At 60.1% G+C, this 40,921-nt stretch carries 37 protein-coding genes (1 of these 37 only partly in view); 26 read left to right on the top strand and 11 right to left on the bottom strand.

What is annotated here, in order from left to right; all coding sequences use genetic code 11:
* Positions 1 to 222 precede the first annotated feature (222 nt).
* Positions 223 to 897 carry a hypothetical protein gene (locus GSQ90_RS24125; protein WP_246731751.1) on the top strand — a complete coding sequence of 225 codons (675 nt, stop codon included), beginning with the start codon at positions 223 to 225 and terminating at the stop codon, positions 895 to 897.
* 355 nt (positions 898 to 1,252) lie between these two features.
* On the opposite strand, the gene GSQ90_RS24120 is transcribed toward GSQ90_RS24125, so the two are convergent.
* The gene (locus tag GSQ90_RS24120) at positions 1,253 to 2,221 is read right to left on the bottom strand and encodes a helix-turn-helix domain-containing protein (RefSeq protein WP_158817513.1); all 969 of its coding nucleotides are present in this window, start codon (positions 2,219 to 2,221) and stop codon (positions 1,253 to 1,255) included.
* A gap of 522 nt (positions 2,222 to 2,743) precedes the next feature.
* On the opposite strand from GSQ90_RS24120, the gene GSQ90_RS24115 reads away from it, so the two are divergent.
* The 15 genes from GSQ90_RS24115 (at position 2,744) to GSQ90_RS24045 (ending at position 19,395) form a co-directional block, all read left to right on the top strand.
* Entirely contained in the window at positions 2,744 to 3,754 is a 1,011-nt protein-coding gene (locus GSQ90_RS24115; protein ID WP_158817512.1) for a carbon-nitrogen hydrolase family protein, read from the top strand.
* Positions 3,755 to 3,931: 177 nt separating this feature from the next.
* On the top strand, positions 3,932 to 5,098 hold the full coding sequence (locus GSQ90_RS24110; protein ID WP_158817511.1) for an ABC transporter substrate-binding protein: 1,167 nt from the start codon (positions 3,932 to 3,934) through the stop codon (positions 5,096 to 5,098).
* A 7-nt stretch (positions 5,099 to 5,105) separates the two neighbouring features.
* Positions 5,106 to 5,999 (top strand): branched-chain amino acid ABC transporter permease, encoded by an 894-nt coding sequence (locus GSQ90_RS24105; protein ID WP_158817510.1) that lies wholly within the window; start codon positions 5,106 to 5,108, stop codon positions 5,997 to 5,999.
* On the top strand, positions 5,986 to 7,686 hold the full coding sequence (locus tag GSQ90_RS24100) for an ATP-binding cassette domain-containing protein (RefSeq protein WP_158817509.1): 1,701 nt from the start codon (positions 5,986 to 5,988) through the stop codon (positions 7,684 to 7,686). Before GSQ90_RS24105 ends, GSQ90_RS24100 begins: the two co-directional genes overlap by 14 nt.
* Positions 7,683 to 8,372 carry an ABC transporter ATP-binding protein gene (locus GSQ90_RS24095; protein ID WP_246731745.1) on the top strand — a complete coding sequence of 230 codons (690 nt, stop codon included), beginning with the start codon at positions 7,683 to 7,685 and terminating at the stop codon, positions 8,370 to 8,372. The genes GSQ90_RS24100 and GSQ90_RS24095 overlap by 4 nt, the downstream gene beginning before the upstream one ends.
* 14 nt (positions 8,373 to 8,386) lie before the next feature.
* The gene (locus tag GSQ90_RS24090) at positions 8,387 to 9,400 is read left to right on the top strand and encodes an alpha/beta fold hydrolase (protein WP_158817508.1); all 1,014 of its coding nucleotides are present in this window, start codon (positions 8,387 to 8,389) and stop codon (positions 9,398 to 9,400) included.
* Between the two features lie 14 nt (positions 9,401 to 9,414).
* Positions 9,415 to 10,740: a homogentisate 1,2-dioxygenase gene (hmgA, locus tag GSQ90_RS24085; RefSeq protein WP_210254963.1), complete on the top strand. Its 1,326-nt coding sequence runs from the start codon at positions 9,415 to 9,417 to the stop codon at positions 10,738 to 10,740.
* Positions 10,737 to 12,053 carry a fumarylacetoacetase gene (fahA, locus tag GSQ90_RS24080; RefSeq protein ID WP_158817506.1) on the top strand — a complete coding sequence of 439 codons (1,317 nt, stop codon included), beginning with the start codon at positions 10,737 to 10,739 and terminating at the stop codon, positions 12,051 to 12,053. The genes hmgA and fahA overlap by 4 nt, the downstream gene beginning before the upstream one ends.
* Entirely contained in the window at positions 12,046 to 12,687 is a 642-nt protein-coding gene (gene maiA / locus GSQ90_RS24075) for a maleylacetoacetate isomerase (protein ID WP_158817505.1), read from the top strand. The genes fahA and maiA overlap by 8 nt, the downstream gene beginning before the upstream one ends.
* Positions 12,688 to 12,692: 5 nt before the next feature.
* Positions 12,693 to 13,646: an MBL fold metallo-hydrolase gene (locus GSQ90_RS24070; RefSeq protein ID WP_158817504.1), complete on the top strand. Its 954-nt coding sequence runs from the start codon at positions 12,693 to 12,695 to the stop codon at positions 13,644 to 13,646.
* A 45-nt stretch (positions 13,647 to 13,691) separates the two neighbouring features.
* On the top strand, positions 13,692 to 15,305 hold the full coding sequence (locus GSQ90_RS24065; RefSeq protein WP_158817503.1) for an FAD-dependent oxidoreductase: 1,614 nt from the start codon (positions 13,692 to 13,694) through the stop codon (positions 15,303 to 15,305).
* 3 nt (positions 15,306 to 15,308) lie between these two features.
* Positions 15,309 to 15,575, top strand: a complete 267-nt coding sequence (locus GSQ90_RS24060; protein ID WP_158817502.1) for a DUF2783 domain-containing protein — start codon at positions 15,309 to 15,311, stop codon at positions 15,573 to 15,575.
* 800 nt (positions 15,576 to 16,375) lie between these two features.
* Positions 16,376 to 17,227, top strand: coding sequence for an ester cyclase (locus GSQ90_RS24055; protein ID WP_158817501.1), 852 nt, complete (start codon positions 16,376 to 16,378; stop codon positions 17,225 to 17,227).
* A 150-nt stretch (positions 17,228 to 17,377) separates the two neighbouring features.
* Positions 17,378 to 18,424, top strand: coding sequence for an NAD(P)-dependent alcohol dehydrogenase (locus GSQ90_RS24050; protein ID WP_158817500.1), 1,047 nt, complete (start codon positions 17,378 to 17,380; stop codon positions 18,422 to 18,424).
* 212 nt (positions 18,425 to 18,636) lie between these two features.
* Positions 18,637 to 19,395 (top strand): hypothetical protein, encoded by a 759-nt coding sequence (locus GSQ90_RS24045; protein ID WP_158817499.1) that lies wholly within the window; start codon positions 18,637 to 18,639, stop codon positions 19,393 to 19,395.
* A 128-nt stretch (positions 19,396 to 19,523) separates the two neighbouring features.
* On the opposite strand, the gene GSQ90_RS24040 is transcribed toward GSQ90_RS24045, so the two are convergent.
* From GSQ90_RS24040 to GSQ90_RS24025, 4 genes are all read right to left on the bottom strand, one after another.
* Entirely contained in the window at positions 19,524 to 20,432 is a 909-nt protein-coding gene (locus GSQ90_RS24040) for an AraC family transcriptional regulator (RefSeq protein ID WP_158817498.1), read from the bottom strand.
* Positions 20,433 to 20,551: 119 nt separating this feature from the next.
* Positions 20,552 to 21,769, bottom strand: a complete 1,218-nt coding sequence (locus tag GSQ90_RS24035; protein WP_210254962.1) for an MFS transporter — start codon at positions 21,767 to 21,769, stop codon at positions 20,552 to 20,554.
* Between the two features lie 70 nt (positions 21,770 to 21,839).
* Entirely contained in the window at positions 21,840 to 22,415 is a 576-nt protein-coding gene (locus GSQ90_RS24030; RefSeq protein ID WP_158817496.1) for a TetR/AcrR family transcriptional regulator, read from the bottom strand.
* 100 nt (positions 22,416 to 22,515) lie between these two features.
* Entirely contained in the window at positions 22,516 to 23,451 is a 936-nt protein-coding gene (locus tag GSQ90_RS24025) for a LysR family transcriptional regulator (RefSeq protein ID WP_158817495.1), read from the bottom strand.
* A 138-nt stretch (positions 23,452 to 23,589) separates the two neighbouring features.
* On the opposite strand from GSQ90_RS24025, the gene GSQ90_RS24020 reads away from it, so the two are divergent.
* Positions 23,590 to 24,417: an alpha/beta fold hydrolase gene (locus GSQ90_RS24020; RefSeq protein ID WP_158817494.1), complete on the top strand. Its 828-nt coding sequence runs from the start codon at positions 23,590 to 23,592 to the stop codon at positions 24,415 to 24,417.
* A gap of 77 nt (positions 24,418 to 24,494) precedes the next feature.
* Here GSQ90_RS24020 and GSQ90_RS24015 read toward each other — a convergent pair whose 3' ends face one another.
* Entirely contained in the window at positions 24,495 to 25,400 is a 906-nt protein-coding gene (locus GSQ90_RS24015) for a LysR substrate-binding domain-containing protein (RefSeq protein ID WP_158817493.1), read from the bottom strand.
* Positions 25,401 to 25,559: 159 nt separating this feature from the next.
* Between GSQ90_RS24015 and GSQ90_RS24010 the strand changes: the two genes are divergently transcribed.
* The 4 genes from GSQ90_RS24010 (at position 25,560) to GSQ90_RS23995 (ending at position 28,999) form a co-directional block, all read left to right on the top strand.
* Positions 25,560 to 26,483 carry a dimethylarginine dimethylaminohydrolase family protein gene (locus GSQ90_RS24010; protein WP_158817492.1) on the top strand — a complete coding sequence of 308 codons (924 nt, stop codon included), beginning with the start codon at positions 25,560 to 25,562 and terminating at the stop codon, positions 26,481 to 26,483.
* 87 nt (positions 26,484 to 26,570) lie between these two features.
* A complete protein-coding gene (locus GSQ90_RS24005) occupies positions 26,571 to 27,434 on the top strand; it encodes an ABC transporter substrate-binding protein (RefSeq protein WP_158817491.1) in 864 nt (287 codons plus the stop codon).
* A 54-nt stretch (positions 27,435 to 27,488) separates the two neighbouring features.
* Positions 27,489 to 28,187: an amino acid ABC transporter permease gene (locus tag GSQ90_RS24000; RefSeq protein ID WP_158817490.1), complete on the top strand. Its 699-nt coding sequence runs from the start codon at positions 27,489 to 27,491 to the stop codon at positions 28,185 to 28,187.
* A 23-nt stretch (positions 28,188 to 28,210) separates the two neighbouring features.
* Positions 28,211 to 28,999: an amino acid ABC transporter ATP-binding protein gene (locus GSQ90_RS23995; protein ID WP_305848682.1), complete on the top strand. Its 789-nt coding sequence runs from the start codon at positions 28,211 to 28,213 to the stop codon at positions 28,997 to 28,999.
* A gap of 252 nt (positions 29,000 to 29,251) precedes the next feature.
* Here the strand turns inward: GSQ90_RS23995 and GSQ90_RS23990 are convergent, their stop codons facing one another.
* The 5 genes from GSQ90_RS23990 to GSQ90_RS23970 all read right to left on the bottom strand — a co-directional run bounded on the left by GSQ90_RS23990 (position 29,252) and on the right by GSQ90_RS23970 (position 35,649).
* A complete protein-coding gene (locus GSQ90_RS23990; RefSeq protein WP_158817544.1) occupies positions 29,252 to 31,339 on the bottom strand; it encodes a beta-galactosidase in 2,088 nt (695 codons plus the stop codon).
* A gap of 73 nt (positions 31,340 to 31,412) precedes the next feature.
* Positions 31,413 to 32,537 (bottom strand): ABC transporter ATP-binding protein, encoded by a 1,125-nt coding sequence (locus GSQ90_RS23985; RefSeq protein ID WP_158817489.1) that lies wholly within the window; start codon positions 32,535 to 32,537, stop codon positions 31,413 to 31,415.
* Between the two features lie 40 nt (positions 32,538 to 32,577).
* Positions 32,578 to 33,429 carry a carbohydrate ABC transporter permease gene (locus GSQ90_RS23980; protein WP_158817488.1) on the bottom strand — a complete coding sequence of 284 codons (852 nt, stop codon included), beginning with the start codon at positions 33,427 to 33,429 and terminating at the stop codon, positions 32,578 to 32,580.
* The gene (locus GSQ90_RS23975; RefSeq protein WP_158817543.1) at positions 33,429 to 34,313 is read right to left on the bottom strand and encodes a carbohydrate ABC transporter permease; all 885 of its coding nucleotides are present in this window, start codon (positions 34,311 to 34,313) and stop codon (positions 33,429 to 33,431) included. The genes GSQ90_RS23980 and GSQ90_RS23975 overlap by 1 nt, the downstream gene beginning before the upstream one ends.
* 64 nt (positions 34,314 to 34,377) lie before the next feature.
* A complete protein-coding gene (locus GSQ90_RS23970) occupies positions 34,378 to 35,649 on the bottom strand; it encodes an ABC transporter substrate-binding protein (RefSeq protein ID WP_158817487.1) in 1,272 nt (423 codons plus the stop codon).
* Between the two features lie 152 nt (positions 35,650 to 35,801).
* Between GSQ90_RS23970 and GSQ90_RS23965 the strand changes: the two genes are divergently transcribed.
* From GSQ90_RS23965 to GSQ90_RS23945, 5 genes are all read left to right on the top strand, one after another.
* Positions 35,802 to 36,935, top strand: a complete 1,134-nt coding sequence (locus GSQ90_RS23965) for an ROK family protein (protein WP_158817542.1) — start codon at positions 35,802 to 35,804, stop codon at positions 36,933 to 36,935.
* 279 nt (positions 36,936 to 37,214) lie between these two features.
* Positions 37,215 to 38,327 (top strand): AraC family transcriptional regulator, encoded by a 1,113-nt coding sequence (locus GSQ90_RS23960; protein WP_158817486.1) that lies wholly within the window; start codon positions 37,215 to 37,217, stop codon positions 38,325 to 38,327.
* A gap of 501 nt (positions 38,328 to 38,828) precedes the next feature.
* Positions 38,829 to 39,269: a nuclear transport factor 2 family protein gene (locus tag GSQ90_RS23955; protein WP_158817485.1), complete on the top strand. Its 441-nt coding sequence runs from the start codon at positions 38,829 to 38,831 to the stop codon at positions 39,267 to 39,269.
* Positions 39,270 to 39,462: 193 nt separating this feature from the next.
* Positions 39,463 to 40,125 carry an SDR family NAD(P)-dependent oxidoreductase gene (locus GSQ90_RS23950; protein WP_158817484.1) on the top strand — a complete coding sequence of 221 codons (663 nt, stop codon included), beginning with the start codon at positions 39,463 to 39,465 and terminating at the stop codon, positions 40,123 to 40,125.
* A 434-nt stretch (positions 40,126 to 40,559) separates the two neighbouring features.
* On the top strand, positions 40,560 to 40,921 hold the 5' portion of the coding sequence (locus tag GSQ90_RS23945) for an SDR family oxidoreductase (protein WP_158817483.1). Its footprint extends 370 nt past the window's final position; the window shows 362 of its 732 coding nt (coding positions 1–362); the start codon lies at positions 40,560 to 40,562; the stop codon falls past the right edge of the window.

Here is a 40,921-nt window from a genome sequence, read left to right as displayed (position 1 = left end):
CCCCACCCCCACCCGCGCCCGCCACTATGCGAAGGGTTTAGCCGACTCCGGTTTCGCGTGGCATCGAAGATCGGCGGAAGGAAGCGCGTCGCAGTTTGCCAGAATGGTGTTCGAATATCTGGAGTGGAGGACGCTGCGGCGAACGTTGGTCCCAGCTCTACGTCGTGAAGCGCGATCTCTTGTCGTTACACATACGGCAAATTGTGGAGGTCAAAGGTGTCGATGATCTGGGGCCTGAAATTATTGGTCGCCGCTGTGGCGATCACCGTCTGCGTAACGGCGTCGGCGCAAACGCATCCCAAACAATCGCAAGGAAATACGTCTATGGAAACCGATGTTGAAACAGTGAAGACTTCGATGCTCGGCGAATGGGTGAGCATCGCGCCGGAGGTTAGGCCGAGCGCCTCCAAGAATGCGGACGGCACGCTAAAGCCGTTCTATCTGAAGCGTGCTTTCAAGTATTTGGCGGGTGATCACTTCGAACTCGTGATCACCAACTTCGCCGATCCTTATGGAGCGGTGCCCCTCGCCCGGATTGCCCTCAAGGGGCACATGCAATGGCGAGGCGCACATCCGATCGCCCCGGGCGCGCAGAAGGTTGATTTCGTCGCCGACGAGGGTTACGAGGTCACACCGCTCGTCCAAGGATTTGCCGACCTTCTTAATAAGATTGGAGGCGCAGGCTACGGTAAATGGGAAGTCAACGTCTCCCAGAGCGTGCTCGGGAAGACATTTGCTTCTTTTGGTTTGAAGGAGGGGACGAATTTTGCGGAATTCGACCTGATTTACACACGAAGTGATCTACTCTTTTGGGGCGCACGAAACATTGACGGGCGCGGCTTCGATACGGAACAAAACAGACCGACGAACCTGCAAATCCCTCTAGTCCGTCCTTAATTTGGAGCTAGGACTGCGCCGCGTTTTCAAGTACGGCTCTGACATCGTCAACCTTTGTTACGCGCTCCATCACAATGCTGTCCAAAAGACCCAAGGCGGTTTCTGTTGTGAACTCCGCTATCTTCTCGAGGGCGAACTCGTCAGCCAAGCCCGACGCGGTCCCAAACGCCGCGCCGGTGCAATTGGAAACAAAGGCGCCTACGCCCATTCCTGCAGCCGTGAGTGTTGCGGCTTTCGCCAGTTTTCGTGCGCGCTGTCTAGAATTCCTTTCCGTTCGCCAACGACCCCAAGGTAAGCTTTTTCCGAAGCCCCGGAAAGTCGACCGGAGGTGGACGCCTCGAACCTCGATCCGCTCTTAGGCCAACGTTCCGGAGGAAGGCACGTTCCGATATTCGCGAGGTGGCACGCCGAAGCGGTTTCTAAACGCTTTGCTGAAGTGACTGAGATCGTTGAAGCCGTTCTCCATCGCGATCTGCGACACGCTGCGGCCCCGCAATGCCGGATTCCTCAACTGTGCGGCGCAGCTTTTGAGACGGCGACTCCACATGTAGCGGGAAAGCGACGTTCCTTCGGCTTCCAGCAACTGATTGATGTATCGTTGCGACAGCTTCAGCTCTTCGGCAATGGTCGCAGAGGTCGCATTGGGATTCCTAAGCGAGCGCTCGACGGTCGCCTTGACTCTTATCAAGGCAAGGCTGCGGTATTCGCTCAGCGGCGGCTGACCGGATTCGGCGAGCTCGGCAACCATCGCCGCGAGGAGTTCCGTGAAATTTTGAGCAACTCTTATCCGAGCGCTGTCGCCGAGCTTTAGTGCGCTGTCCACGAGACGGGAAAGATACGCGAAGACCATCGGCGCGAGCTCGCTCCGATCGCTAAAATTGCAAGCTAACAACCGTTGCGGAAGGTCGTTGCGGCTGGCGATAAGCTGCCGCGGAACCCGGATGCAGGCTAGATCGAAAGCTTCGTCGGAATGCAGTCGGTAGGGGCGCTCCGCGTCGCACAGCGCCCCGTCGCCGGCCCTGAGCTGCGCCACACCCCCGTCCTGCTCCGCGACCATGGAGCCTGACAAAACGAAATTGAAAACCAAAGTGGCGTTTGCCGATCTCGATATGCCGGCTTTACTGCGCTCCGCGCTGTGGGGGGAGGCCTGGATACGGCAGAGGTGAAGGTCGCTGACCGGCGTCCCATGAAACGCCGCTTCGAAGCCGCGGTCGCCCACGAGCTTGTACTCAAGGTCCACCAGATTGTCGCACACCACATCGTGCCAATAGGCGAATTTCTCGCGCACTGGTATGTTGGCCGTCGTGGCGAAAACTGGTTGCATAGTCCTCGTCGCACCTGCTGCCGCGACCAGCCCACAAGGCCATCCCGACTTTCCGCAATCGCAGAACGGTCTCCGTTCCTCACTGCGTGCTCGCGCATGGCAAGTCTATCCCGCAGCGACAGGGAATCAAGCAGGAAATATGCCATCTGCCGCGCCCCTGAAGGCCTCGCCGCGATTGGGCATCCAGGCCTGGTTGGTCCACTAGCGCCTATTCAACAAAGTTTCGGTTCCTTCCTGGCCAAGTTCGTCTTGCCGGGATGGGCCAATATCACTCGGCTTTAGATCGGCGCCACCGCAGCGGAGGAGAGATTCATGGCCTCTCGAACTTCTTCTGATCGGACCAGTTCGATGGCGACCTCCGTCGGCTCGGTCCCCAGGAGCGGGGTGCAGTCCTGTGACCGGTGGCGGGCGAGTCGAACTGTTCAAGTCCAGACAGCGAATACCGCCTGCTGAAGGGCGCCCGCTTCCGCCACGCGGCGGGGCAACGAAAGCGCATTGGAAGACGATAGGAGAGAATGACTAATGGGCGTCAGGCATCCCAAATTCAAAGCGGCCGTAGTGCAAGCTGCGCCGGTTTGGATGGATTTGGAAGGTACGGTCGCCAAGACCATTAAATATATCGAGGATGCCGCGAAGAACGGTGCGAAGCTGGTCGGCTTTCCTGAGCTTTGGGTTCCCGGTTATCCATGGCATGTCTGGATCGGAACGCCAGCCTGGGCGATCGCGAAGGGATTTGTCCAACGTTACTTTGACAATTCGCTCACCTACGACAGCGCTCTCGCACGGCAGATCGCGGAGGCGGCGCGCGACAACAAAATCACGGTCGTGCTTGGTCTCTCGGAACGTGACGGGGGCAGCCTCTATATTTCGCAGTGGCTGATCGGTCCGGACGGGGAAACCATCGCCAAGAGACGCAAGCTTCGGCCAACGCATGTCGAGCGAACGGTCTTCGGCGAGGGAGACGGCAGCCATATTGCAGTCCACGAACGAGCCGATTTGGGGCGGCTGGGGGCGCTTTGTTGCTGGGAGCACGTCCAACCTCTAACCAAATTCGCAATGTACGCACAGAACGAACAAGTCCATGTCGGAGCTTGGCCTAGCTTTTCGATGTACGAACCATTCGCACATGCGCTCGGTTGGGAGACTAACAACGCCGTCAGCAAGGTTTACGCGGTCGAGGGGTCCTGCTTTGTACTCGCGCCTTGCGCGGTCATCTCACGGGAGATGGTCGACGAGATGTGTGACACCGAAGATAAGCGCAGCCTGGTGCACGAGGGCGGGGGGCACGCCGTAATCTACGGGCCCGACGGAAGCCCGCTGGCCGCGAAGCTGCCTGAGACCGAAGAGGGAATCCTATACGCCACCATCGATCTTGCGGCCATTGGCGTCGCCAAGAACGCGGCTGACCCGGCGGGGCACTATTCTCGCCCCGATGTGCTCCGCTTACTCTTCAACAACAAGCCTTCGCGGAGAGTAGAATACTTTTCGTTGCCGCACGATGTGACCGAGCCCAAGGTGAACGGCTCTGACTAATTTTGTGCGAGAACGGGGGGCTGGTTTCCAGCGACTCCAAGGTTGGGGTCGACGGTCGGTCGGCGCTCGACGGATGGGACAGACGCCTGCAGCAAACCGCTCGAAGATACGCCGAAAATCCCAACCGAACGGCGACGCCAACGTTCTTCGATAAATCAATCAAGATGAGAGGTTGTCATGAGCAATCACGCGAAATACCGGACGACATTGTTCGCCTCCTCCTTGCTTGTCGCCGCGATCGGGCTCGCCAGTCCGGCGCATTGCGCTGAAGCAATCCGGATCGGCGCTGTAAGCACGATTACCGGAGCATTTACGTTCCCAGAATCAACCGCCGCGGCGAAGGCAGTTTTCGATCGAATCAATCAAGCCGGCGGAATAGAAGGGCGAAAGATTGAGTACCTCATTGAGGACGACAAGGGTGACCCTGGAGTTGCCGCGCAAGCGGCGCACCGTTTGGTCGACGACAAGAGCGTCGTGGTAAATGTCGCGTCCGCAAGTCTTCCCGAATGTTCCGCGAACGCGGCCTATTATAAGAGCAAAAACTTTCTTTCGGTCCAGGGCACCGGAGTGGATCCGGTTTGCTTCACCTCGTCGAACATATCGCCTGTAAACACCGGCCCTTACCTCGGCCTCGCGATCTCTCTATACTTCGCGAGCGAAATCCTGCACAAGGCCGACGTATGTTCCTTTAGCTCGGGGATACCGATCCAGGCGGTGGGCTGGCAGCGCGCTATTGATCGCTATACGCGCGTGACCGGAAAGTCTCTCAAGGTCGACGATCGGACGATGCAGCCAACCGACGATGTGACCCCGCTCGTGCTGAAGGCAAAACGCTCGGGTTGCGAAGCGGTTGTCTTCACCGGAATCGAGCCTCAGGTGGTCGCTTGGATGCAGGCGGTTAAGGAGCAAGGGGTTACCGGCATCACGTGGATATTCCTGACCCCGGCCTACACCACGAACGTCGCAAAGGTGCTTGGAGCTGACGGCGAGGGTATCTACGCAAATTCAGAGTTCGAGCCCTTTCTTACGTCCTCGGAGACGCTGAAAGATTGGCGTCAACTTATGACGTCAAATAATATCCCGCTGACGTCGTTCTCCGAAGGCGGGTATCTTGCTGCGACCATCATTGCCGATGTTATGAAGAATATTAAGGGAGAAGTGACGCGCGAGAGTGTAACCGCAGCTCTTCTTGCTCTCGACAGATACAAGACGCCTCTTATGGGCTCTTCATATTCGTTTGGCCGCGATTCGGCGCATAACCCGAATTCATCGTCAAAGTTCGTTCAGATCAAGGACGGCGCCTGGGTGGTGGCGACACCGGACTTCGTGACTCTGCCGAACTGATCGGAGGGTGTTCCTGAGCGATTCCAATGATGAGTTCGTGAAAATGATCCAGAGCTTGTTGGTCGGATTGATTCCGGGAAGCGCCTACGCGTTGATCGCGACAAGCTTGGTGCTCACGTACAGAATGTCCGGCGTGATGAATTTCTCTCAGTCTGTAGTCGGCGTGTTTGGCACTTACGTCGGGCTGACGATATACGGAGGTGGGTATCCGCAATGGATCGCCATTCTCGTGGGAGTGACTGTCGGGGCGTTACTTTCGCTCGTGATAGGCACAATTATGACGGCGTGGTTCGACCAGGCGTCCGCGCTCATAAAATCGTCCGTGACTATCGCTTTGATGCTAGCCCTGCTTGCGGTTGGCTTTCGTGTCTTCGGCGACGCACCGAGATCAATTCCCAGATTGTTTGCGGGTGCGTCGATTGCCGTTGCAGGCGTTACTTTCTCAGCGTCAGTGCTAATCACGACTGGCTTGGCTCTTTCGATCGGCGTGCTGCTTTCGCTGATCTTGGGGTTCACGAGGGTCGGCGCAATGCTGCGAGCTGTCAGCGAGCGAAGGATCACGGCGGAGCTACTTGGCATACCAGCGGCCCAACTCATTAAGGTGGTTTGGGCCTGCAGTGGAGGGATCACCGCGCTTGCCATTACGCTCGTCGCGCCCAACCGCCCCAGCAACTTTCTTACCCTCAGCCTATTGCTCATTCCCGCGATGGCGTCGGCTTTGTTTGGATTGTTCCGGAGTGTGCCCGCCGCTCTCGCGGGCGGGTTCACGCTTGGCTTGATCGAAGGAGCGTCATCTTATTTCGATGCCGTTGGGCCCTACAGGCAAGCGATGCCCTTTGTCGTCATTTTGACAGTTCTCCTTTGGTCACAGCGGAAGGAGGTGTGGGATGCCTCGCGGTAGGGCGCTCGCCCTTCTGATTATCGTTGTCCTTGGTGTGACCGCAGGCAGTCTGATGCTCTCGGACTATCTGACGTTCCTGGCGACATCAGCTGTCATCGTCGGCATCGCTGCGATGAGTGTAGGGCTCCTTGCGGGACAAGCGGGTCTGGCGTCCCTGTGCCAGATGTCGTTCTGTGGAGTCGGCGCGTGGTGTGCGTGTTGGCTCAATTTGCACTTGCCGCAGATTCCGTTTTTGAGTGTCCTAATCTTGCCTCCCTGCGCCGCCGGTCTCTCCGGTGCGTTGATCGGTTTGCCGACGCTCAGACTGCGGGGAATAAACCTCGCTGCGGTGACGCTCGCTTTTGCCGTCGCTTGCGATGCGCTCTTCATCAGAATTGGATTTCCGGGGAACGAGACGAACACCGGCTTTGAGCGGCCAGCTTGGCTTGCCGACGATCATGCAGTCCTTGTTCTGGGCATACTCGCCTTCGCCGTCGTCGGGGGCGGCGTAGAGTTGCTCCGTAAAACCAAACTCGGCGCCGCATGGACAACGATCGCTCATTCGGAGAGGGCGGCTGCAGCGCTTGGCGTCTCCGTTTCCAGCGCGAAGATTGTGGCCTTTGCGATCGGCGCCGCAATCGCGGGCCTCGCGGGCGCGCTTATGGCTGTGCAGCTTGGAACCCTAACCGGCAGGAACTTCGAAGCGTTGACGTCGCTAGCCGTCTTCTCGCTGAGCATCTTCACGGCCGCGCATTTTCTGGAAGGCGCCGCTATTGCAGGTCTCTTGACGGTGATGGTGCCGGAAGTACTCCGTAGCCTCGGCTTGCCTCTGGATCTAGCGGAGTTTCTATTCGGAATTGGCGCCGTGCAGGCCCTTTATCGGGGCGTGGGAATTGGGGGCAACATCCGAGCGAAGCTCGTTAACCTGACCAGTGACCAGCGCCCCATCGAAACTAGGCACATTGACGTTTCGCATCCGGTTGTCGCGCGTCTTCCGCAACCCGGAAGCTCGCTGACGATAACCGACCTCAGCGTGACCTACGGTCAAGTTAAGGCGGTTGACCATGTCAGCTTCGAAATCCCGCAAAGGGGCGTAGTCGCGCTGATTGGCCCCAACGGTGCGGGCAAGTCGACAATTATCGATGCGGTCTCGGGCTTCGTTAGGGACTACGAGGGGAGCGTGCGCATGGAGAGCACGTCGCTCGAACCCTTCGCGCCGGACGCGCGTGCTCGGTTGGGCCTCCGACGAACGTTTCAACAGTCCCGAGCAACTCCGCATCTGACGGCCCTAGAGTATCTTCGTCTGAGCGCCGGCAGACCCGTGACGCTTGAGGAATCGGAGGAACTGCTTTGCTTCTTTCAGTGTTGCTCGTCACACGACAGAATCGGATCTCTTGAAATCGGATTGAGACGGCTGATCGAGGTTGCCGGAGCCGTCGTCGCAAGGCCTCGTGTACTGCTTCTCGACGAGCCAGCCGCTGGCTTGGCGCACCAGCAATCACGAATTCTGGCCGAGCGCATCGTCGAGATACCCAAGCGCTTTGGATGCTCCATTCTACTTGTCGAACACGACATGTCGCTTATCCAGGCCGTCTGCACAAAGGTAGTCGTTATTGACTTCGGGAAGGTGATTGCCAGTGGCCCCCCGCAGCAGGCTTTAAAGTCGCCAGAGGTGATCGCCGCCTATCTGGGTAAGGAGGTAGCGTGACGATATCCGCCGATCTCGAACTTGCAGGAGTCACGATCGAGCGCGCGGGATCGCTGGTGGTCCGAGACGTCGCAATTAAAGCGCCGCAGGGGAAAATCACGGTTCTTTTGGGACCCAACGGAGCTGGTCGCACGACGTTGCTTGAGGGGGTGGCTGGGGTCATCCCAGTCAGCGAAGGCTCAGCGCTCCTACGAGGATCGCCCTTGCTTGACATGGATCGACTGCAGCGTCAGCGCAGAGGCCTATCGTTCGTGGAACAGGGAAGGACCGTGTTCGCCGGCTTGACCGTTGAAGAAAATCTCGTGATCGTTTCGTCCCGGACGCAAGACGCTTACCTATGGTTTCCAGAGCTAGTCAAAAGAAAAGATGTCCTTGCCTCGAATCTGTCAGGGGGTGAGCAGCAGATGCTTGTCTTGGCGCGGGCTCTTCTCTGCAAACCCTCGTTTTTAATGATCGATGAATTGTCGCTGGGCCTTGCCCCGCTCATTGTTCAACGCTTGCTGTCTCTACTCGTCAGCCTTGCGAGGGACGGGTTGGGCGTCTTGCTCGTGGAGCAGTACGCAAATCTCGCGCTGGAGATTGGTCACTACGCGTATGTCATGAACCACGGATCAATCGTCCTCGGGGGAACGTGCAGCGAATTGCTTTCAGACCCGACCACGCTTCACGAAGCGTATCTTTCCTGAGCGAAGAGACCGTGATGAAGATTTACGATGAATTTTATGCTGGAGACGTGGTCCTGCAGAATGGCTCCGTTCTCGCCGGGACGACCCTTGCCTATTCGACCTACGGAAAGCTGAACGAAGCCGGTGACAACGTTATCGTGTATCCGACCTTCTTTTGCGGTACGCACGCCGACAACGAATGGCTCATAGGTGAGGATCGCGCCCTGGACCCGCGTCGGTACTTTATTGTGGTGCCGAATCTTCTGGGAAACGGCTTGTCCACTTCCCCCAGTAACAGTGTCGCCTTTGCGGGCGCTAGGTTTCCGTCCGTATCCATCTACGACAACGTCAAGCTTCAGCATCGCCTCCTAACCGAGCGATTTGGAGCGCGGCGCGTTGCGCTTGCTGTCGGATGGTCAATGGGAGCGCAACAGGTATTTCATTGGGGCGCTCTATACCCGGACTACGTTGAACGGATAGCGCCATTCTGTGGATCCGCCCGCACATCGCGTCACAACTTCGTATTCCTTGAGGGAGTCAAGGCTGCGCTAAAGGCCGATCAGGCATTCGAACATGGAGCTTATCGCAAGCCGCCTGTCGAAGGCCTCAAAGCTGTTGGCCGCGTGTACGCGGGTTGGGGCTTTTCCCAAGCGTTCTATCGGTCCGAGTGCGATATCAAAGACCTTGGATTTCCGTCTCTCGAGGCATTCATTGAGGGTTTCTGGGAGGCGTTTTTCACCAAGATAGATGCCAATAACCTACTCTCGATGCTCGCAACCTGGCAGGCCGCCGACATAAGCTTGAACACCGTTTATCAAGGTGATTTTGCAAAGGCGCTAAGTTCCATCAAAGCGCGCGCGATCGTCATGCCGTGCGAAACGGATCTCTACTTTCCGCCCGAGGACAGCGCGGCCGAAGTCAGTTCGATGCCAAATGCGGAGCTAAGAGTTATCCCATCGATCTGGGGACATTCGGCAGGGGCGCTCGGTCTTAATAGGACGGATGTTGCATTCATCGACCAAGCGATCAAAGACCTTCTGTCCGCATGAAGGAGCGAGCCATCATGACACTTCATTATATGCCCGGGTTCGGCAACGATTTCGAAACGGAGGCGCTTCCGGGTGCTCTTCCTCAGGGCCAGAATTCGCCGCAACGCTGCGCCTATAATCTCTACGCCGAACAGCTTTCAGGGTCGCCGTTTACCGCACCGCGCGGCAGCAACGAGCGTTCCTGGCTCTATCGCATGCGTCCGTCGGTCGGACATATCCGCCGCTTCAGACGGACTGATCTTCCGTTCTGGAAGACAGCGCCGCACATCATCGAGCACGGCCGCCCCCTCGGCCCGTTGCGTTGGGACCCCATAGCTGCGCCTTCCGAACCGGTGACCTTTCTAACAGGTTTGCGCACGATCACCACCGCTGGCGATGTCTACACGCAGGTCGGTATGGCCGCGCATATCTATTTCGTGAACGCGCCGATGGTCGACGAATATTTCTTCAACGCGGATGGGGAGATGATGATCCTGCCCCTGCGGGGCAGCATTTTGATTTTTACGGAACTCGGAAAGATCGAACTGGGCTCCGGAGAGGTCGCGGTTGTGCCGCGCGGCATGAAATTCAAAGTGGAGCCTCTCGAGGGCTCGTCGACCGGCTATGTCTGTGAAAACTATGGCGCAAAATTCACGTTGCCCGAACGCGGTCCGATCGGCGCCAACTGTCTCGCCAATTCACGTGATTTCAAGACGCCGCTCGCTGCATACGAAGAGAAGGAATCGCCAAGCCGCGTATTCGTAAAGTGGTGCGGGCAGTTTCACGTCACCGAGATCGGCCATTCGCCGCTCGACGTCGTCGCCTGGCATGGCAACTACGCGCCCTACAAATACGATCTGAGGACATTTTCGCCTGTTGGCGCCTTGCTGTTCGATCATCCCGACCCGTCGATCTTCACGGTGCTGACGGCGCCATCAGGCGAAGCGGGCACAGCGAACGTCGATTTCGTCATTTTCCCGGAGCGGTGGGTGGTCGCCGAACATTCGTTCCGCCCGCCCTGGTATCACATGAACATCATGAGCGAGTTTATGGGATTGCTGTACGGGCAATACGACGCAAAGGAGACGGGCTTCGTCCCCGGCGGCTTCTCGCTGCACAACATGATGCTCCCGCATGGGCCGGACAAGACGGCGTTCGACAAGGCCAGCCACGGCGAGCTCGGACCCCATAAGCTGTCGAATACGATGGCGTTCATGTTCGAGACGCGGTTTCCGCAGCAATTGACTCAGTATGCGGCGGCCCTTTCGGGCATTCAGGACGACTATCCGGATTGCTGGATGGGACTGGATAAGGCCTTTGACGGGACGCCGGGCTCGACGGCACAGGGCGGCGTTCCATGACGATTGTCTCCGAACCGAGCCGCTGCAGTTGGATCGAAAGCGCAAATCTGCGCGATTGCGACTTTCCGATTCAGAACCTGCCCTATGGCGTGTTCAGTTCGGCCGGCTCCGCGCCGCGCTGCGGCGTTGCGCTCGGCGACCGGGTCATTGATCTCGGCGAATTGGAGACGGTCGAACTGATTGACGCTGGCGCGCCTGTCTTTGCGAGCCCGTCGCTCAACCGTTTTATGGCGCGCGGGCCTTCAGCTTGGGCGCGGGTGCGTCGGCGCCTCGTCGAACTTCTGAGCGAGGGAGGAGATCGGCGCCTTTTGGACGATCACGACCTCCGCGCACGGGCGGTGCGGCCTGCCGACAAAGTCCGCATGCACATGCCGTTCAAGGTCGATGGCTATACCGACTTTTATGCCGGACGACATCACGCGACCAACGTCGGCATGATGTTTCGCGGCGCCGAAAATGCGCTTCCGCAGAATTGGCTGAGCATTCCCATCGGATATAATGGCCGGGCCTCGACGGTCGTCGTCAGCGGTACGGACTTTCGCCGTCCGCTTGGACAGAAAAAGGCGCCTGCAGCAGAGCTTCCCGTTTTCGGTCCGTCGGCCCGGTTAGACTTCGAACTCGAAATGGGCGCCGTGGTGGGAATGCCGTCAAGGTTTGGCGAGCCGATCACGGTGGCTGAGGCCGACGCCATGATCTTCGGATACGTCCTCCTGAACGACTGGTCGGCGCGCGATATCCAGGCTTGGGAATATCAACCGCTCGGCCCGTTCCAGGCGAAGGCCTTCGCGACGTCGATCAGTCCTTGGGTCGTGCCGAAAGCGGCGCTGGAGCCTTTTGCTGTCGCTGCCCCAAAACGCGATCGTCCGCTTCTGCCCTATCTGCGAGACCAGGGCCCTATGTTCTACGACATAGAGCTCGAGGTCAGGCTCCGGCCCGAGGGCGCGGCGCGAGCGACGACGATTGCGCGGACCAATTCGCGCGAACTCTATTATTCGGCCGCTCAGCAACTCGCGCATCATGCCGTTTCGGGCTGTCTGATGAACACGGGCGACCTTTTGGGCTCGGGAACCATTTCGGGGCGGTCGAAGGACAGCCGCGGCTCTCTCCTGGAGCTGACCTGGGGAGGCGCCGAACCCATAACTCTGGACACCGGCGAGGCGCGCACCTTCCTTGAAGACGGCGACACCGTCACGTTTTCGGCTTGGGCCGAAGGCGAGGACTATCGTGTGGGCTTCGGCGAATGCGTCGGCAAAGTCTTGCCGGCGCCTGCCGAGCCGCCGTGGCCGGGCGAACGTGAAAACGCCGATGGCTGAGCCTATTCTTTTCGGGTATTGGCGCTCCTCTGCGGCCTACCGCGTGCGGATCGCAGCCAACGTAAAGGGCATTTCATATGCCGCGGCCTTCGTGCATCTGCGAAGGGGCGAACAACGAGGCGCAGCGAATCTGGCGCGCAACCCCGCTGGTTTGGTTCCAACTTGGAGCGAGGACGATTTCCAGCTCACTCAGTCGCTGGCGATCCTCGAATATCTCGATGAGACGAATCCCCGGCCGCCGCTTTTGCCGTCAACGCCGCGCGCGCGAGCCCTGGCGCGGGAGATCGCACTCGTCGTCGTCTGCGATATCCATCCCGTGGGCAATCTGCGCGTGCTCGAAAAGCTGACCACCGACTTCGGGGCTGAGGCGACTCAGCGCGCCGCCTGGAATCGACATTGGATCGGCCTCGGTTTTGCGGCGATCGAGGCGAGACTGGCGCAAACGGCCGGCGCGCATGCGATCGGCGATCAGATCACGCTCGCCGACGTCTGCCTCGTGCCTCAAGTCTACAACGCCAGACGTTTCGAGCTCGACCTTGCCGCCTACCCGACGATCGAGCGCGTGGACGCCGTCGCGCGAGCCCTTGTCCCTTTCCAGCAGGCCTCCCCCGAGGCCCAATTCGACGCGGAGTAACGTCCATGACAGCCAAAGCTTTCGCTTCTCAGGGTGATCTCACCGAGAAAGCAATTTCCTTCATCGAGGTTGGCAAAGGGCTGTGGGCCTTCACGGCCGAAGGCGACCCAAACACGGGCGTCATTATCGGCGATGACAGCGTCATGATCGTCGACGCCCAGGCGACGCCGCGGTTGGCCGCGAAGGTCGTGGAAAGAATTCGGGGCGTTACGGACAAGCCGATCAAATATGTCGTCCTCAGCCATTATCACGCCGTGCGCGTGTTGGGCGCGTCAGCCTATGGCGCTTCCGAGATCATCTCGTCGGACAAGGCGCGGTCTATGGTCGCGGAGCGCGGGCAGGAAGACTGGGACAGCGAGTTCCAGCGATTTCCACGCTTATTCCAGGGGCACGAGAGCATCCCAGGATTGACATGGCCGACGCTCACCTTCGGAACGCGCGCGACATTCTATCTCGGCAAGCGCCGAGTCGATCTCATGCATCTTGGCCGTGCGCACACCGCCGGAGACATCGTCGCCTTCGTGCCGGATCAAAACGTGATGTTCACTGGCGACATCATAGAGTATCAGTCAGCATGCTATTGCGGCGATGGACATTTCCATGACTGGCCGGAGACCATAGAGGCTATTCGCCGTTTCGACGTCGACGCTATCGCGCCCGGACGCGGCGCTGCGCTCGTCGGCAAGGAAGGGGTGAAGCAGGCGCTCGACAGCACGATTGATTTCCTCACGTCGACCTATCGCCCTGTTGCGCGGATCGCCCAGGGTGGCGGGACGCTGAAACAGGCTTGGGACGCGTGCCGAGCCGCCTGTGATCCAAAATTCAAATCCTACGCAATCTATGAGCATTGCCTTCCGTTCAATGTCGCTCGCGCCTACGACGAGGCGTTGGGCATGGATACGCCGCGTATCTGGACCGCCGACCGCGATCTGGCCATGTGGTCGGCCTTGCAGGGCTGAATCGAACAGCCGGAGCGCTGCTCCAAGGCGCCACAAAGAGGCGAAATGACCAAAATATTTGAGGTCCCCTTGTATCCCTATCGGCGAAGCGCCGATCAGGACGCCGTCTCGCCTGTCACCCATCCTGTCGTCGTGGTGGGAGCGGGGCCCGTTGGCCTGGCAGCTGCTATCGATCTGGCGCTCAAGAACATTCCGGTTGTCGTCGTCGACGAAAACGAGAGGGTGAGCTGGGGTTCGCGAGCCATCTGCTTCGCCAAGCGGCAACTCGAGATTTTCGATCGCCTCGGCTGCGGCGATGCCATGGTCAACAAGGGCGTTGTCTGGAGCCTCGGCAAAGTCTTTTTCCGCGACCGCAAGGTGTTCGAGTTTAACCTCTTGCCTGAGGGGGGGCACAAGCGCCCCGCTTTCATCAATCTACAGCAATATTATCTCGAACATTATCTCGTTGAGCGGATTCGCGCGCTGCAAGCTCAGGGAAAGCCAATTGACCTGCGCGGCGCTTCCAACGTCGTGGCTGTTGAGCCGGGCGATCGGAGGGTTCGGGTGACCGTGGAGACCCCAGAAGGCGCCTACGATATGAACGCCCAATGGCTCATCGCATGTGATGGAGCCGCGTCCCCGGTTCGCAATCTGCTTGGGCTCGATTTCGTCGGTCGCGTTTTTGAGGACAACTTTCTCATTGCCGATGTTGTGATGCCGGACAGCCCGAGATTTCCGGTCGAGCGCCGCTTCTGGTTCGATCCTCCGTTCAATCGCGGACAATCGGCGCTGCTCCACAAGCAACCCGACAATGTCTGGCGCATCGATCTTCAACTTGGTTGGAATATCGACAAGAAGGAAGAATCCAAACCGGAAAATGTCATTCCCCGATTGAAGGCCTTTCTCGGCGAGGACGCGCAATTCGAACTCGAATGGGTCTCTATCTATGCCTTTCAGTGCCGTCGGATGGAAAAATTCCGGCACGGCCGGATCATTTTCGCTGGGGACAGCGCACATCAGGTCTCCCCGTTCGGCGCGCGCGGCGCGAATTCGGGCGTACAGGATATCGACAATCTCGCCTGGAAGCTGAAACTCGTGCTCGATGGCGTCGCGCCCGAAGGTCTGCTCGATACCTACGACTTCGAGCGCGTCTGCGGCGCTGACGAGAACATATCGAACTCTTCGCGTTCGACGGACTTTATAACCCCGAAATCCGAGACGAGCCGACTCTTTCGTGATGCCGTGCTCGATCTCTCAGAGCTGTATCCGGCAACCCGGCCGATGGTGAATTCCGGACGTCTTTCCGTGCCCTGCACATATGACGGTTCGCCCCTCAACGGTCCCGATGACGCGGGCATGCCGCGTCGAACTCGCCCGGGATCGCCCGCCGTTGATCTTCCGACGCCGGAAGGATGGCTTCTCGATCGTCTCAATGGCGGTTTCCAACTCGTCACCATCAACACCGAAGCGCCGGAAAGACTTTTTGTAGAAGGCATAGAAGTGTCGCTCGTCTCCCTCTCCACAAGAAGCGTTGGCGGCGACCATATTAGGAAGCGCTATCTGGGATCAGTCGAAAGCGCTGTCTATCTCATGCGGCCGGATCAACATGTCGCGGCGCGCTGGGGCGCCTTCAACCCCGAGGCGGTTCAAAGCGCCGTCCGCGTCGCAATCGGGAGATGAGATGTGACTCGATTGAACACAGCGCCAAACATCGTCGATCCCGATGACTTCTATGCAGAATTGCTTGCTGCCCATGAAAGATTGTCAAAAGCGGACAGCGATGCGCTGAACGCCAGATTGATCCTATTGCTTGCAAACCATATCGGAGACCGAGAAGTGCTCACCGAGGCTCTGGCGGCGGCTCAGCTGAAGTCCATTGACATGATCGAGAAACATTCGTCCGAAATGTCCCGAATCGTCGGCCAAGTCGAAAAGCCGGCCTCCCCATAACCACCGCAGATCCGACAACTCCATCGGGCGGAGGGGGGATGGTCGATATCCGCCGTCTGCTGCTCTAGCGGGCTACGAACGCCGACGCCCGCCTCCAAAGCTCGCCAAAGCCGTTCATATTCAAGGCTCATCGCCGCGGAGAAGCCAATATAGGCCGCAAAGCATTAGACGCGCCGCTGCCCTCGGGGCCCGTCGAGGCCCGCACGTGACGCGAGACGGATACGTCTCGGCAAAACGCCGTAGCGCTGGCGCTATGATGCGCCGCTCGGTTGCCGCTGTCTCCCGCCCGACCTTATTCACCGATCATGCGCGGGTGCTCACAGCCCTGAATGGCCCGTTTTGATTGACGACATCGACGGCGATGGCGGCCGTCATCTCTTTCTTCAACTCGGCGCCGCATGCGGCAGAAAATCCAATTTGCCGTTTCTTTATCCAATCGGGCTTCCGGACTTTCTGTTTCTTTGCAGAGCCGCGGGCCACTCACGCCTTTGCTTCAGGCGCAAGCAGGTGATCGTCGTCCTCATGAAAATCCGAACCTCAGTTTCAAGCGAGACAACATCTGGGCGGAGCGTTGACGAGGCAAAGTCGAGCGCGGGCCAGCGATGGAGACGAGAATGGCGATGACGGTCAGGCCGCGCCTTGTCGCAGCGGTGCTCGCCGCCGAGCTTCCGAAAATGGGTCGTCGAAGCTTTATCCCAACGCGTCCTGCGGCATGCGAACGAGCGACGCTCACGTACTTAATGCCGATGCCCTCAAGTTTATTCGGCGAATAATTCTTTGACAGAGAAGGCGAGATATACATGAACATACCATCGGCGGAAGAGAACAAATCGCTCGTGCTCGAGGCGTTTGATGCGCTTTTTAACAAACGGGATTACGCCAAGGCGGCGGAGTTCTGGTCGGAGACCTACATCCAGCATAGCGCCCACATTGGGCCCGGACGAGACGGCCTGTTCAACCTAGTTCGGAACTTACCGGATACTCTGCGCTATGAGAACGCAGTCGTCCTCGCGGAGGGCGACCGTGTCATGCTGCACGGGCGGTTCAGTGGCCATGGTCGCCCTCGGGCCTGGATTGCCGCAGATATTGTGAGAATTGAGGGCGGACGCCTCGTGGAGCATTGGGATGTTTTGCAGGATGAGGCGTCTGCAGTGGAATCAAAAAGCGGCCTGCCGATGTTCGGCAATTTATTCGCGGAACCAGATCGTCACTCCGCACCAGTTGTCGCAGGCTCGCCGTTGACGATTGAGGAAGCGCGAGCGATCGTGGCGCCGCTGTATGACGCGCTGAACGAACCTGCCAAAAAGGACGTGGCGGCTCTGTTGGCCAACGCCGCCAATCCCGATTATCAATCGCACCACACAAATGAAGAGTGGCTCTCGCGCGACCAGCTCGGCGAGATATTCAAGAACATGGGCTCGGTCATCCCCGATTTGCGCTGGACGATCGAGGACATCCAGACGTTCGGCGACCAAATCGTGGTGCGTGGCAAAGCGACCGGGACGCCGACGGGCGAGTTCTGGGGAGCAAAGCCGACCGGCAGGGGCTTCAATACAATGGCGATCGATATATTCACGGTGAAAAACGGCAAGCTGGCGACCGCCTATCACGTGGAGAACTGGATGACCGCGCTGCAGCAGATCGGCAAGTAGGGCAGGCCGCTTGCCGGAGCATCGGGATACGTAGCTGGTCAAGTCTCCGTTACTGGCAGTGATCCCGGGGTCTGGCGAGAGCTCACCTGCATCTGATGGCGACTGCGGGTCGTTGAGGTCACTCATCAATTCCAACAGGCACAGGCACACATGAAAACCATTGGTTATGCAGCCCAGTCGGCCGCCACGCCCCTCGCTCCTTTCGCCTTCGGGCGCCGCAGCTTGCGTTCGGATGACGTGGCGATGGAAGTCCTTTTTTGCGGAATCTGCCACACCGACCTCCATCAGGCCCGCAACGACTGGGGTGGGAGCGCTTATCCGATCGTTCCTGGTCACGAGATCGTCGGCCGAGTCATTGACGTCGGCAGCAACGCCAGACGTTATAAGATTGGAGATCACGTGGCTGTGGGCTGCATGGTCGACAGCTGCCAGGAATGCGATCAATGCAGAAGGGGCGAAGAACAGCTCTGCAGGCGGGGTTTCACGCCGACTTACAACGGCCGCGATCGGATAGCCTGCGAGCCGACCTATGGCGGCTATGCAAAACACCTGGTAACGCGTGAGGAGTTTGTCGTGCGCGTGCCGGACGGGCTCGATCTTTCGCGCGTCGGGCCGCTGCTGTGCGCGGGTATTACGACCTATTCGCCCTTGCGCACTTGGAACGTTGGACCGGGCAGCCGGGTCGGGGTTATCGGCCTCGGCGGGCTCGGCCATATGGCCGTCAAACTCGCAGCAGCGCTTGGCGCCGACGTGACGGTGATGAGCCGGGCCAAAGATAAGGAAGGCGACGCGCTAAGCCTTGGCGCCGACCGTCTGCTGGTCTCCAGCGACCCGGATGCGATGACTGCCGCTGCGTCAAGCCTCGACATGATCATCGATACTGTGCCAGTCAAGCACGACATCAATCCGTATGTACCGCTGCTCGACGTCGATGGCACTCTGGTATTGGTCGGCCAAATCGGACCGCTGGCCGAACCGTCGACCGTTCCGCTGTTGCTAGGTCGGCGGCGAGTGGCCGGCTCGCCGATCGGCGGGATCGCCGAGACGCAGGAAATGCTCGATTTCTGTGCAAAAAAGAACGTTCTGCCAGACTGCGAGATGATCCGCGTGGATCAAATTAACGAGGCGTTCGAGCGGATGGAGCGTGCTGACGTGCGCTACCGCTTCGTTATCGACATGGCGTCGTTGGTTGGCTGAACTGATCAGGCTTAGATTAGTCCCTCTCGCTTTGTTGCGGCGAGGGAATCGCGTTGCGGTTTGTCGTCGTGACCTCGTCGTCGATTTCCCGCGCGCGGCTTTCAAAGGGACTCGACTCCGGGTTGACTTTACCACCGAACGTTAGTCGAACCTTAACATGAAGCGAGGAGCTCCGCCGCAGGGCAGGCGCGAGGCGACGTTGGGGGCATTTCATGAATTCTTTGGTGCGATCGGCCGGCATCGCGGCGGTGACGTTTGCTTGTGGCGTGGTGGGCATGCTGATTCAACTGACCCTGCCAGTCCAATATGTGACGGATGCGAGGGGGACCGTCGGCGCGATGGTCGGGCTCATCACCCTGTTGCTCGCCCTCGTGCTCGGGCTCCTCATCTGGACGGCGTTCTCGGTGTTCACGACGCAGCAGGCTGAAGCGCAGTCGCTTGGGCCGATGATCCTCGAACTCGATCTCGCGCTCGAAAAATATGGTCCCGAAGCATCGGGCGGGCGTGCTCTGCTCCAGGCAGGGCTTGCGAGCTCACGAAAGCGCTTCTACGGAGACCAAGCCCGCGGCCCACAAGCCTTTACGTTTGAAGAATCGCGCGCCAACATGCGCGGCCTAGCCGATTATTTTGATGGGCTTCGCCCGGAAACCGAAGGGCAGCGGCAAAACCTGGCGACCGCGCGGCAATTGGCGACGACGGTGGCGCAAACGCAAAACTTGATGGCGCGCCAGCTCTCCAATCCGGTGCCGCCCTTCCTCCTCGTCGTCGTCGTCTGCTGGTCCGGCGCGCTTTTCCTTGGCAACGGTCTCGTTTCGAGCCCCAACGCCGTCACTATCGCGGCGGAAGCTGCGGGCGCGATCGCCATCGCCAGCGGCATCTTTCTCATCCTCGAACTCAGTCAGCCTTATTCTGGCATGTTCCGGCTTCCCTCGACCGGAGTCGACAAGTTGATAGACCTTCTCAAAAGCTGATCGCGGATCGTGCTTGGTCTAAGGAGCGACGCAGTTCCGAGCCGGGAAGTTGCGGACTTCGCCAGGCGCTCGCCGGCGGTGCTGGCAGGCCATCGAAGCGGCAGCACGAACCCGTCGAAGGCGGTCAGCTATCCCCTTCGCTGCAAGCGACGCCATTCGCCGGGGCTGCATCCCTCGAAGCGAGCGAATACCCGCGAAAAGTGGCTCTGGTCCCAGTAGCCGCAAGCGAGAGCGATTTCCGCTAAGCTCTCGTTCGTGTCTCGGAGCATCGTTTTGCTGCATTCAACCCTTCGCCTCATCAGCAATTGGTGAGGCGCCATGTTCATTGTTTGTTTGAACGCCTGCATGAAGTAGCTGCTGGAAAGGTTGCAAACCTGAGCGAGTTCAGAGATTGACGGGTTATTCGCTAAATTGGCCTCGATGAAATCGACGATGCGACGGGCCTGCCATGGCGCCAGGCCCCTATGTCGGCGTCCGGCGGCGGGAACGCCCCCGTAGGTGGTGACGACATGCTCGTGAAAGGCGAGGGCGACGTATTCGACAAAGGCTGAACTGACGGCGCTGGGGTTGGCTAAGGCTGGGACAACAATCTTGGCCAAGTGGAACAATATCGGGTCACGCTCACCAAAGGACGACTGGAAGAGCCCGCCAACACGTCGGAGCCCTTTTTCGTAGGCAAGATCGTCAATCGTCCTCTGGGATATATAGCAGCGCAAATTATCGAACTCTGTACCAAGTCCGACAGTTGGTCTTGCGCTTAAGTCGAACAGGAAAGCGCGGCCCGGTTCCTGGACCTCTGGAAGGGCAACTACCCTATTTCCATACCTCAGGTCCGAGAAGGAGGCAGGGATCAGCGGGATTTGGAAGGTGAATGCGTTTTCTGGCCGTGGGCTTATCGAGCGCGCGGGGTTTGCTCGCTCATTACGCATTCTGGAAAATACTATCGGCGCAGCGCCGGACATGCGCGCTTCAAGCGTCGGCGCTTGCGCCAACTGAAATCGTTTGACAAGGTTGTCCTCGAAGGAAAGTGTTGCCACAGTTTGTCAGCCTATGACCTGCTTGCAACCGTTTTCGTCAGACCTGCCAATTGACCGCGAATCAACGCTGTGTGAGCAAGGCGTCGACCGATGCCGGCCTTCAAGATTCGGCAAACCGTTCATTGTTGAAGCACCGGCTCCGACATTGCAGCCGTTGTGCGCATTGTTCGGATCGAGAGCAAAAGCGACGCAAGAACGCAAAGGCTTCCGACCCAGCCGAGCGCGGATGGTGCGGCATACGTCAAGGTCACGGAGCCGAGCGCGGCGCCTAGCGAGAAGCCCAAGAACATGAAGGAGGCGTTGAGCGAGAGCACGACCGGCGCGACCTTGATTCCGGCGATGCCAATTAGCCGCGTCTGCTGAGCCGGAAAGAAGGCCCAAGCCGACAGGCCCCAGACGACGATCGCGACGAGCGCCGGCCCGATCGCGACGGCCTTGGATAAGAGCGTCGCGCTCACCGAGAGGCTGGCGAACGCGAGCGCCAGAAAGAGCAGGCCAAGAAGGATCACGGGTTGGGGCCCATGCTTATCCGTCAGGGTTCCGCCGACAAAAATCCCGGCCGCCGCGGACAGTCCCCACACGAACAGCACGGCGCTCAGATAGGAACCTTCGATCCCAGCCGTCGCGTACAGAAACGAGGCGATGTAGGTGTAGACCGTATAGGCGCCGGTCGCCCAGAGTGTCGTGACGAACAGGGTCCCCGCGACGCCCGGTCGGCGGATAACGCCGAGGCGCTCGCGCAGTCCGACGGCTGGCAGGTGAGAGCCGACATCTCGGGCAAGTCCGGCCAGGAGGCCAAGCGTCGCGATCAGCGCCAGGACGCCGACACCCGCGAACATCGCGCGCCATCCGAATTTTTCGCCGATGATTGCGCCAAGAGGGACGCCGAGCGCGACTGCGACCGTGGTCCCACCGCTGACGATGGCGAGAGCGGCGCCCCTTCGCTCCGGCCCGACCAAGGCGCCAGCAAGGGCGTTGGCGTTCGGGACATAGAGTCCGGCCGCGACGGCCAGGAGGACGCGCGCGGTCATCAGCGCCCAGTAATCTTTCGCGGCGAAGGCAACGATGTTCGCTAGCGCGAAACTGATCATCGAGAGGACGAGCAGGCGGCGCCGGTTGAGGTTGCCCGTGAGCGCCGTGAGGATCGGCGAACTGACAGCATAGGTAAGCGCGAAGACGGTCACCAACTGCCCAGCCGCGGCCACGCTGACCGTCAGGTCGCCGGCCAGGCTCGGGAGCAACGGAGCGATCATGAACCCCTCGGTGCCGATCGCGAAGGTTCCGAGCGCCATCCAGTAGATCGGCGTCATCGTGTGAGAGGCTGAGACCGTGGACATAGCGAGCATCTCCCTAATTCAGAACATAAAGACGAACGTTCGTCTTAAAATTCGCAAAAGGCTCGGGCGATCAGGCAAGGAGGTGGGCGAACGCGATCGTCGTGAAGCGGTCGAGCGGGGCGCCGGACTTCTCGACCCGGGCGCGTAGTAGGGTTCCCTCAAAAGCATCGAGGAGAAAGGCCGCGAGGTCAGCCGGATTGGTCATGGTCGACACCGACCCATCTGCCTGGGCGTCCCGAACGGCATCCTCGATATCCTTCGTCCACGAGGCAAAAAGCGCAGCCAACCGTTCGCGAATGAGCGGGCTGTGATCGGCAAGTTCAGCGCTGAAGTTGCCGAGCAGACACCCACGTCCATAGTCGAGATCTGCGTACATCTGGCTCAACCCCGCGAAATGACGTCGTAGCCTTTCCAAGGGGGGAAGTGTTTTGTCCCGCAAGGCCTTGCGTCGCGAATTGCTCTGCGCATAGCGCTCGACGATTTCAGCGGCGAGCGCCTCCTTGCTGGCGAAATGGTTGTAGAAGGAACCCGTCGGCGCCCCGGCCGCATCCGTGATGTCTCTTACGCCACAACCGTTGAAGCCCTTCTCCAGAAGGGTTTTTAGGCCGGCCTCAACTATCTGCTCGCGAACGTTGTGTCTTGCCATTGCGCACCAATACGAACGACCGTCTCAGTTTAATACGAACGTTCGTCTTAGATGTCAAGACCCGATTCAAGACTCACCGCGGGGAGGGGGCGTGAGCAGCTCATGCCCCCGTCCTTTCTGATGTCGCGGGCGCGAGGTCCCAGGCGGGCTCGCTTCCGAAGCTTGCGATCAGGTAATCGATGAAGCGGCGCGCCTTCAGCGAGACATTGCGCGCCGTTGGATAGACTGCGTGGATCGCAAGGTCCGAAGTGCGATGGTCGGGCAACAGGGCGATCAACTCGCCGGTCGCTATCCGCCCGCCGAATACGAAGGTCGGGCCGTAGGCGACGCCGGCTCCGGCGAGCGCGGCCGCAAGAAGCATCTGCGTGTTGTTCGCCTCCATGCGAAGCGGTCCATCGATAAGGTGACGCTGGCCCTCCGGGTCCGTGAGCGTCCAATCGCCGGCCGAGACGGCTTCGCTGAAAGCCAACCGAGGCGCGCCGCGCAGCTCTTCTGCATTCCTCGGGGCGCCGTATCGCTTGAGGAAGTCGGGTGATGCGCAGAACGCCATGCGGCAAGGCGCTAGGCGTCTGGCGACGAGATCGGAATCGAGCAGCCGGCCGATCCGGATCGCTACGTCGATCCCCTCGCCGAGCAGGTCGACATAACGGTCGTTCAGTATGACTTCTACGGCGACAGCGGGGTGCTGCTCAAGGTAGCGGGCCAACACGTCGCCAAGATGCATCGCGCCGAAGGTTACAGGCGCAGCAACGCGCAGCACGCCACGAACGACCTGTTGCGCATCACTGGCCTCGCGGTTCGCATCCTCGACTTCCTCGAGGATGCGTTTGCAGCGTGTGTAATAGGCTCGGCCCACATCGGTCACGCTGAGCTGACGGGTGCTGCGCTGCATCAGGCGGATATTGAGATCCGCTTCGATCGCGGAGACATGCTTGCCGGCCATCGAGGCCGACAGGCCGAAACGCTGCGCCGCCCGGCTGAGGCTGCCCTCGTCAACGGCTGCGACGAAAACCGCCATGCTGGTGAGGCGATCCATGACCTGCTCCAATTCGATAGCGTGATTATCATATGCCGATCACATGGTGGAGATTATCGATCAAGGCTACGCGGTCTATGTTCCGGGTCAAGGGCGGTCGGAAAGCCGGCCGGACTTTCAAGATCAAGGAGATAGCCAATGAAAATCGCTTCGAACGGCATTCGGGTTCACGTTGAGGAACAAGGCCGCGGCGAACTGTCCCTCGTGTTCCTGCATTATTGGGGCGGCTCGTCGCGCACTTGGCGCAACGTGATCGCCGCCCTTCCGAATTCGCACCACACCGTTGCGATCGACCACCGCGGCTGGGGCGAATCCGATGCGCCGGCGGGCGGCTATGGCTTGGTCGATCTCGCCAACGACGCGCAGGGCATTATCGAGGCGCTGGATTTGAAGCGATACATTCTGGTCGGCCATTCGATGGGTGGCAAGGTCGCGCAACTCATGGCCTCGCGCCGCCCGAAGGGCTTGATCGGCCTGGCCCTTGTCGCCCCTTCCTCCCCTCCGCCCCTGGCCATCCCCCCCGAGGCGAGGGAGACGATGGCTGGCGCCTATTCGACCCGCGAGAGTGTCGGTATGGCGATAGACCATATGCTGACAGCCAAGGTTCTCAGCCAGAAGGACCGGGAGCAGGTGATCGAAGACAGCCTGCGTGGCGCGCCGCAGGCAAAGGCGGCATGGCCATGGTCCACTAGCTTGGAGGACATCAGCCGTGAGGTGGAGGCCATCAATGTGCCCACGATCGTCATTGCTGGCGAACTCGATCGGGTCGACAGTGTCGACACGCTCAAGGCGGAGCTGCTGCCGCGCATTCCGCACGCCGTCATGCATGTAATGCCTGGTACTGGGCATCTGTCGCCGCTGGAGTCGTCCGACGAACTTGCGCGGCTAATCGTCGACTTCGCCGATGCCCGGGCCAAAGCCGAGCCGAATGGGACGAACGGCAATGCGACCGGCGCTGCGTCCTAACCGTACGTGTAACGGCGCGTATCCGCGAAAGAGGCTGCAAGAGGGAGATGCATGACTATGCCGTCCGCATCAGGCAGTTAGCTTTCTGATTTTGGCATTTCCAATTCTCCAAACCGTTCGAGAATGAAGGCCTCGAGGGCTCTTGCCGCTGGCTTCAGGCGTTTGTTCGGAGGGGTTGTGAGATAATAGGGATGCGTCATCGGAACGGATTGATCGGACAAGCGGACGAGCCGTCCTTCTCGGAGATCGGCACCGACCGTCGGCATGTCACCCATTGCTATGCCCACCCCTGCACGAGCAGCTTGCAACGTCAAATGAGCCCCATCGAAATAAATGCTCCGGATGTCGTCGGATGGAACGACGCCGCAATTGATGAACCAACGCATCCACGTGTCCGTGTTGTGTTCGTGAATGATTGTGTAGTCGAGCATGTCCCTCGGCCGTAGACCCTGGTGAGCGATTGGTAGGCGTGGGCTGCAGACGGGGAAAAACCTGGAATGGCCCAGAAGCGTCACACGTCTGCCCGTCTGTTCCGCGCTACCATAGGCGATAGCAACATCTGCGTCCTCGACTGGACTTGGTAGATGCCAAGAGCTGGTCATCATCCGCACGCGCACGCGTGGAAATAGAACAACGAAATCACCGAGGACTCCAGCCAACCAATTAGCCCCCAGCCCGGGCACACTGACGACGATCAGGTTTCCTTCGAATTCGCGGCCTTTCAATTCGGTGAGTGTTCCCGCAATGCGATCGAAGCCAGCCCGAACGGCTTCGAGAAGCCGTTCCCCAGCATCAGTGAGTTTCATCGGGCGCGTACTGCGATCAAACAAAGGCATCGACAATTGGTCTTCAAGACCACGAACATGATGGCTAATCGCAGCGTGGGTAACACCCAAGTCCGCTGCGGCCAGCGTGAGGTTCTTGTGCTCAGCTGCGGCTTCAAAAGCTCGAAATGCATGGAGGGGGAGGCGTGATCGCTTCATCGGGTTTTAAGCCTCTGACTCCTGTCGTGGTCTGCCGACTTTATCACGCGGTGTAAGCTAGATTTACAATCATTGGTCATTTTTCTCAATTGCGTAAAAACATTCTCACACTTAGCGTCTCTCAAGTTTGGCTGCGGGGATGCCACAGTGGAGGCAAGAATGCTGGATGACGGGCGCGAGAGCGCGAGAGCTGGCTCCGCCGACGATCAGCCGCGATGGAGCGTGAACGCCCAAACGGGTGTTCTTACCGACGTTTTGCTTGGCAAGCCGGACCATTTCGAATGGACCAAGCTCAATGCCATCTCCGATGTAGCTCAGGAGAACCAGGAGCACATGGGATACCGCTTCGACAAGCAGTTGGCCATGCGCCAGCACCGCGAGATGGTCGACATCTACGAAGCCAATGGCGTGCGTTGCCATTTCGTCGAGGCCGATGAGGGCCTCAAGGCCAGTGTCTTTACCCGTGACTCCAGCTTCATGACTCCGTGGGGGGCTGTCGTCGCCAGTATCCAGACGCCGCCGAGGCGACGCGACTATGCGGTTGCCTCGCAGTTCTACCGCGATGCCGGCATTCCGATCTGGAAATGGGTGACGGCCGGGCATTTCGAGGGCGGCGACTTTGTTATCCTCAAGCCTGGCGTGGCATTGCTCGGATATTCCGGTACCCGCTCAACCAGGGAAGGGGCCGAGCAGGTCGCCGACTGGGTGCGCGAGAAGAGTTGGGAGGTGTTCGTTGTGCCGATCCCCCACCAATTCGTTCACATGGATGCGGCGGTGGTGATGCTGGAGAAAGGACTCGCCCTGATCTGCGAGGATGCCCTGCCGCCCTACGCGCTCGACGTTATCAAGGTGAAGCACGGGATACGCTCCATCAATGTTCCCTATGCCGACTGCGTACGGCTCGGCGGCAACGTCGTCAGCCTGGGGCGCAAGCGCGTCTTGTCGATGTCACACAATCGCAACATCAACGCTCGCCTCGAGGAGGAAGGCTTCGAGGTCTTTGCTGTCGACTACGACATGTTCGCCCTCGGTGGCGGCGGCGTTCACTGCTCATGCCATGAACTCAGAAGACTGCCGGAGTAAGCAAAGGAGGGAGAACCGGGAGGAATCGTCCCCATGGCGGGCTCCGCAGAAGCAATCAACAGAGCCAAAAAATAAGGGGAAAAGACCATGACATTTATCAAACGCTGCTTTGCCAGCGCCGCCGTTCTCGCGATCGTTGTCTCCACAACCGCCGCCAATGCCGGGTGCCTCGACGACATCAAAAGTCGTGGGGTCATTCTGTCCGCAAACGGACAAATGGGCACCAAGCCTTTCGTCTGGAAAAACGACCAGACCGGGGCATATGAGGGTTTCGAGCCGGAGCTATTTGCGGAAATCGCCAAACGTATTGGCGTTCCAAAATGGGATTATGCAATCACCGAATGGACGACGATGATTCCTGGCCTGAAGGCGGGCCGCTGGGATATTATCCTGTCTGGGATGGCCTCAACTCAAGAGCGCATCCAGAGTGCAGGAATCCTCTTCAGTCGACCGTACTTCATGATGATCGACCACGTCATCGTGCTTAAAGATTCGCCGATCCACTCCATGGCTGATCTTAAGGACAAAATTCTGTCGAGCACATTGGGGACCATGGATTCCCTCACCGCGCATAGGCTGGTCGATCAGGGGATGGCCGCCAAGGTGCAAGACTTCAATACCTTTGGCGAACCCTTTGTTGCCTTGCGTAACAAACAAGTCGACGCGATCATTTTCGATCAAACTACGTTCAAGGCGGAAGCGGATCGTAGCGGAGATCTGAAGATCGTGGGAGACGCCCTCCCTTATCAGCCCAAGCCGGAATGGCTGGAAGCGGAGAACAAGGCGCCCTATGTCCTGGGCGGCCTCGCCGTCGGCATGCGGCGCGAATGCTCAGACCTCGCTGAAGCTGTCAACAAAGCGCTCGCCGACATGGAGGCGGACGGCACTCGCAAGAGCATCCTCGAGAAGTACCGCTCGTGGGGACCAGAGCAGGCGACGCTGATGAAGTGATGACTGCGTTGCGGCGCGTTTGTAGCGCGCCGCTTTCCCCGCGGGAGAGCGCCAATGTACGAGTTCTTCGTAATTCTGATCCCGCGCCACATGCCCTTTCTAATTGAAGGCGCTTTGGTGACTGTCCAGCTAGCAGTGCTAAGCATTGCGGTAGGAATTGTTATCGGTCTCGTGGTGGCGTTGGGACGGCTTTCGTCCTTCCGCCCGTTTCGATGGGCGCTCACCACCTATGTCGAGATCTGGCGCGATGTTCCGCTCATAGTGCAACTCTTGGTGATCTATTTCACCTTGCCGGAGATCGGCATTTCCCTGCCAGCGTTCGCTGCTGGAGTGCTCGGCCTCAGTCTCAACGTCGGCGCCTATCTTTCCGAGGTTTTTCGGGCGGCCATTTTGTCGGTCGACTCGGGACAGAAGGACGGCGGCCTGTCGATCGGAATGTCGCGCGTCATGATCTATCGCCGGATTATTCTACCCCAGGCCCTTCGGATCGCTGTGCCCACTATCGGCGGATATTTCATTGGCCTCCTCAAGGATACGTCGTTAGTGTCATATATCTCCGTCAGCGAGTTGTTGAGAAACGGCGTGATCATCATCTCGAACACGTTCCAGAGCATGCAAATCTATTTGATGGTGGCGCTCATCTACTTCGTATTGAGTTTCGTTGCCTCAATCCTAGTTGCTCGTCTTGAGCGCCGTCTGACCCCAGCGTACTTGCGGGCTGGGCACATCACGCCAGCAGGTGCACATCCATGAATCAGATAATCTTGGAGCGCCCGATGGCACATGTGGACAATGTGATGCCGGGCAAAACGCTGCTGCAGGTGCGTGACCTCAAAAAGCGGTTCGGTCATTTCGAGGTTCTGAAGACCATCGACCTGGCAATCGAGGAAGGCAAGGTCACCTTTCTGATCGGGCCGAGCGGCGGAGGCAAGTCGACGCTTCTGCGCTGTCTCAATTTCCTGGAGAAGCCATCTGGCGGCGAGATCACTTTCGACGGTGAACGGTTGTGTGGCGAAGAGGCCGGGAGGTTCGCCTGCGCGCCAGAGTCGGTGCTGCGACGGGTCCGCACCCGCATGCCGATGGTGTTCCAGCACTTCAATCTTTTTAACCACCGAACCGTTCTAGAGAACGTGGTCGAGGGGCCGATTTTTGTTCAACGTCGCAACCGCGACGAGGCCATAACACACGCCCAGGATATTCTGAGACGAGTTGGTTTGTATGACTGGAGCGATCGCTTTCCAGGGCAACTGTCAGGCGGGCAGAAGCAGCGCGTTGCGATCGCCAGAGCGGTCGCCATGAAGCCGGACCTTATCCTTTTCGACGAACCCACATCGGCTCTCGATCCGGAACTCGTTTCGGGCGTGCTGGACACGATCAAGGCTCTCGCCGAGGAGGGGAGCACAATGGTGGTGGTTACGCACGAAATGGCATTTGCGCGGCGCCTCGCCGACACAGTACATTTCGTCTGCGACGGCGTTATCGCCGAATCCGGACCGCCGGCGCAGCTATTCGACAATCCTCGCAGCGAGCGACTCAAAAATTTCATCGGCTCGATTCTCAGATAGCCTTTATGAAGTCAAAGACACCTGCCCGGGATGGCCGCGCTCGACTGCTCGACACCCTTCTCGACAGCAGGGCGCCACCTCCTCTATTAGGCGCTCGCCTGATCGGGTGGGGAACAATCGCCGAACATCGGAAGGCCGCTGACAGATTCCACTCGGGTTGCTTCGTCCTGTAGAACGTCCCAGCGTTCAGCAAGCTTGCCTGCTATTCAAGGGCGCGGAGCCACCAGGTATTTGCGACGAGAAGGTGCCCCTTCAGTCGGCAACCGCTAGGAGAAGGCAGCCGTAGCCTGGCAAATCCGCCACGCGATCGCCGCCGATCTGACCGACGAGCGCCGCGCCTTTGGGGAGCCCTTTCACCGAGACCGGCTCGGCGCGCGTGTTGAGGACGAACAGCAGACGCCGCCCGGCGCCTTCGCGCATAGTCGCCTCGACCCCATCGGGCAAGTCCGGGACGAGCGGCTCCACGCCAGCGCGGGCGATCATGTCGATGCTAAGCGCATTCACCAAATCGTCCGTCAGGTATGTTCCGAGATAGAAGACGCGGCCCTTGCCCACTTCGCGAACGGTGATGGCGGCGCGGCCCTGAGCGAATCCGCTGGACCACGCGCCGAGCGCCTCCACGCCGGGCGCGAGCTCAAGCAACTCGTACATGTGGGCCGCCACGATCTCGTGATTGCCCAATTTGAGCGTGACGCGTCGGCGCGCGGAAGTCGCCGGATGCGCCTCGCGCACATTCGCGGCGCGATAGCGGCTTGTGTCGAACAGCCCGTCGCGGCCCGGCGCAGGAAGACGGCCGAATTCCTCGACGACGACGCCGGTCAGTTCCGACAGGCTCAGTCCTGGCGCGGGCCTGCGAATGACGTGATTGTTGGCGTCGCGCGAGCCGGTCCTGGCGCTGAAGATCGCCGTTCCGCCATTGCGTACGAACGCTTCCACACGCGCAGTCCATTCGTCGTTCCAGATCACCCAATGGGGCACGTAGAGCAGCTTCAGCCTCGACAAGTCGTCCTTCGGATGGATGAAGCCGCAGGCGATCCCATTGCGATAGCAGTGGCGATGCAGGATCATGCCGTCGTCGTGAGGGCTGGGAAGTCCTATCGGATAAGCGCGATGCGCCTGTTGATTGTCGAAGTCAGCGCCGGCGATGCCGACGTCCATGCGCACATGCGTGCCAAGGAGGGTGCCGCTGATCTCAGCCATTTCGACGGCGAACTGCTTGGCCTCGTCGTAGCGCCGGCGCGGGATGTCGTCGTGATCGAGGATCCCCATCCAGTAGATTTCGGCGCCAAAATGGGCCGGCCGCCAGCGGAAGAACAGGAGCCCGTCGGCGCCGCGGGCGACGGAGGAATAGGCCATTCGGCGCATCTCGCCGGGCTCGGGGGTCAGTGTGGTGAAGCCCGGCTGCGAGCCGATGCCGGCTTGCTGTTCGGGCACGATGAAATTGCCGCTGAAGCCGCGACAGATATCGAGGTGGAGCGCCTGGATCTCCGCGTGGCCGCCGATGCGCTGCATCTCGTCGTAGAGTAGGGGATAGATGTCGTAGCCCAAGAAGTCGAGGTCGGTCGAGAACTGACCTCGAAAATCGATGTCCTCGAGCCGGCCTAGATTGTGAAAGATGAACCATTTGGAGTTAGCGGCTCTCAATATCTCCACCTGGTCGTGCTGGAAACGAGCGGTCGCGAACGCCAGGAAGCGATGATAGTCCTGGGCGTGACCAGGACTGACCCAGCCTGGATTGCCATCGACCGGAAAAACCACGTCGTCGAAGTTATCGTAGTGCGTGGCCCAGAAGCTTCCGCCCCACGCGAAATTCAACCGATCGATGGTCTGGTATTGCGCCTCCAGAAATTTCTGGAACTCGATTCTGGCCGGTTCCGAGAAGGACAACGATTCCGTTGTGTTGAGCTCATTGTCGGTCTGCCAGCCGATGACGTTCGGGTTGTCACGATAGTGATCGGAGAGCGCGCGCGTGATGCGTTTGCTGTGCTCGCGGAAGACCGGGTTCGTCGTGTCGGCGTGCTGACGCGATCCGTGGCTCGCACGACGTCCGTGCTCGTCGACTCGTAGCACTTCGGGATGCCTCCGAGTGAGCCAGCGGGGCGGGGTCGCCGTGGGCGTGCAGAGGATCGTCTGCACGCCATGGTGGGCAAGACCATCGATCGCGCGATCGAATAGGTCGAAATCGAACACCCCCTCGCGCGGCTCAAAGATGTGCCAGGCGAATTCTCCCATGCGAACGACATTGAAGCCGGCAGCCGCCATGCGCTGTGCGTCGCGCTCCCAGTAACTTTCGTCGACATGCTCGGGGTAATGCGGCGCGCCAACCAGGAAACGGTCCATGTCGATGGGTCGCCAGACCGAGATCGGCGCACTACGAGATTTGTGAAGCAAGGGAGAACTCCGGTGAGGTAGGCTAGATGGATTTCGGCGCCGACAACGTGCGCAGGCCGTCTCCGCCGAAGAGATAGGCGTCGTCGGGATTGAAGCGCAGGCGGACCGCGGCGCCAGGGGGGGCGGCGACCGCGCTCGCGACATGGACGGTGAGATTGGCCGTTCCCGTGTCTGAGCCGACAGAACGCAGTGGGCCGGCATCGACATAGAGAATAGTTTCCCGCCCGAGCAGTTCGACAAGCCGCACAGTCCCGGGAATTCCCGCGCCGTCGGTCGGCGTCAGCGATTCCGGTCGAAGGCCGACGGTGACGGCCGATCCGGGGGCCAGATCGGCGCCGGGCCTGAGCGGCATGGCATAGGCGCTCGCGCCGGCAAGCTGGATGGTCGCGACGCCCCCCACGATCGCCTCAACCGTCCCGGCCAGGAAATTCATGCGCGGCGCCCCGAGAAATCCCGCCACGAACTGATTGTCCGGGTTGCGATAGAGATCGAGCGGCGAGCCGACCTGCTCGATGCGCCCGGCGTTGAGCACGACGATGCGGCTCGCCATAGTCATAGCCTCGATCTGGTCGTGCGTGACGTAGATCATGGTGGCATTGAGTTGCGCGTGTAGCGAAGCCAGTTCGACGCGCATCTGGGTTCGCAGCGCCGCGTCGAGATTGGACAGCGGCTCGTCGAACAGGAAGACTTCGGGCGAACGCGTGATTGCGCGACCAATGGCCACCCGTTGGCGCTGGCCGCCCGAGAGCTGTCGCGGCAGTTTTTCGAGCTGGTCAGTGAGGCGCAGCGTCGCCGCCGCGCGCTCGACCGCCACGCGGATTTCCTCCTTGGGGCGGTTCGCCATGCGCAGGCCGAAACCCATGTTTTCGGCGACCGTCATGTGCGGGTAGAGCGCATAGGATTGAAACACCATCGCGATGCCGCGATCGGACGGCTGCGCGCTGGTGACGTCGCGACCGTTTATGACGATGCTGCCGGAGGTGATCGCCTCGAGTCCGGCGATCGCCTTGAGCAGAGTGGACTTGCCGCAGCCTGAGGGCCCCACCATCACGATGAATTCGCCTGGATCGACGGAGAGGTCGATGGCCTTCAGTGCGTGGAAGGCGCCGTAGCTCTTGGTGACCCGTGAGAGTTGAAGCTTGGGCATCAGGAGGGATCTCGTTGATGGAATGGCAATGCGGCTCTGGTCATCCCTTCACCGCGCCGGCGGTGAGGCCCGAGATGAAATGTCTCTGCATCAGGAAGAACATGACGACGGGCGGGACCGCGACGACAACGGTCGCGGCTGAAAGGATGTTCCATTGCGACACGAATTCTCCGCGCAGGTTGGCGAGTCCCGCGGTCACTGGCTTCACCGTGTCATTGACGACCAGCACGACGGCCCAGAAATAATCGTTCCAGATGAAGGTGAAGATCAGAATGGCGAGCGCGCCGAGCGCCGGGCGCACAAGCGGGATCACGACATGGCGCAGGGTCTGGAACGGCGAAGCGCCCTCCGCCCGCGCCGCCTCGAACAGCTCGCCGGGAAGCGCGGCAATGAAGTTACGCATGAACAAAGTGGCGAAGCCGGTCTGGAACGCGACGTGAAAGATGATGAGCGCCCAGTGGGTGTCATAGATGCCCAGTGTCAGCATGAGATTGCGCACCGGGATCATGATGATCTGCGCCGGCAGGAAATTGCCGCCGATGAACATCGCGAACACGGCGCGGCCGCCGGGGAACCGATATTTGGCGAGAACGAAGCCGGTGAGAGTCGACAACACGAGCACTCCGATCACGGCGGGAATGGTGATCATCAGGCTGTTGAGAAAAAATCGCGCCATCGGCGATTGCGTGAACACCCTCTCGTAATTGTCGACGGCGCCGAACTCGGTCGGCCAGCCCCACAGGTTGCCGCTGGCGACATCGTTTGTCGCGCGCAGCGACGTGAGGATGATCGCCAACAGAGGAGCGAGCCAGACGACCAATATGGCGGCGACGAGCGCGACATAGAGCGCTCGGGCGGCGCGGGCCGTCTGCGGAATGGGGCGGGGATACATCAGCCGTTCCCCCGCTCAGCCTTGTAGATGCTCTGGAGATACCAGGCGATGAAGACCGCCATGATCGCGAACAGCACCGTGGCGATCGCGGCGCCATAGCCGAAGCGGTACGAGAAGATCGACTGCTCGTACATCATATACGCGAGGACCGATGACGATCCGAACGGCCCGCCCTGCGTCATCACCGAGACTATGTCGAAAGACCGCAGCGCCCCGATTGCGGTGACCGCGATGGCGATGAACGTGACCTGCGAGAGCTGCGGTAGGACCACATGGCGCAGCATGCGCCAGCCGCGGGCGCCGTCGACGCGGCCGGCGCCGATCAGGTCTTCGCTGAGGCCGTTCAGCCCCGCGAGATAGAGCACCATGCAGAAGGCGATCTGCGGCCACAGCGCCGCCACGACCACCGCGAAGGTGACGAGGCGCTCGTCGGAGAGCAACGCCGGCGCCGTGGCGCCGAAGGCGGAAAAAATGATGGCGAGAAGTCCGATGCCGGGCGTGTAGAGCCAGGTGAAGACGACGCCCACCGCCACCGAGGCCAGCACCAGCGGCACGAAGAATAGCGACTTCAGGAAACGCATGCCGGCGATCTGCTGGTTGACCAGCAGAGCGATGGCGAGCCCGATGGGCGGAGCGAGCATGAACACGACAAGCCAGATGAGGTTGTTCTTGAGCGAGGTGTAGAAATTGTCGTCGCGGAACAGTTCTTCGAAATTGCCGAGCCCCACCCAGGTCATCGGCCCCATGCCGTCCCAATCGTGCAGGCTGATCCAGACGCTCTGCAGGGCCGACCAGATGATCACCACCCCGAAGATAGCCGCGCCCGGCAGAATGAACAGCGTCGGCGAAAGCCATTCGCGATGTCGTCGCCAATGATCGTGCATATCGGCGCCTTCAATGAGGGTGGGAAGCGCAGGCATGCTCCCCACCCGCCCGCCTCGGGAGAGATTACGCCTTGAAAATACGTTTGCGCGCAGCTTCCAGGCTCTCGAGGATCTGTTGCCGGCGCTCAGGCTTGGCCGCGAATTCTTGGAACCCGTTCAAGCCGACCTGCGCCAGGTCCGGATCGGTGTCGCGATCGTAGTATTGAGACGTTCCCTGCACGCTTTTCAGGCTCTCGAGCGCCTGATTGATGAGCGGATCGTCAGAAGGCGGCGCGTCGCTACGCGGCGAGATGTTGCCGGTCGGTTGCAGGTAGGCCGCAAGGTTCTCCGGCTTGTAGAAGAAGGCGAGGAACTGGCGGGCCAGATCCTTGTTCTTGGCGTTGGCGGGGATGTGGACGGAATCGACCGAGAAATCCTCGAAACGCCCGATGTCGGCGATCTTGGGGAAAGGCGCGAAAGTCAGAGACGATTTGGAGGCGTCCGGAATGGCGTAGCTCAGGAAGTTGCCGAGGTTCATCATACCGGCCTTCTTCTGGCCGAGAACGGCTCCGGCTTCCTGCCATCCATAAGAGGTGGCGTTGTCGAGAAAGGCGCCGCCCTTGATCAGTTGCTCCCAATGATCGAAGACCGCGGTCAGCGACGGATCGAGATAGCTCATCTTCCCGTCCATCAGCGCGAGGTGCTTTTCGAGGCCGTTGATACGCAAGTTGAATTCGTCGAATAGGCCGGCGGCCGGCCAGAGTTCCTTGGTGCCGAGCGCGAACGGCGTGAGGCCCGCCGACTTGGCCTTTTCGACATAGGCGAGCGTCTCGTCCCAGGTCGTGGGCGGCGTGAGATTGTTCTTTTCGAACACGTCCTTCAGATAGAAGTTACCCCAGAGCGTGCCGCCCATGGGCAGGCCATATTGCTTGCCGTCGACCGTCACCGAGCCGATCGTGACGGCGAGCGGACTGCTGAGGTTTTCGTGCTGGATCAAATCGGAAATATCGTCGAAGAGACCGCGCTTGACGAACGCCTTCATGCGGTTGCCCGAGAACCAGAAGCAGATATCCGGCGCGCCGGCGACCAGATAGTTGCGGATCGCGGTCTTGTTAGCCTCGTGGGCGACATTGTTGATTACGACGTCAATTCCCGTCTGGGCCTTAAAGTCCTGCGCGATTTTGGCGAAGGCGGCGACCGCATTCGCATTGCCCTGGTCGTTGATGACGGTGATCGACTTCGGCTGGGCGATAGCCGGCGCAGCGAGCCCGCCGAGGGTAGAGGCCGCCAAACCGCCTGCCCCAGCCTTGAGCAACGTCCGGCGCGATAGAATCGCGCGCGAAGATTCTGACTTCATATCGTTCCTCCCGTTCGTAGACCGATCAGGCTTTCCCGCGTTGACCGACGTTGGCACTTAGCGCATAAACGGGGCGTAGATCAACAGTTAGTTTACTAAACAAAATAACGTCGGAGCACAAGGTGAAGGGCGACCAGAGCACATCGCGAGCGATGAACCGCCGGCTCGTTCTGAACCTCCTGCGCAGAAACGGACCTAGGAGCCGCGCCGAGATAGTGGTCGCGACAGGCCTCAGTCCCGCCACGGTCACCTTTGTCGTGGGAGATCTTATCGAGGAAACTGTTCTTTTGGAGGGCCTGGCGAGCACAGGTTCGACCGGCCGCCGTCCGATTCCCGTCGAGATCAATTACGCCGGCCGGCTCGTCGTGGGCCTGCAGTACAGGGTCGGCGAAGTGCGCGCTGTGTTGACTGACCTCTCGACGAAGGCGCTGGCGACTCTGTCCGTCCCGGTTGGCGACGTCTCGCCCGAGGCCTATGTCGAGGCTTCGGCGCTCGCGGCCGAGGATTTGCTGCGGCATGCCAAGCGGGAGCGGCGGAGCATTATAGGCATCGGTGTCGCGACGCCGGGCACGATTGACATCGCGGGCGGCATATGCCGGGTGAGCCATCGCTTCGGTTGGAGAGACGTGGCGCTCGCAGCGATGCTGGCCGAGCGTGTTCATGCGCCCGTTTGGATCGACGACGACACGAATGCCTTCGCGCTGGCGCAGCAGCTCTTCGGCTTGGGGCGTCAGCACCGGACCGTGGGGGCGCTGGCGGTCGGCGTCGGCATCAGTTGCGCCGTGGTGGTTGACGGTGTCGTTCACCACGGCGCAATCGGCGGAGCCGGCAAGCTCGGACACTGCACGCACGATCCCAACGGCCCGAAATGCGAATGCGGACGACGGGGCTGTCTGCAAGCCTTCTACTCCGAGCCGGCGATCGTCGATCGATGGCGAGGGAGACGACCGCGCACGGTTACCCGGTTCGACATGCTCCAGGCCGCAGACGCTGGCGATGAGCATGCCGTTTCTGTGCTTCGCGAAGCCGGAGAAAACATCGGTCGCCATCTGGCGGTCTTTTGCAACATCGTCGATCCCGAGATCGTCGTGGTTGGTGGTGAGGCCGTGACGTTCGGCGACCATTTCCTGGACCCGATGCGAGCCGCCCTCGCCCAACACACCCTGTCGCCGCCGCCGCCCGTCATGCCGGACTGGCAAGGGGATTCCTGGGAACGCGGAGCCGCCGCGCTCGCCACCCAGAAACTCTTCGATTTCGAGGCGGCGTCAGGGCACATCCGCGCGTGATGGCGGACCGCGACGGTTCTGCCGCTGTAACGCTTAGAGCGTTCTGCGTTTGACCGCACGCATACCCGGCATTTCTGAAATAGTTGGCGCATTCTTTTGTCGAGACGGCGCGCAATGCGGCTGCGATGGCTTGGGAAACAGCGTCGAGGGATCGCGGCGCAGCCTTTCGCACGAGCGTTTTCAGTTTCGCGAGGGCCTGTCCGATTGGGTTGATCTCGCGCCACACTGGGAACGGAAGAGAATAAACAATAAGGTGGAAGCCTCAAAGGGAGGGACGCAATGGCCAAGGCGGGTGATGGCGGCCGGCAGCGCGCCGAGTTAGTTCTTCGATCGCCACCCGGCTTCGAGGAACGCATCTATTGGCCGCACTCGATCGCTGCGATCGTTGCTGAACTCGCCAAGCAAGGCATAGACGCGCAGGCGGCGCTCGAAGGCGCCGACCTCACGGCATCGCAGCTAGACGCTTACACGACAAAAATATCGTACCGGCAGCTCGATATTGTAATTCGCAACGCATTACGTCTGTCGAGCGATCCGGCGATCGCGCTGCGCGCCGGGCAGCGCATGCACGTTACCTCCTATGGCATGTACGGATACGCGCTGCTAAGCGGCGCGACACAGGCCGAATCCCGTAGTTTCGCCGCTCGTTACCTCCGGATCGTTGGACCGTTCTGTGATGTCGTAGATGTGGACGAGGGCCCGACGGTCGCGGTGACTTTCGAACCGCTGCATTGGCCAAACCCAACCGAGGACGCCCATCGTTTCGCCGTTGAGTTTGCGCTCTCCGCGCATCTGGCTGTAGCCCGGGACCGTACCGGCCAGACGTTCAGTTTCTCGCGTGTGAACGTCGACTATGCCGCACCGCCACACGCGAAGGTCTACGACAGCCTGTTCGAATGTCCGGTCCTGTTCGAACAGCAGAGCTGCGGATACGAGCACGTCCGAGAGGACGATCTGGCGGAACTCGCAGACCCGCGGACCCACGCGATGGCGCGCGAGATGTGCGAGCAGCTTTTAGGGGAAGTCAATCGTGCGGGCGGCGTCGCCGCCGACGTCTGGCGGATACTGGTCGAACGGCCGGGCCGATTTCCCGGCATCAAGGCAATCGCCTTGAAGATGGAGATGTACCCACGCGCGTTGCGCCGCAAGCTTGAGGCGGAAGGCACGTCGTATAGCGCCCTTCTGGCCGAGGTGCGCAGGCGGCTCGCCATCGAGTATCTGCGCAAGACGCAAATGGTGAACAAAGAGATCGCCAGTCGGTTGGGCTACAGCGATGAGGCGAATTTCCGCCATGCGTTCATGCGTTGGACCGGCAAAAGTCCGACCGAATTTCGCGGCCGCGCTCGCACCCGGCGCCCTGGCGGACAATCACTGAAACCGCCTGATCACTAATCACGAGAGTCATCTTCGGAAGGATGGCCGCGGGGTTGTCGATACATCCGCGCACCCTGCGTCGGAGGGATCCGTAGATGACGTTCGGCTAAATCGTTACCGAGGTGCGGATGAAGCTTGCCATTGAATATCAGCGCAGCACCCGAACGACCAACGAGGAGAGCGCTCGAACTGATTCCAGCACCGTCGCCGGGTTCCAGCATACGACTCCTGCGCGGCGCCAGTAAAAGCCATCCGGCATCCAACGCGGCTGAGGGATCGTGACAATCGCGGCGCGCAGATCTTCGAGATTGTCCCCAACTCACCGAACAGGCGGCCTTCAGCCCCTTCCGCTGTTCCGCTGCTCTCGATAGCCTCCCCGGAAGGAGATGGGATGATCCGAAGTTGAGGGCTTCCAGTCTCGTTAGAACCGGAACTATTCGCTTCGGCGGGCCTTCAGCGACGCTACCGTGTGCTGGAAAGCCAAAGCTATGCGCCGTTCTCGAACCCCCAGAGGGACTTATGGCCAAGAGCACCGAAACGATCACAGACGCGAACAGGACGCTGATGCAGCAAATTTTCGCCGGCCTCGCGCAGGGCGATGGCGCACTCCTTTTCGAGAGCATGACCGATGATGTGCGCTGGCGCATCATCGGTACGACCAATTGGTCGAAAACTTACGAGGGGAAGCAGGCGATCCTGCGGGATATGATCGGGGAGGTGCGCGCCATTCTTGCCGAGCGGATTAGGTTGGTCCCGCAGCGTTTTATCGCGGATGGTGAGTTGGTTGCGGTGGAGGCCCGTGGTGATAGCGTGACCAAAGCCGGCGTACCGTATCGAAACGAGTACTGCATGGTATTCCGGATTGTCGGTGATCAGATTGCCGAGGTGACGGAATATAACGATACCCAGCTCATCGTAACGGTGTTCGAAGACCGAGCGACATTGAAGGCCGGGCAATAGGACCTACGAGGTGCGAGGCCGGGAGCGCGCCGCCTCAACTTGCGGTCAGGTCGCGGCGGTTCTCCACGATCGGCTCGATGTCCGCCAGAAGGCCCAGTAGGCCTGCGCCCCCTACCGCCAGCGCACTCGATTGGCGCGGCGCTGCCGACTGTTCTGTACGTTCTACATCCACACCACGGAAGGGATTCTCACTATGAAAACGTTTCTCAGCATCGGAGCCGGCCCGGGTATGGGGATCTCGACCGCTGAACGGTTCGCCGCGGAAGGATTCCAGGTTGTTCTAGTCTCCAGGGACGCGACAAAAACCCGCGAATTGGCCGGAAGGCTCAAATCGAAGGGATACACGGCCGAAGTTGAGACAGCGGATGCGAGCGACCCGGAGAGCGTCGGCAGATTGGTCGTGAATGTCGAAAGGAAGTACGGCGCTATCGACGTGCTGCACTACAATGCGGGCGCGTTGCGAAAAGCGACCCTTGCTGAGCAACCACGCGACACTTTCGTTAGCGATCTCGCTGTGAACGTCGGCGGCGCGCTCGTCGCGGCCCAAGCTGCCGCTGTGAGGATGGAAGAGCGGAAATCGGGTGCGATCCTATTGACAGGAGGCGGTTTCGCACTGGCTCCCAGCCCTGACTTTCTTTCGCTCAGCATTGGCAAGGCCGGCATCCGCGCCATGGCGCTCGGCCTCTTCGAGCCCTTCCGCGCGAAGGGGATTCATATTGCGACGGTGACTGTCATGGCCCTCGTTGCCCCGGACTCGAAGGAAGCCAAAGCAGTCGCCGAGCACTTCTGGCGTCTCTACAGCCAGCTGGAGGACGCCTGGACCGCGGAGGTGCGCTACAGCCCGGCGAGCGCTTGAGAAGAGGGAACAGGTCTCGACGGTTAATGTGAAAACAGCGGAGACGATCCTGTCGCGCTCACCAGCGCAGGATCGGGGGGATGAGCTCGGGGTCGTCAATACATCCGTGTACCCGCGCCGAGTACTAAAGGCAATAATGACTGCGTTCAGTGGCGCGGGATCGATATAACCGCAGCGATGATGGCTCGACTACGAATGCGCAAACGGCACAAAGGGATGGTTCCGCAACGGCGCGCTGCACCGTCGCGATGGTCGCTACTCCGGCCTTTAGGGCGAGTTCGTTTTGAAGTGAGTGGTGTGCCGATCAAAGGGGGTCCCATCGTTCCTGCGCTCGGCGACATGTCGCCAGGTCAAACAGAATATCGGTCTCGACGAAACCGGGGCCGCATGTCGTTTCGGGTCGGCATTTGGCGAGCTTCCGGAGGGTGACGTTGATGAGTAATGTTCAAGGCAAGGTCGTTATCATTACTGGATCGAGCAGCGGCATCGGCGAAGCGTCCGCCCGAAGGCTCTGCGCCGACGGCGCGTCGGTCATGCTCGCAGCGCGGCGGCGCGACCGTCTTGAGGCGCTCGCGTCGCAGATTGGCGGAGACATAGATTGGGCTGTCGTCGATGTCAGCAGGCGCGGCGATTTGCAGGCCCTCGCCGCCAAGACCCTGTCACGGTTCGGGCGGATCGACGCCATTGTCAACAACGCCGGAATCATGCCGGTTTCGCTCCTAAGGGCAGGCAATGTCGACGATTGGGACCGGATGATCGACGTCAACATCAAAGGAGTCCTCTATGGCGTCGACGC

The organism is Methylocapsa sp. S129, from assembly GCF_009765995.1.
Taxonomy (GTDB): Bacteria; Pseudomonadota; Alphaproteobacteria; order Rhizobiales; family Beijerinckiaceae; genus Roseiarcus.
Note: the sequence above shows the minus strand (reverse complement) of the source record. Positions and strands in the feature narration are given on the sequence as shown.

What these genes read in the sequence shown, in the direction of transcription:
- maiA (WP_158817505.1), top strand. Translation starts at nt 12,046, where the DNA reads ATGGCTGAGCCTATTCTTTTCGGGTATTGGCGCTCCTCTGCGGCCTAC.
- GSQ90_RS24055 (WP_158817501.1), top strand. Translation starts at nt 16,376, where the DNA reads ATGAACATACCATCGGCGGAAGAGAACAAATCGCTCGTGCTCGAGGCG.
- GSQ90_RS24070 (WP_158817504.1), top strand. Translation starts at nt 12,693, where the DNA reads ATGACAGCCAAAGCTTTCGCTTCTCAGGGTGATCTCACCGAGAAAGCA.
- GSQ90_RS24030 (WP_158817496.1), bottom strand. Translation starts at nt 22,415, where the DNA reads ATGGCAAGACACAACGTTCGCGAGCAGATAGTTGAGGCCGGCCTAAAA.
- GSQ90_RS23995 (WP_305848682.1), top strand. Translation starts at nt 28,211, where the DNA reads ATGGCACATGTGGACAATGTGATGCCGGGCAAAACGCTGCTGCAGGTG.
- GSQ90_RS24110 (WP_158817511.1), top strand. Translation starts at nt 3,932, where the DNA reads ATGAGCAATCACGCGAAATACCGGACGACATTGTTCGCCTCCTCCTTG.
- GSQ90_RS23975 (WP_158817543.1), bottom strand. Translation starts at nt 34,313, where the DNA reads ATGCACGATCATTGGCGACGACATCGCGAATGGCTTTCGCCGACGCTG.
- GSQ90_RS24020 (WP_158817494.1), top strand. Translation starts at nt 23,590, where the DNA reads ATGAAAATCGCTTCGAACGGCATTCGGGTTCACGTTGAGGAACAAGGC.
- GSQ90_RS24050 (WP_158817500.1), top strand. Translation starts at nt 17,378, where the DNA reads ATGAAAACCATTGGTTATGCAGCCCAGTCGGCCGCCACGCCCCTCGCT.
- GSQ90_RS24115 (WP_158817512.1), top strand. Translation starts at nt 2,744, where the DNA reads ATGGGCGTCAGGCATCCCAAATTCAAAGCGGCCGTAGTGCAAGCTGCG.
- GSQ90_RS24125 (WP_246731751.1), top strand. Translation starts at nt 223, where the DNA reads ATGATCTGGGGCCTGAAATTATTGGTCGCCGCTGTGGCGATCACCGTC.
- GSQ90_RS23980 (WP_158817488.1), bottom strand. Translation starts at nt 33,429, where the DNA reads ATGTATCCCCGCCCCATTCCGCAGACGGCCCGCGCCGCCCGAGCGCTC.
- GSQ90_RS23965 (WP_158817542.1), top strand. Translation starts at nt 35,802, where the DNA reads ATGAACCGCCGGCTCGTTCTGAACCTCCTGCGCAGAAACGGACCTAGG.
- GSQ90_RS24120 (WP_158817513.1), bottom strand. Translation starts at nt 2,221, where the DNA reads ATGCAACCAGTTTTCGCCACGACGGCCAACATACCAGTGCGCGAGAAA.
- GSQ90_RS24090 (WP_158817508.1), top strand. Translation starts at nt 8,387, where the DNA reads ATGAAGATTTACGATGAATTTTATGCTGGAGACGTGGTCCTGCAGAAT.
- GSQ90_RS24065 (WP_158817503.1), top strand. Translation starts at nt 13,692, where the DNA reads ATGACCAAAATATTTGAGGTCCCCTTGTATCCCTATCGGCGAAGCGCC.
- GSQ90_RS24005 (WP_158817491.1), top strand. Translation starts at nt 26,571, where the DNA reads ATGACATTTATCAAACGCTGCTTTGCCAGCGCCGCCGTTCTCGCGATC.
- GSQ90_RS24035 (WP_210254962.1), bottom strand. Translation starts at nt 21,769, where the DNA reads ATGTCCACGGTCTCAGCCTCTCACACGATGACGCCGATCTACTGGATG.
- GSQ90_RS23985 (WP_158817489.1), bottom strand. Translation starts at nt 32,537, where the DNA reads ATGCCCAAGCTTCAACTCTCACGGGTCACCAAGAGCTACGGCGCCTTC.
- GSQ90_RS23950 (WP_158817484.1), top strand. Translation starts at nt 39,463, where the DNA reads ATGAAAACGTTTCTCAGCATCGGAGCCGGCCCGGGTATGGGGATCTCG.
- GSQ90_RS24015 (WP_158817493.1), bottom strand. Translation starts at nt 25,400, where the DNA reads ATGAAGCGATCACGCCTCCCCCTCCATGCATTTCGAGCTTTTGAAGCC.
- GSQ90_RS23955 (WP_158817485.1), top strand. Translation starts at nt 38,829, where the DNA reads ATGGCCAAGAGCACCGAAACGATCACAGACGCGAACAGGACGCTGATG.
- GSQ90_RS23970 (WP_158817487.1), bottom strand. Translation starts at nt 35,649, where the DNA reads ATGAAGTCAGAATCTTCGCGCGCGATTCTATCGCGCCGGACGTTGCTC.
- fahA (WP_158817506.1), top strand. Translation starts at nt 10,737, where the DNA reads ATGACGATTGTCTCCGAACCGAGCCGCTGCAGTTGGATCGAAAGCGCA.
- GSQ90_RS24045 (WP_158817499.1), top strand. Translation starts at nt 18,637, where the DNA reads ATGAATTCTTTGGTGCGATCGGCCGGCATCGCGGCGGTGACGTTTGCT.
- GSQ90_RS24025 (WP_158817495.1), bottom strand. Translation starts at nt 23,451, where the DNA reads ATGGATCGCCTCACCAGCATGGCGGTTTTCGTCGCAGCCGTTGACGAG.
- GSQ90_RS24100 (WP_158817509.1), top strand. Translation starts at nt 5,986, where the DNA reads ATGCCTCGCGGTAGGGCGCTCGCCCTTCTGATTATCGTTGTCCTTGGT.
- GSQ90_RS23990 (WP_158817544.1), bottom strand. Translation starts at nt 31,339, where the DNA reads ATGGACCGTTTCCTGGTTGGCGCGCCGCATTACCCCGAGCATGTCGAC.
- hmgA (WP_210254963.1), top strand. Translation starts at nt 9,415, where the DNA reads ATGACACTTCATTATATGCCCGGGTTCGGCAACGATTTCGAAACGGAG.
- GSQ90_RS24010 (WP_158817492.1), top strand. Translation starts at nt 25,560, where the DNA reads ATGCTGGATGACGGGCGCGAGAGCGCGAGAGCTGGCTCCGCCGACGAT.
- GSQ90_RS24000 (WP_158817490.1), top strand. Translation starts at nt 27,489, where the DNA reads ATGTACGAGTTCTTCGTAATTCTGATCCCGCGCCACATGCCCTTTCTA.
- GSQ90_RS23960 (WP_158817486.1), top strand. Translation starts at nt 37,215, where the DNA reads ATGGCCAAGGCGGGTGATGGCGGCCGGCAGCGCGCCGAGTTAGTTCTT.